Below are 56,539 nucleotides of genomic sequence, written 5' to 3'. Positions count from 1 at the left end.
GATGTGCACCAGGCTGATGACCTGATCGTTGACCATTGGTCGGGTAAGTCGTTGCCCAATGGCCTGGTCCACGGCAGTCAGGTAGCCCTGGTTGAGCAGGCTGATATCGCGCTCACGTAGCGCGACGTCCTGCGGCTCGACAATGCCGGCCCGGCGCAGGGGCCGGGTGGTCGTGACGACCTCGCGAAACAGGCGTACTTGAGCGGGTACGAAGACTGTCCAGGGGGATGTTCCCTCACAGCGAACCTTGACCGTTACACGGCCCAAAGGCTTGGCCGGACTCTCCAGCGTGGCTGTCAATTCCTTGTCGCACATCGGCATGCGCAGGCGTGGATCGAGCGGGTTGACCTGGATTTCATAGCGACCCTGGGTTTGACTGGTCGCCAGATAGTCCTCTACGGTGAATTCAAGAAAGCCCTGGGTGACGCCGATAAGCATGTCAGGCAAGGTAACCGCGTCAGCAAGGGCAGGGCTGCCAGCGTTGAACAGGCAGACAGCCGACAACACCCCCAGCCATTGGCGGCAGCGGGTGGTCAGGTGTCGGAATAATGTCGGTTCTGTGTTCATGACAGATAAAAAGCAAGCGCCGTGCCGTTTAGTGATGAAGGCGCGTCGCAACAACACTTAGCGTTGGCGTAGGAGTCAGGCATGGCTGGTGTAATGGATTCGGTAAACCAGCGCACGCAACTGGTGGGGCAGAATCGCCTTGAGTTGCTGTTGTTCCGTCTCGACGGCCAGCAGCTGTATGGGATCAACGTGTTCAAGGTGCGGGAGGTGCTGCAATGCCCCAAACTGACGCTGATGCCCAAGTCCAGTCCTGTCGTGTGTGGCGTGGCGAATATTCGGGGGGCGACCATTCCGATCCTTGATCTGGCGATGGCGACCGGTTCCGGTGGCTTGAAGGACAAGAACAACCCCTTCGTGATCATCACGGAGTACAACACCAAGACCCAGGGATTCCTGGTGCGTTCGGTGGAACGCATCGTCAACATGAACTGGGAGGAGATTCATCCGCCACCCAAGGGCACGGGGCGTGATCACTACCTGACGGCTGTGACGCGGGTCGACAACCAGTTGGTGGAAATCATCGACGTCGAGAAGGTGTTGGCTGAAGTGGCTCCGACCCCGGAAGCGATTTCTGCCGGCGTGGTGGATGTTGAAACCCAGCACAAGGCGCTCTCCTTGCGGGTGCTGACGGTCGATGACTCGTCGGTGGCGCGCAAGCAGGTCACCCGTTGCCTGCAAACAGTCGGTGTTGAAGTGGTGGCGTTGAACGACGGTCGGCAAGCGCTGGATTACCTGCGCAAGCTGGTCGACGAGGGCAAGAAGCCGGAGGAGGAGTTCCTGATGATGATTTCCGACATCGAGATGCCAGAAATGGACGGATACACCCTCACGGCCGAGATCCGCAACGACCCTCGCATGCAAAAGCTTCATATCATCCTGCATACTTCGTTGTCGGGTGTGTTCAATCAGGCGATGGTCAGGAAAGTCGGTGCCGATGACTTCCTGGCCAAATTCCGTCCTGATGACCTGGCATCCCGGGTAGTCGACCGGATCAGAGCAGCAGACATCAGCTAGGGGCGTTCGGCCCCCGGCAGTCAACACGATTTTAGAGGCGGCAGCATTGTCTACGGGTAATTTGGATTTCGAACAGTTCCGGGTGTTCCTGGAAAAAGCCTGTGGCATTTTGCTCGGTGAAAACAAGCAGTATCTGGTCTCCAGCCGTCTCAACAAACTGATGGAGCAGCAAGGCATCAAGTCCCTGGGTGAGCTGGTCCAGCGCATTCAGACCCAGCCGCGCAGCGGGTTGCGCGAGATGGTGGTGGATGCGATGACGACCAACGAAACCCTGTGGTTCCGTGATACCTATCCGTTTGAAGTCTTGAAGAACAAGGTGCTGCCCGAAGCGATCAAGGCCAGTCCCGGCCAGCGTCTGCGGATCTGGTCGGCGGCGTGCTCGTCGGGTCAGGAGCCATACTCGCTGTCGATGTCCATCGATGAGTTCGAACGGTTCAATCCCGGGCAGTTGAGGATGGGCGTGCAGATTGTGGCCACCGACCTGTCCGGCACCATGCTGAACAACTGCAAGACCGGCGAGTACGACAGCCTGGCCATTGGTCGCGGCCTGTCACCCGAGCGGCTGCAGCGTTATTTCGACCCCAAGGGGCCGGGACGCTGGGCCATCAAGGCGCCGATCAAGAGCCGGGTCGAGTTTCGCTCGTTCAACTTGCTGGACAGCTACGCGAGCCTTGGCAAGTTCGACATCGTGTTTTGCCGCAACGTGCTGATCTACTTCTCCGCCGAAGTGAAGAAGGACATCCTGTTGCGCATTCACAGCACGTTGAAGCCGGGAGGTTATCTGTTCCTCGGTGCTTCCGAAGCGCTGAACGGATTGCCGGACCATTACCAGATGGTTCAGTGCAGCCCGGGGATTATTTACCAGGCGAAGTGACCGGTTGTCTGTATCAACAAAACGGGAGCCCACCGGGGCTCCCGTTTTTTTTGCCTGATGATTTCTCGCCGATACGGCCTAAACCTGTAGGAGCCGGCTTGCCGGCGAATGCGTCGGGTCAGTCAATTTATTTGTCGACTGGACGAACGCCTTCGCCGGCAAGCCGGCTCCTACAGAGGGGCTCTGGAAACGGGTGTTAAGCGGCAGAAAAGCGGCATCCAGCGGAAACCGGTTGCCGCTTTTCTGTCGTTGCCCCCTGGGCCGGTGCCCGCAAAGCCCCGGTTTATGGGGTTTTCTGAATTGGCATGACGCTTGCTACACCCCTCATACGAAAAATCAGGTCAGCCGAAGGTTTCCCGCCATGAGCATCAGCTTCGATAAAGCGCTCGGTATTCACGAAAAGGCATTGGGCTTCCGCGCTCAGCGTGCCGAAGTCCTGGCCAACAACATTGCCAACGCCGACACCCCGAACTACAAGGCTCGGGACCTGGAGTTCTCGAAAGTGCTCGAGGCGCAGAACGACAAGGCCAAAAATGGCTCCTTCGCCCTGAACATGACCAACAGCCGTCATATCGAAGCCCAGGGCCTGGGCAATGGCGACGAGTCGCTGATGTATCGCACGCCGATGCAACCGTCGATCGACCAGAACACCGTGGACGCCCAGCTGGAACAGTCGAACTACGCGGAAAACTCCGTCAACTTCCAGGCCAGCTTCACCCTGCTCAACAGCAAATTCAAAGGGCTGGTTTCAGCCCTGCGCGGAGAGTAAGTCATGTCTCTATCCAGTGTTTTCAACATTGCCGGTAGCGGCATGAGTGCCCAGACCACGCGCCTGAACACCGTGGCCTCGAACATCGCCAACGCCGAGACCGTCTCGTCGAGCATCGACCAGACCTACCGTGCCCGTCACCCGGTGTTCGCCACCATGTTCCAGGGCGCTCAAGGCGCTGGCGGTGACTCGCTGTTCCAGAACCAGGACGCGGCCGGTCAGGGCGTACAGGTACTGGGCGTGGTCGAAGACCAAAGCAACCTTGAAGCACGCTACGAGCCGAACCATCCGGCCGCCGATGCCAAGGGCTATGTCTATTACCCGAACGTCAACGTGGTGGAGGAAATGGCTGACATGATTTCCGCGAGCCGTTCGTTCCAGACCAACGCCGAAATGATGAATACCGCCAAAACCATGATGCAGAAAGTCCTGACCCTCGGTCAGTGATAAGGGGCGACTCAGATGAGTGTTACCGATACCACCAGTGCTCCGAGCCTCAACGACATCCTGGCCAACTCGTCGATCAAGACCAATACCAATTCCGATAGCCTGGCATCGGCGGCCGGTACTGCCACGGGCCAAAAGGCCTTGGGCAAGGATGCGTTCCTGCAATTGCTGGTCACCCAGCTGAAAAACCAGAACCCGCTGGAGCCTCAGGGCAACGGCGAGTTCGTGGCACAGCTGGCGCAGTTCAGCAGCCTGGAAGGCATCACCACGCTTAACGATACCGTGTCCGGCATCGCCGGCAACTACAACTCGTCCCAGGCGTTGCAGGCTTCGTCGCTGGTCGGGCGTTCGGTCATCGCGCCGGGCGACAAGGCCGTGGTCGACACCACGAAGGGCATGACCGGTGCGGTCGTCATACCGCAGTCGGTGGCTGAAGTGGCGGTGAAAATCACCGACAAGGATGGCAAGACCGTCCGCACCATCACCCTGGACGATCAGCAAGCCGGTACCAGCAGCTTCACCTGGGATGGCAAGGACGATGCCGGCAACGTCGTTGATTCGGGTACTTATACCTTTGCGGCGAACACCACCATCGATGAAAAGGGCGTGGCGCTGGTCACCAACCTGCCGGCAACGGTCAACAGCGTGACCATCAGCCAGACCGGCGGTGAGTTGATGCTCAACCTGGCCGGGCTCGGCAGTGTCGCCCTGTCCAAAGTGCAAACCATTGGTATATAGAGCCGGCTAACGCGGCACAAAAGGAGTGGAATATGTCTTTCAACGTCGGCCTTAGCGGTCTCTATGCCGCCAGTAAACAATTGGACGTCACCGGTAACAACATCGCCAACGTGGCAACCACCGGCTTCAAATCGTCCCGCGCAGAATTCGAAGACGTGTACTCGGCGACCAAACTGGGTACGGGTAGCAAGGTCGTCGGCAGCGGCGTGCGTCTGGCCAACGTTTCCCAGCAATTTACCCAGGGCGATATCAGCGCCACCGGTAATGTGCTGGACATGGGCATCAATGGCTCAGGTTTCTTCGTACTGAACAACAGCGGCTCGCTGTCCTACACCCGTGCCGGTACGTTCAAGGTCGACAAGGAAGGCTACGTCACCAACAGCGATGGTACCTCGCGCCTGCAAGGCTACGGTGTTGATGGCAATGGCAAGATTGTCAACGGCGTATTGACTGACCTGCGCATCGACACCTCCAACCTGGCGCCGAAATCCACCACCACGGTGTCGTCGACGATCAACCTGAACTCTACGTCTGCCGTGATCGATCAGACGGTGGCGACCAACAAGTTCGACCCGAGCAAGTCGGAGACCTTCAGCAAGCAGTTCAGTACTCCGGTGTTCGACACCCAGGGCAACCAGCACACCATGGATCAATACATGGTCAAGACCGGGCCCAACACCTGGGATACCTATACCCTGATCGACGATCGCAATCCGGACGGCAGCGACCCGACGGACGCGGCGACTCCGCCAATCGCTTCGACCATGACCTTCGACACATCGGGCAAGTTGGTGTCGGTCAGCACGCCGGTTCCACCCACCGTGCCTCCGACCGTTCCAACGCCTGCCCCGGTGATCAGTAATGAGCTGAAAATCACCAACTGGACCCCGGGCACAGTCAAGGATGGCGTCTGGACGTCCAATGGTGCAGCCGCCGATCCGGACGGCCTGACGATTGCCATGGGTAACACGACTCAGTTCAACGCCGACACCGCGCGCTCCATTCCCGTGCAGAACGGTTATGCCACGGGTCAGATCACCAACCTGACCATCGACGGCAGCGGTGTGCTGTTGGCCAACTTCAGCAACTACCAGACCAAGCCGATTGGCCAACTGGCGTTGGCCAGCTTCACCAACGAACAAGGTCTGCAGGCCGTCGGCGGCACCAGCTGGAAAGAAACCTACGCCTCGGGCATCCCGGGCTACGATGCGCCGGAGACCGGCTCGCTGGGTACGATCCGCTCCAACTCCCTGGAAGAGTCCAACGTCAACGTGACCAATGAACTGGTCGACCTGATCAAGGCGCAGAGCAATTACCAGGCGAACGCCAAGACCATCTCTACCCAGAGCACCATCATGCAGACCATCATTCAAATGGCCTGATGCGGGTTAGCTCAAAGCGTTGCACAAGGAGCCCCTCGCAAGAGGGGCTTTTTTTTAGATCAAAAGATCGCAGCCTCGCTTCGCTCGGCAGCTCCTACATTGAAATGTGACCCCTGTAGGAGCTGCCGGAGCGAAGCGAGGCTGCGATCTTTTTCATGGGCAAAAGAAAACCCCCGACAAGCCAAGGGCCTGTCGGGGGTTTTTTATGTTACCGGCTCAGCTTATTGGCAAGCTTCGCAATCCGGCTCGTCAATGGCGCAAGCCTTCGGCACTGGAGCAGGGCCGGCGGGTGCTGCCAGGACCGAGTCGTCACCGTGGTTGCCACCGCTGGAAACAGCGTTGAGCTTACCAGTGTTGATGGTCGACTTCTCGGTGCTGGTCGCGGCCAGGGCACGGAGGTAGTAAGTGGTTTTCAGGCCACGGTACCAGGCCATGCGGTAGGTCACGTCCAGCTTCTTGCCCGAAGCGCCGGCGATGTACAGGTTCAGCGATTGAGCCTGGTCGATCCACTTCTGACGACGGCTGGCCGCGTCGACGATCCACTTGGTGTCCACTTCGAACGCGGTTGCATAGAGCTCCTTGAGTTCTTGCGGGATGCGCTCGATCTGCTGCACCGAACCGTCGTAGTACTTCAGGTCGTTGATCATGACCGAGTCCCACAGGCCGCGAGCCTTCAGGTCGCGAACCAGGTACGGGTTGATCACGGTGAATTCGCCCGACAGGTTCGATTTCACATACAGGTTCTGGTAGGTCGGTTCGATCGACTGCGATACGCCCGTGATGTTGGCGATGGTTGCGGTCGGTGCGATGGCCATGATGTTCGAGTTACGGATACCTTTCTGAACACGGGCGCGAACCGGTGCCCAATCCAGGGATTCCTTCAGGTCGACGTCGATGTACTTCTGGCCACGGGCTTCGATCAGGATCTGTTGCGAATCCAGTGGCAGGATGCCCTTGGACCACAGCGAACCCTGGAACGTCTCGTAGGCGCCACGCTCGTCAGCCAGGTCGCAGGAAGCCTGGATTGCGTAGTAGCTGACCGCTTCCATGGACTTGTCGGCGAACTCGACGGCGGCGTCGGAACCGTAAGGGATGTGCTGCAGGTACAGCGCGTCCTGGAAGCCCATGATGCCCAGGCCGACTGGACGGTGCTTGAAGTTGGAGTTCTTCGCTTGCGGCACCGAGTAGTAGTTGATGTCGATCACGTTGTCGAGCATGCGCACAGCGGTGTTCACGGTGCGTTGCAGCTTGGCGGTGTCGAGCTTGCCGCCCACGATGTGGTTCGGCAGGTTGATCGAGCCCAGGTTGCAAACGGCGATCTCGTCCTTGTTGGTGTTCAAGGTGATCTCGGTGCACAGGTTCGAGCTGTGGACCACGCCCACGTGCTGCTGCGGGCTGCGCAGGTTGCACGGGTCTTTGAAAGTCAGCCATGGGTGGCCGGTTTCGAACAGCATGGACAGCATCTTGCGCCACAGGTCTTTGGCCTGGATGGTCTTGAACAGCTTGACCTTGCCCGGGTACTCGGTCAGGGCTTCGTAGTACTCGTAGCGCTCTTCGAAGGCCTTGCCGGTCAGGTCGTGCAGGTCCGGAACTTCCGATGGCGAGAACAGGGTCCACTTGCCGTCATCGAAGACACGCTTCATGAACAGGTCAGGGATCCAGTTGGCAGTGTTCATGTCGTGGGTACGACGACGATCATCACCGGTGTTCTTGCGCAGCTCGATGAACTCTTCGATGTCCATGTGCCAGGTTTCCAGGTAGGCACACACAGCGCCTTTGCGCTTGCCACCCTGGTTAACGGCGACGGCGGTGTCGTTCACTACTTTCAGGAACGGTACGACGCCCTGGGACTTGCCGTTGGTGCCCTTGATGTACGAACCCAGCGCACGAACCGGGGTCCAGTCGTTGCCCAGGCCGCCAGCGAATTTCGACAGCATGGCGTTGTCGTGGATCGCGTGGTAGATGCCCGAGAGGTCATCCGGCACGGTGGTCAGGTAGCAGCTCGACAGCTGCGGACGCAGGGTACCGGCGTTGAACAGGGTCGGGGTCGACGACATGTAGTCGAAGGACGACAACAGGTTGTAGAACTCGATCGCACGGTCTTCTTTCTGCTTCTCTTCGATCGCCAGGCCCATGGCCACGCGCATGAAGAAGATCTGCGGCAGTTCGAAGCGCACGCCATCCTTGTGGATGAAGTAACGGTCGTACAGGGTTTGCAGGCCCAGGTAGGTGAACTGCTGGTCGCGCTCGTGGTTGATTGCCTTGCCGAGCTTTTCCAGGTCGAAGTCGGCCAGGACCGGGTTCAGCAATTCGAATTCGATACCCTTGGCGATGTAGGCCGGCAGGGCCTTGGCGTACAGGTCGACCATCTCGTGGTGAGTCGCGCTCTCGGCGACGCCGAGGAAGCCCAGGCCTTCGGCACGCAGGGTGTCCATCAGCAGGCGCGCGGTCACGAACGAGTAGTTCGGCTCACGCTCGACCAGGGTACGGGCGGTCATCACCAGGGCGGTGTTGACGTCGGTCAGGGCCACGCCGTCGTACAGGTTCTTCAGGGTTTCGCGCTGGATCAGGTCGCCGTCGACTTCTTCCAGGCCTTCGCACGCTTCGGTGACGATGGTGTTCAGGCGGCCCATGTCCAGCGGCGCCAGGCTACCGTCGGCGCGGGTGATGCGAATCGACGGGTGAGCGTCGACCGCTGCTTCGGCCGGGGCGTGAGCGGCGCGTTCTTTCGAGCGACCGTCACGGTAGATCACGTAGTCACGAGCGACTTTTTGCTCGCCGGCACGCATCAGGGCCAGTTCGACCTGGTCCTGGATTTCTTCGATGTGGATGGTGCCGCCCGATGGCATGCGACGCTTGAAGGTGGCAGTGACCTGTTCGGTCAGGCGGGCCACGGTGTCGTGGATGCGCGACGAAGCGGCAGCGGTGCCACCCTCAACTGCAAGAAACGCTTTGGTGATGGCGACGGTGATCTTGTCATCGGTGTAAGGAACGACAGTGCCGTTACGCTTGATCACACGCAGCTGGCCCGGCGCGGTGGCGGACAGATCCGAATTCGAATCAGCGGCCTGCGGCAAGGTGCCCTGCGGGTTCTCGCGAGTTGTGTCGGTTTGCATCGGGGGGTGTCTCCACATTCTCTATGTTTGATTGGGCACCATCACGGTGCCCACCGTTCCGTCCTGAAGCACTACAACCGGCCAAGGCCGGGCATAACAACTTCGGGACAGTAGGAAGGGGGCTATTGGGCGCCGCTTCCATGCCGAAGTCTTGGTCTCACGCCTTGGGCCTGAGACCTTGGTCCTTTGAGATGACAGTTGGGAGGTGGCAGTCGTGACTGCAACACCCGTACCGTTTTTCACCCCATGGGCCGAAATACAGTAGCCATCCGCGCGCGCGGTTTTGGGCTTTGGAAATTACGTTTGGTTCAACCGGAAAGAGGCAATAAAAGCGCTTGAATTTGGTATCCGGTTTGTGTTTGGTTTTTCATGAAAAACCCTACATCTAGGGTTTTTTTTACGCTGGGCTACAAGATAATGCGTTTTGGGGGGTGATTGCAACGTACTACCTGTGGATAAACCTGTGCGTAAATTGTGTGTTGTGAACGGAATCGGCGTGCAGGCCGCGATGCTGCTGGACCCGGCTTTTTTTCATCGATTTTCAAGCCGCGAAAACACTCGAGCGGATTTTTAAGGGCGCGAACCCTATCACAAAAAACTCTGTTGTCCGAACGCATTTACCGGCTTGTGTTCTGCGTGGGCGACGTTTATACAATCGGTCAGCGTGTATGCAATTTATCCACCCCTATCATTACAAAAAGACGGGCGGATCCTTCCTTATAAGTGTTCTGGCAAGTAGAGGTCACCGGTGGAGCAAGAAGCCTGGCAGGTATTGATTGTGGAGGACGATCAACGTCTGGCCGAACTGACGCGTGATTACCTGCAAGCCAATGGCCTGCGTGTATCGATCGAAGGCAATGGTGCGCTGGCGGCGGCCCGCATCATCAAGGAACAACCGGACCTGGTGATTCTCGACCTGATGCTGCCAGGCGAAGATGGCCTGAGCATTTGCCGCAAGGTGCGTGACCGTTACGACGGCCCGATCCTGATGCTCACCGCACGCACCGACGACACCGACCAGATCCTAGGCCTGGACCTGGGTGCCGACGACTACGTGTGCAAGCCGGTGCGCCCGCGCTTGCTGCTGGCGCGCATCCAGGCATTGCTGCGACGCAGCGAGACGCCGGAGGTGGCCCCGGAAAAACAACGGCGCCTGCAATTCGGCCCGCTGGTGGTGGACAATGCATTGCGCGAAGCCTGGCTGCACGATAACGGCATCGAACTGACCAGCGCCGAGTTCGACTTGCTCTGGCTGCTGGTGGCCAACGCCGGGCGCATCCTGTCCCGGGAAGAAATCTTCACCGCGTTGCGCGGCATCGGCTATGACGGCCAGGACCGCTCCATCGACGTGCGCATCTCGCGCATCCGCCCCAAGATCGGCGATGACCCGGACCATCCACGACTGATCAAGACCGTGCGCAGCAAAGGCTACCTGTTTGTTCCCGAGGCCTGCGTAGACCCGACCCTGTGAACTCGATCTTCCTGCGGATCTACGGCGGCATGTGCGCCGCGTTGATACTGGTGGCGGTACTCGGCGTGCTGGCCTTGCACCTGCTCAACCAGGTGCGCGGCGAGCAGTACCGCGAGAGACTGGCCCACGGCACCTTTTCGCTGATGGCCGACAACCTGCAACCGATGAACCAGACCGAGCGTCACCGGGCGTTGTTGGTGTGGGAGCGGCTGCTGGGGATTCCGCTGGCGCTGAAAACCTTTGCCCAGACCGACCTCGACCTTACCCAGCGCACCCGCGTCCTGCGCGGCCAGGCCCTGGTGGAGAAGACCGGCCCGCATGCGGCCAGGGTCTACCGTCTGGTCAGTGACCAGGAGCAGCTTGTGCTCACCGGTGACGTCCAGCAGATCAGCGAACAACTCGCCCGGGCGACGATTTACCTGTTGGCAGACGAGCTGGTGCGCTACCCCGTGGGCGAACAACCGGGGCGCCTGGCGCAATTGAAACAGGACAAGGGTTTTGGCTTCGATTTGCGCCTGGTCACGGTCCAGGAAGCCGACATGGATGAAGACCAGAGCCGCCGGGTGTCCGAGGGCGACACCGTGATGGCGCTGGGCAAGGAGGGCGATTCGATCCGGGTGTTCGCAGGCATGGTCGGCACGCCGTGGGTGCTGGAAATCGGCCCGTTGTACCAGATGAATCCTTATCCGCCAGAGTGGCTGGTGTTGATTGCCGCACTGGGGCTGAGCCTGATCGGCCTGATCGTCTATCTGCTGGTGCGGCAACTGGAGCGTCGCTTGCGAGGGTTGGAAGCGGCGGCGACGCGGATCGCCAAGGGCAGCCTGGAAACCCGGGTGCCAACGCGCGGTGCGGACTCGGTGGGGCGACTGGCGTCGGCGTTCAACGGCATGGCCGAGCACCTGCAACAGCTGCTGGCCATTCAGCGCGAGCTGGTGCGTGCCGTGTCCCACGAATTGCGCACGCCGGTGGCGCGCCTGCGTTTTGGCCTGGAAATGATCGGCTCGGCCAAGACCCCGCAAGCCCTGGAAAAATACTGCGAAGGCATGGACCACGATATTGAGGACCTCGACCGCCTGGTCGACGAGATGCTGACTTACGCGCGGTTGGAGCAAGGCTCCCCAGCACTGAATTTTCAGCGTATCGATCTGGATGCCTTGGTCAATCAGGTCATCGAAGAGCTGGCACCCTTGCGCGCCGACGTCACGGTGCAGCGAGGATTGTGCCTGTCGGCCGCCGACTGCGACGACGCTTGGGTCGAGGCCGAGCCACGCTACCTGCATCGGGCAATGCAGAACCTGGTGAGCAATGCCATGCGCCATGCTCAATCGCGGGTCACTATCAGTTATCAGGTGGGGCAGCAGCGCTGTCGGGTGGATGTTGAAGATGATGGGCCGGGCGTACCGGAAATGGCCTGGGAGAAAATTTTCACGCCGTTCCTGCGACTCGACGACAGCCGCACCCGGGCCTCGGGCGGCCATGGGTTGGGTTTGTCGATCGTGCGGCGGATCATCCATTGGCACGACGGCCGGGCGTTGATCGGCAGGAGCAAAAGCCTGGGCGGCGCATGTTTCAGCTTGAGCTGGCCGAGGAATCAGGAGAAGCGGTGAGGACCCTTCGCTACGTTTTTGTGTCGGTCTCCATGTTGTGATCGACGTAGAACTGTAGGAGCGAGGCTTGCCCGCGAAGAGTCCCATACAAACAGCAGAAATCTTCAGGCCTTGATACTGACCAGACTCAACAACTGCCCATCCTTGACCCCGAACTGCGCCTGCAGCTCGGTGCCGTTGCGCCATTCGCCGGACAGGTCGGTCAGCAACCGCAATCGCACCTCACCTGACTCGGTCCACTCCAGCAACTCGGCGTGTTCGAAGTAGAAACGTTTCCGGACGATCGGGTAGAGCGCCTTGAACAGGCTCTCTTTCACTGAAAAAGTCAGGGTGACCAGTAACGCAAGCTGATCGCGACGCCCGGCGGCCATGCGCTGCAGTTCCGGCGGGGTGAGGATTTCCCCGGCCAGACGTTCGGCGCGTTCGGCATTGAGCAGGTTTTCCATGTCCATTCCCAAGCCGCGCCAATGGGTTTTGTTCGCGACGATGGCCGCGGCCCGACCGGTGCTATGGGTGATCGAACCGGTGATGTGCGCCGGCCAGACGGGCGCCCGGTCATCACCGATGGCCGGGCTGAAATTCAGGCCCTCCAGTTGTTGCAGGGCGGCACGGGCGCAGATCCGCCCGGCGAGAAATTCTGCCTGGCGTTTGGCCACCGAGCGCTGAATGCTCGCTGGCGCCTCAATGGCGCTGCGCTGGAAGTCATCGCTGAGCAGTCGCGAAGTATCGAAGTGGGTACTCAACAGCACAGTATCGGGCAGCACCAACGGCAGCGGCCAATGGGCATCGAGGGGCGTGCAGCAGGCGGGCAGGGCGGGGACTGAATTCATGTCGGGCATTTTGCCGGGTTGCCTTGATGCTGGGTAGTGCTTGAGGGCTTTGTGGCGAGGGGATAAATCCCCTCGCCACCGTGTCTAGCCGTTCAGCTGAAGATCTTCTTGAGAAATGCCTGCATATCCGCCCACGATTTTTCATCCGCCGCTTTGTTGTAACCAATGTCCGGCCCGCCATGATCACCATGGCTCAAGCGATCGGCATCGGGATTGCTGAAACCGTGCTTGGCGCCGTCCAGGCTGACGAACCGGTAGTCGGCGCCGGCCTTGTCCATCTCGGTTTTGAAAGCAGCGACATTTTCCGGCGTGATCAGGCTGTCCTGGGCGCCGTGTTCGACAAGGATTTTCGCCTTGACGCTGCCCGGTGTCGCAGGGGTATTGGTGACCAGCGCGCCATGGAAACTCACAACCCCGGCCAGAGGCGCACCCTGACGAGCGGCATTGAGCACCACGCCGCCGCCGAAGCAGTAGCCGATGGCGGCTAGCTTGTTCGGATCGGTTTGCGCCTGTTGTTTGAGCAAGTCGAGTCCCGCCTGAAACCGCGCGCTGGCAATCGCGTTGTCCTTGAGCACGGCCTGCATGAAAGCCATCGCGTCCTTGGGGTGTTCGGTGTTCTTGCCGTCGCCATACATATCGATGGCCAGGGCGCTGTAACCCAGGCTGGCCAAGTCGCGGGCGCGGCGCTTGGCGTAGTCGTTCAACCCCCAGAACTCATGCACCACCACGACACCGGGGCGCGGACCTTTTATCGCGTCGTCAAAGGCGTAATAGCCAATCATCCGGGTGCCGTCGGGACTTTGGTACGGGATTTCCTGAGTCTTGATGGCGGCCTGGGCCAGCCCGCTGACGGCGAGCAAGAAGAGGGCGAAGAGCATGCGCATGGTCGGATCTCCTGCAAGAAAATCATCGAAACAACTGGGTGGATATGGTTCAGCTCAGGTTAAGCGGCTGTTCAGGGGGAGTTCAGGGCGGCGTGAGTAATCTTGCCCCGTAGCCAAAACAACGCCAACTCTTGAGGAGCTTCACCCATGACTGGATTCAAAAAACTGCTGCTGGCATTCACCGTTTTCGGCGCGAGCACTGCAGCGTTCGCTTCCAACGACAATTTCGGCAGCCTTACTTATGGGCAGACCAGCGACAAGATCAAAAAATCCCACGCCTTGAACGATAACCTCGACCGTCCGAACGCCGACGGCGTGATCGGCAAGGACAACACCTGGGGCTTGCGTGTGGGCCAGCAAAACAGCCAGGGCCGCTACTACGCCACTTACGATAACGTGTCGGGTTCGCACAATGGCATTAAACTGCGTCAGGAAAGCCTGCTGGGCAGCTACGATCTGTTCCATCCGTTGAGTGCTGGCACCAAGCTGTTTGGTGGCGCTTCGGCCGGGTTGACCAAAATGACCCAGGAATCGCCAGGCTTCAGCCGCGACAGCGACATCGGTTACGCCATTGGCGCACAGGCAGGGATTCTGCAACAGGTTTCGCAAAACACGTCGGTTGAACTGGGGTACCGTTACCTGCGCAGCAACGCCAGCACCGAAATGAGCGAGCGAGGTGGTAGCAAACAAGGTTCGCTGAGCTTGACCAGCAGCGCACAGACCTACCTTTCAGCCAACTACGCTTTTTGACAAGCGTGAGTGACCGCCGTGGCGGATCAATCCAGGCGATTGATCCGCCACGGCCTGTCAGCCGGAGGTGCGTCGATCGTGCCTCTGGCGTATTTGATTTGCCTGGGAGAGGGACATGAAACTGCTGGTCGTCGAGGATGAAGCGCTGTTGCGCCATCACCTGCAAACCCGCCTGACGGATAGCGGCCATGTGGTCGAGTCCGTGGCCAACGCCGTCGATGCGCTGTATCAGACTGAGCAGTTCAATCACGATCTGGCGGTGATCGATCTTGGGTTGCCGGGCATGGGTGGGCTGGATCTGATCCGTCAGTTACGCTCGCAGGGCAAGACCTTTCCAATCCTGATCCTCACCGCGCGCGGCAACTGGCAGGATAAGGTGGAAGGCCTTGCTGCCGGCGCCGACGACTATGTGGTCAAGCCCTTTCAGTTTGAAGAGCTCGAGGCTCGGCTGAATGCGTTGCTGCGTCGCTCCAGCGGGTTTACCCAGTCAACGATCGTTGCCGGGCCGCTGCTGCTGGACCTCAATCGCAAGCAGGCGTCCCTGGATGAGCAGCCACTGGCATTGACCGCGTATGAGTACCGGATTCTCGAGTACTTGATGCGCCACCATCAGCAGGTGGTGCCCAAGGACCGTTTGATGGAACAGCTTTATCCAGATGATGACGACCGCGATCCGAACGTGATCGAAGTGCTGGTCGGCCGTCTGCGTCGCAAACTCGAAGGTAAGTCCGGTTTCAAGCCAATTGATACGGTGCGTGGCCTGGGCTATCTATTCACTGAGCGTTGCACTTGATCGGTTCTCTTCGGTTTCGCCTGATGCTCGCCGCCACGATCCTGGCGGTCTTGTTCATGCTGGCATTGTTGCCGGCGATGCAGGGCGCGTTCAGCCTGGCGTTGCAGGACGCCATCGAGCAGCGACTGGCGTCGGACGTCACCACGTTGATCTCTGCCGCACGGGTCGAGAACGACCGCTTGCAGATGCCGGAACAGTTGCCTGATGAGCGCTTCAACCTGGCCGATGGCAATTTGCTCGGTTACATCTACAGCCGTGAAGGCCAATTGGTGTGGCGCTCGAAAGACACCCTTGACGAGAACATCAATTACAAGCCGCGTTACGACGGGCGCGGTAATGAATTCGCCAGGATTCGCCAGGACAATGGCCGGGAATTCTTCGTCTATGACGTCGAGGTCAAGTTGCTCGGCGGCAAAAGTGCGGCGTTCAGCTTCGTCGCGTTGCAACCGGCGCATGAATACGATGCCACGCTCGCCGGCCTGCGGGACAACCTGTACCTGGGATTCGGCGCCGCCTTGCTGGTGCTTCTGGGGTTGCTATGGGTGGGCCTGACCTGGGGGTTGCAGGCATTGCGCCGGCTGAGCCAGGAACTGGACGAAATCGAAAGCGGTACCCGCGAAAGCCTGAGCGAACAACACCCGCGTGAACTGCTGCGCCTGACCGGCTCCCTCAACCGCCTGCTGCACAGCGAGCGCGAACAGCGCAGCCGTTATCGCGATTCCCTCGACGACCTGGCCCATAGCCTGAAAACCCCATTGGCGGTATTGCAGGGGGTCAGCGAAGGCATGGCGCAACGCCCTGAGGATCGGGATCAGGCCTGGGTACTGCAGACCCAGATCGAGCGCATGAGCCAGCAGATCAGTTACCAATTGCAGCGCGCCAGCCTGCGCAAAAGCGGCCTGGTGCGCCATCAGGTACGCCTGCAGCCAGTGTTGCAGAGCCTTTGCGATACGCTGGACAAGGTCTATCGCGACAAACGGGTGCAGGTTACCTTCGATTTGCCGGAGCAGTGCCGGGTCCCTATCGAGCAGGGCGCCTTGCTGGAAATGTTGGGTAATCTGCTGGAGAACGCTTATCGACTGTGCCTGAGCGAAGTGCGCATCAGCGTGCGCACCCTCGACGGTATCGAGATATGCGTGGAAGACGATGGTCCAGGCGTCCCGCTCGATCAGCGCACGCGGATTCTGCAGCGCGGTGAACGCCTGGACCGCCAGCATCCGGGGCAGGGTATTGGCCTGGCGGTGGTCAAGGACATCATCGAAAGCTATAGCGCAAAATTGACCCTGGGCGACTCGCCCCTGGGCGGCGCGGCCTTCCGTATCCAGTTTCCGCTGGTGTGATCTTGAACTCAGTTTTCCCGGGCCCGATAGGCCCCCGGCGTCAGTCCGGTCCACTTCTTGAATGCCCGGTGAAACGCCGATGGTTCGGAAAACCCCAATTGCTCGGCGATCTGCTGCAAGGGCAAGTCGTTGCGGCCTAGGTGATAAATGGCAATGTCGCGGCGTAGTTGGTCCTTCAGCTCCTGAAAACTGGTGTTTTCTTCACGCAGATGCCGGCGTAGCGTTTGCGGGCTGATATGCAGGTGCGCAGCCACGGCCTCCAGGTCTGGCCAGGGGGAGCGGTCGCGGCTGAGCAAGCGTCGCAACTGGCTGCTCAGGCTGTGGCCTTCATCCGGGCGCGATAACAGATCGGCAGGCGAGCGTTCAAGGAACTGCTTCAGCGTGCGTTCATCTTGCAGCAGTGGCATGTTCAGGTAGCGGCCGTGAAACAGCAGGCTGCTCTGTTGCGCCGAAAACTCGAGCGGGCACGAGAACAGCAGCTCGTATTCGGCGCCATGTTCCGGTCGCGGGTAGCTGAACGTGGCGTGTTCCAGTCGAATACGCTGGCCGATCAACCAGCTGGCGAAGCGATGCCAGATCACCAATAGGCTCTCGGTGAGGAAATGTTCCGGGTCCCAGAGGTGTGAGTCATCCAGGCTCAGACGAATCATTTCGTCTTCGCGCGCCAGCGTCAGGCGCGGGGCGTCCGGGAATAGGCTATAAAACATTAATCCGCGATGCAGTGCCTTATCCAGATTGCGGCAATGGATCACGGCATGACACATCATCGCGAAGCTGCCTGGCTTGCTGACACCTTGCCCGAAACCCAGGTACTCATCGTCCAGTGCCAGCCAAAGTCCCTGGATCAGGCGGGTGAATTGTTCTGGAGGGATGCGCGCCCGAGGCTCCTCGAGCAACTCGGGGCTGATCCCCAATTGCTGCAACAGTCTTGAATAATCGTAGCCACGCCGTTGCGCCCCACCGAGGACGGCACGGGCGAAATGACTGGCGATGGTGCGTTCGCGCATAGCAGGCAAGTCCGTCCATTGAGCGACGGATGGTAGCCGCGCTTCATAGCCATGAACAAGGCGGATATCCGCCAGATTACAGGGTGTGATTCGACAGGTGGGCGGAAATCCGCCATTGCGCAAACGTCGCGCGATGACCCGGAAAAACCTGCAGCCCTTGATGTCAGAAGGCTTACAGGCTTTTCGCACAAGGTGGCACGGGCCTTGCGATAGAACCAGCAGATGCCTGCCGTCGCGCAGCTCGAAAAAACAAATCCCTCCAGTGCAGGAGGGTTCGCCATTGAGGTGGGGTGGGCAACAGATGGATGTTGTCGCCGCGCACTCTTGAGGAACTTTGCAATGACGACTCGTCAGCCACTGTACAAATCCCTGTATTTCCAGGTGATCGTTGCAATTGTCATCGGTATCTTGCTCGGTCACTACTATCCACAGCTCGGTGTGGCGGTAAAACCGCTGGGTGACGGGTTCATCAAGCTGATCAAGATGATCATCGCGCCGATCATCTTCTGTACCGTGGTCAGTGGTATCGCTGGCATGCAGGACATGAAGTCGGTCGGCAAGACCGGCGGTTACGCATTGCTGTATTTCGAGATCGTTTCGACCATCGCGCTGCTGGTCGGCCTGGTGGTGGTCAACATCGCTCAGCCGGGCGCCGGCATGCACATCGACGTGACCACCCTGGATGCCTCCAAGGTTGCTCAATATGTCTCGGCCGGTGCTGATCAAAGCGTCGTCGGCTTCCTGCTCAACGTGATCCCGTCCACCATCGTCGGTGCGTTCGCCACGGGCGATATCCTGCAAGTGCTGATGTTCTCGGTGATCTTCGGTTTCGCCCTGCATCGCCTGGGTGCCTACGGCAAGCCGCTGTTGGACTTCATCGATCGCTTCGCCCACGTGATGTTCAACATCATCAACATGATCATGAAGCTCGCGCCAATCGGTGCCTTCGGTGCCATGGCGTTCACCATCGGTGCCTACGGTGTTGGCTCGCTGGTGCAACTGGGCCAGTTGATGGCCTGCTTCTACATCACCTGCCTGCTGTTCATCCTGATCGTGCTGGGTGGTATCGCTCGCGCCCACGGCTTCAGCGTGTTGAAACTGATCCGCTACATCCGTGAAGAACTGCTGATCGTGCTGGGTACTTCCTCTTCGGAGTCGGTGCTGCCACGCATGCTGATCAAGATGGAGCGTCTGGGTGCGCAGAAGTCTGTGGTTGGCCTGGTTATTCCTACCGGCTATTCGTTCAACCTCGACGGTACCGCGATCTACCTGACCATGGCGGCTGTGTTCATCGCCCAGGCCACCGACACCCACATGGACATCACGCACCAGATCACCTTGCTGGTGGTGTTGCTGCTGTCTTCCAAGGGCGCTGCAGGCGTGACCGGTTCGGGCTTCATCGTACTGGCGGCGACCCTGTCCGCCGTAGGCCACCTGCCGGTTGCCGGCCTGGCGCTGATCCTGGGTATCGACCGTTTCATGTCCGAAGCCCGTGCACTGACCAACCTGGTCGGTAACGCCGTTGCCACCATCGTTGTGGCCAAGTGGGTCAAGGAACTGGACACCGATGTGCTGCAATCGGAGCTGGCGTCTGGCGGTCGCGGCATTGCCGACGAGCCTAAGGACGATGTTCTGGGCCACGTCGAAGCGGTAACCCCGACTAACGCCAAGTAAGCCTTGTCGTCATGAAAAACCCGCTACGGCGGGTTTTTTCTTGCCCGGGATTTGAGCGCAACGGTCATTGCATGTGGCGCATAAGGTGATTGCTGCAAAGCGCTTGGCTGCCTAGGCTGGGGCATCATCCAGGGAGAACGCTCATGCTCGGTCCATTGGCATCACTCAAGGTTCTGGACTTCTCGACATTGCTGCCGGGGCCGTTCGCTTCGCTATTGCTGGCGGACATGGGCGCCGAGGTGCTGCGCATCGAATCGCCGGCCCGCATGGACCTGCTGCGCGTGCTGCCGCCGCACGACCAGGGCGTATCGGCCAGCCATGCCTACCTCAATCGCAACAAGCGCAGCCTGGCCCTGGACCTCAAGCAGCCCGAAGCGCTGGAGGTGATCAGGCAATTATTGCAGGACCACGACATCGTGCTGGAGCAGTTCCGTCCTGGCGTCATGGCGCGCTTGGGCCTGGGTTATGAAGCCTTGAAGGCGATCAACCCGAAGCTGATTTATGTCTCGATCACCGGTTACGGCCAGACCGGCCCCTACAAGGACCGCGCCGGCCATGACATCAATTACCTGGCGCTCGCCGGGCTGTCGAGCTACAGCGGTCGCGCCGACAGCGGGCCGCTGCCGTTGGGCATGCAGGTGGCGGACATTGCCGGTGGCTCGCTGCACGGGGTCATCGGCCTGCTGGCCGCCGTGATCGCTCGACAGCAAACCGGGCAGGGGCAGCATCTTGATGTGAGCATGACCGATTGCGCGTTCAGCCTGAACGCCATGGCGGGCGCCGGGTACTTGGCCTGTGGTGTCGAACCAGGCCGGGAAGACCAGATGCTCAATGGTGGCAGCTTCTATGACTATTACCGTTCCCGGGATGGGCGCTGGTTGTCGGTGGGCAGCCTGGAGCCGGGGTTCATGACACAGTTGTGTGCGGCGCTGGGGTTGGAGGAGTGGGCGAGCCTTGGGTTATCTACACAACCTGCAGAGCAACGCAAGCTCAAGGATGCGTTGAAGACCGAGTTCGAAAAGCATGACTTTGCCGAGCTGTGCGCGCTGTTTGCCGAGCTTGATGCTTGCGTCGAGCCGGTATTGAGCCTGGCTGAGGCAGTGCGACATCCGCAGTTGCAGGCGCGGGAGCTGGTGACGCAAGTGCCGCGGGGCGATGGTTCGAGTCAGGCGCAGATGGCTTGCCCGTTGAAGTTTTCAGGCGGGTTGCCGCAGCCCAGGCATATTGGTGTGGCACTGGGGCAGCATACCGATCAAGTGTTGGGGGAGTTGGGGTTCAGCGCTGAGCGGGTCGCCGAGCTGCGGCGTGCCAAGGTGGTGCTCTAGCGCCTGATAGATCGCCTTCGCCAGCAGGCTGGCTCCCACAATGGGTTTGTGGCGCACCGATGATCCCCTGTGGGAACCAGCCTGCTGGCGAAAAGGTCGACCCAGGCACCGCAAATCCGACTTACTCGACCCGCATCTCGCCACTGAACACCAACGTGTTGCGACACCGCCGGCACAAATACCGCCGCCCCTGCCGCACCAAACCATGACGTTGCGCCGAGAACGGGAAATCGCTGTCGGCGCACGGGCACTTGTAGATGTAGCGGGTCACGCTACGGCGCTTGACGTCGTAGGTGTGGCAGCGGTTGGGTGGCAATTCGTACACGCCGCGCATGATCAGTTGCCACTCTTCGCCATGGGGCTGGATGCGGTCACCGAACAGTTGATGGGCGATCAGGTGCGCGACCTCGTGGGCGACGGTCTGCTTGAGAAAATCTTCAGTGTTTTCACGGTACAACTGCGGATTGAAGCGCAGCAGGTTCTCGTGCAGGTGTGCGACACCGGCTTTTTGCCCACGCAGCTTGAAACTCACCACGGGGCGTTTGAAAGGTCGTTTGAAAAAGGATTCGGCTTGTTGGAAACAGTCTTCGACGCGGGTATTGAGTTGCTCGGGCATGCTTGATGGATCTCCAGAGCAGTCGAGTATGCCGCAAGCCAGGGGCCTTGCGAATCGGCGAGGTGCCGAATGGTCTTCGGCGCTCTTTGTGCCTGGGCATTAAAAGGCCGCCTTGCGGCGGCCTGTGTCGGCAGATCTGATTTTTTTGTGGTGAGTTGCTAGTTGGTATAGACCGGCCCCACGCCGAGTCCCCAGACAATCACGGTGAACGCCATGATGGCTACCAGCACCACCAGGCCTACGGCGAGCACCGAACTTGAAAACAGAAAGCCCTCGTCAGATGGAATGTTCATGAAGGTTGGCAGTCCCACATACAGCAGGTACACCGTGTAGCAGATGGCCGCCGTGCCGACGATCATCCCCAGCCACAAGTGGGGGTACAAGGCCGCGAGGCCGCCGATGAACAGCGGCGTAGCGGTATAGGTTGCGAACGCAATGCAGCGTGCGAGGCTCGGATTGGCGTCATAGGTGCGGGCCATCCAGTGGATGAATGCACCCATCACCGCCACACCGCCGAGCATCGCCAGGTACGACATGACGGTCATCCATAGTGCGCTTTCCACGGTCAGCATCACCGGCGGGCGATTGCCGATGACCCAGCCCACCTGCGTGGTCCCGATGAACGCCGATATCGCCGGTATCGCCGCCAGGATCAGCGTGTGGGTCAGGTACATGTGGCTGATACTTTCTTCCTGATCGCCACGAATCTCTTTCCATTCTTGGTCAGGGTGGGTGAAGAGCCCCACTACGTGATGGATCATGCCAGTCACTCCTCTTGTTTTTACCGTCGCCCCCCAGCGGAGCGCCCTACGGGCCAACGAGGCCAAGTAAGTAGTAGGTCTGTATGTGATTCGACCTTATGACGCAGTATAGGAAGGACTTAACCCTACAGGGGGTAGGGCTTAGAGCAAATTGCGCTGTAAAGCGCCGGGGTAATCGCTGTTGTGTCTGTAGGGCGCGCGATCCGTCGGGGCACTTCGTTCCTGAAGGGTTTTTGCGTAAAATGCCGGCCTTTCGTCACACCTCACGGATTTCGCGTCATGGGCACTCTTACGGTCAACCAGAACAAACTGCAAAAGCGCCTTCGCCGACAGGCCGGTGAGGCGGTCGCCGATTTCAACATGATTGAAGACGGTGACAAGGTCATGGTCTGCCTGTCCGGCGGCAAGGACAGCTACACCATGCTTGATGTGCTGATGCACTTGCAGAAGGTCGCGCCGATCAAGTTCGAGATCGTGGCCGTGAACATGGACCAGAAGCAGCCGGGTTTCCCCGAGCATGTGTTGCCGGCCTACCTCAAGGAGCTGGGCATCGAGTACCACATCGTCGAGAAAGACACTTACTCGGTGGTCAAGGAACTGATTCCGGAAGGCAAGACCACCTGCTCCCTGTGCTCGCGCCTGCGTCGTGGCACGCTCTACACCTTCGCCGACGAAATCGGCGCGACCAAGATGGCCCTCGGTCACCATCGCGACGACATCGTCGAGACATTCTTCCTGAACATGTTCTTCAACGGTTCGCTCAAGGCCATGCCGCCGAAGTTGCGTGCCGATGACGGCCGCAACGTGGTGATCCGTCCCCTGGCCTACTGCAACGAAAAAGACATCCAGGCCTACTCGGACCTCAAGCAATTCCCGATCATCCCGTGCAACCTCTGTGGCTCCCAGGAAAACCTGCAGCGCCAGGTGGTCAAGGAAATGCTGCAAGATTGGGAGCGCAAGACCCCGGGCCGTACCGAAAGCATTTTCCGCAGCCTGCAGAATGTGATCCCGTCGCAATTGGCCGACCGCAACCTGTTCGACTTCACCAGCCTGAAGATCGACGAATCCGCCGCTTCGCGCTTCGTCAACGTGGTCAACCTTTAAACACCCTCACTGTGGGAGCCAGCCTGCTGGCTCCCACAGGTGTTGGCCGTTCATTTTTCAATCCTCAGGAGAGGGCATGCGCGACTACAAGTGGCTGAACGAATACTGCTTGAACCGCTTCGGTTCGGCGGCTGAACTGCAAGCCCATCTGCCCGTTCCCAAGACTGCGGCGCAACTGCGCGACATCACCGACGACCGTTACTTATCGACCATGGCATTGCGCGTATTCCGCGCCGGGCTCAAGCACAGCCTGGTGGACGCCAAGTGGCCGGCCTTCGAAGAAGTGTTCTTCAAGTTCGACCCGGAAAAAGTCGTGCTGATGAGTGCTGAACACCTGGAGCGGTTGATGCAGGACACGCGGATCATCCGCCATCTGGGCAAGCTCAAGAGCGTACCGCGCAATGCACAGTTCGTACTGGACGTGACTCACGAGCAGGGTAGCTTCGGGGCGATGATCGCCGATTGGCCGGTGACCGACATCGTCGGGCTGTGGACCTTGCTGAAAAAGCGCGGTCATCAGTTGGGCGGGCTGTCGGCGCCGCGATTCTTGCGCATGGTCGGCAAGGACACCTTTGTGCCGAGCTATGATGTGGTGGCGGCGTTGAATGCCCAAGGCATCATCGACAAAGTGCCGAGTAGTCTGCGCGACCTCGCTTTGGTGCAGGACGTGTTCAATCAGTGGCATGAGGAAAGTGGTGGGCGGCCGATGAGCCAGATTTCGATGATGCTGGCCTACACGGTCAACCATTAAGGCCGAGTTGCCCTGTTCGCTGGCAAGCCAGCTCCTACAAAAGCACTGTGGCCCTGTAGGAGCAGGCTTGCCAGCGAAGGCGTCGGATCAGGCGACGGAGATTTCGCCCTCGCCAGCCAACTTGCGATTCAACTGATACCGCCACCGCACATACAGCAGCGCCGAGCAGAACACCGCCAGGCTCGCGGCCATCTCCAGCACGCCGAATATCTGCCGGTTCGGGTCATAAGCGGCCAATGCGCCCTTGATGAAGTACAGGTTCACCACAAAGCACATCCACGAATGGCCCCGGGCGTTGCCGACAATCATCCCCGGCGCGAGCAGCAGCAATGGCACCAGCTCAATCAGCAGGATCACCCACGGCCGCGCGCCGTGCAGGTCGGCGATCAACAGGTAGTAAACGCAGAGCAATCCCACCAGGCCAAAGAAGCACAGCAGGCTGATGGCGCGCATCGCCTTGACCCGTGGTTCAAGCCATTCGATAGCGGGCAGGACCTTCGGCTTCTTGGCCACCCTCAACCCTCCAGTTTCTGTGCAGTCTTGGCCAGGCGCATGCCCAGGGCCCGGCACAGTGCCACTTCGTGGGCGTCCAGACCGCTTTTGCCATCGGCTCCGGCGTGATGGCTGGCGCCGTACGGCGTGCCGCCGCCCTGGGTTTCGAGCAACGCCGACTCGCTGTAGGGCAGGCCGGTGATCAGCATGCCGTGGTGCAACAGCGGCAGCATCATCGACAGCAGGGTGGTCTCCTGCCCGCCATGCAGGCTCGCAGTGGAGGTGAACACACCGGCGGGTTTGCCCACCAGGGCGCCGGTCAGCCACAGGTTGCTGGTGCCGTCGAGAAAGTACTTGAGTGGCGCGGCCATGTTGCCGAAGCGGGTCGGACTGCCCAGCGCCAGGCCGGCGCAGTTCTTCAGGTCATCGAGGCTGGCGTAGAGCGCGCCTTCATCCGGGATATCCGGCGCCACGGCTTCGCATTCGGTGGAAATGGCCGGCACCGTGCGCAATCGGGCTTCAAGGCCGGCCTGTTCGACGCCACGGGCAATTTGCCGGGCCATTTCATTGGTCGAGCCGCTGCGGCTGTAATACAGCACCAGAATGTACGGCGCACTCACGGCAACAGCTCCAGGATCTGCTCTGGCGGACGGCCGATGATGGCCTTGTCGCCCACTTCGAGGATCGGTCGCTCCATCAGTTTCGGGTGGGCGGCGATGGCGGCGATCAATTGCGCCTCGCTCAGGCTGCTGTCGGCCAGGGCGAGGGCCTTGTATTCGTCTTCGCCGGTGCGCAGCAGTTGCCGCGCGCTGATCCCGAGTTTGCCCAGCAGGCTCTGGATTTGCGTGGCATCCAGCGGCGTTTCCAGGTAGCGGACCACCGTCGGGGCCAGGCCGCGGGCTTCAAGCAGTTCGAGCGCACCGCGGGATTTCGAGCAGCGCGGGTTGTGATAAAGCGTCAGATCGGTCATGAGCGGGTCGCATCTTGCGTAAGGTGGCGGCTATTCTAACTGGGCAGCGCGTAATCCTGAACCTTGCCGGGCAAAGGGTCACAGGCGCTTTCAATTTTTGACAAGGAACACGACATGACAAGGCGACTGGCAGCGGCATTGACCATTATCGGGGCGTTGATGCTGGGGGGCTGCGGTAACGACTACGGGATCGATCAGAACGGACAGAAGGTCGCCTCCGAGCGTCTGGACGGCAAATGGCTGGTGATCAATTATTGGGCTGAATGGTGCAGCCCGTGCCGTACCGAGATTCCGGAATTGAACGCGTTGGCCGACCAGCTCAAGGACAAGAAGATCGGCGTGTTCGGGGTCAACTTCGACAATGTGCAGGGCGAAGAGCTGAAAAGTGCCAGCGAGAAACTCGGGATCAAGTTCACCGTGCTGGCGCAGGACCCTTCCGAATTGTTCGAGCTGCCGCGCAGTGAAGCGTTGCCGGTGACCTACATCATCGATAACAAGGGCAAGGTGCGGGAACAATTGATGGGCGAGCAAACGGCGGCGGGGGTGGTGGCGAAGCTGGAGGCGTTGCAGGCTAAAAACTGATTACGCTGATCGTTCCAGCTGTGGCGAGGGCTTTTGTGGTGAGGGGATTTATCCCCGTTGGGTTGCGAAGCGACCCCAAAAAAAAGGGACTGCTGCGCAGTCCAGCGGGGATAAATCCCCTCGCCACAACAGAGGAGATCAACCCTCTTCCAGCCACCAGCGCAGTGGCTTGCCTTCGGCTGGCCAGAAACGCATCTGGTCGATAGACGAGACGTCCCAGCTCTGCACGTTTTCCAGCGCCTGGAGGAAGCGTTTTTCCTGCTCCATCAGCGCTGGCGCACAGAGTTTGCGGGTGCTGCCGATCTTGCCGAAGCTCAGCTTGCTGCCTTCCAGGGAGTACGGCGCGAACCAGTGGTTGCAACCGCCGCTACCGTAGGCGCGACCGTCGTCGCCCAAGGTAATGGTCAGGTGGCTGTAATCCATCAACGGACGTTCGCCGATCCACTCCAGGATGTAACTGCGATTGTGCTCAAGCTGCACCGGGTCCGCGGCGCAGCCCAGCAGGCTTGCACCGACCAGCGCGGTCAGGGCGAGGCGTTTCATCACGCAGGCTCCTGGCATTTAGGGCACAGGTGTTTCTCGCCAACGGTGGTCCAGCCCAACTCGGCGATCCGCGCGGAGGCAGCAGGCTTTTCAGCCTTGTTGCCAAGCTTGGCGTCAACGGCGAACTCGAAACTCAGTTCCTTGGCGCAGCTGTCGCAGTTCACCTGCCAGGTATGGATCGCCAGTTCGCCGAACACCGGGCCACTGGCCACAGCGACCCATTGGCCGGGCGGGTTGATCAGGTGGCGAACCGTTTCGACGGTCAGGCGCATGGACAAGTCCTTGGCGCCCTTGAGGGTCACGACCAGCACGTCGTTATTACGAATCGAGCCGCCGTTGCCGGTGACTTGATAACGCCCCGGCACCAGGGCGCGGCATTCGGTGAGGGTGTGTTGCGGGTTCATCAGGGTGTAGCGGAAATCGTGTTCGACCATGGGTCCTCCAAATATGCGCGATATGCTAGCACGGGCATACGCGCAGCATGGCGCGGGCATATGACCTTCGATCAGGTTCAATCACCCTCGACCTGATTCTCCGGCGCTCCGGCCGCCCAGGCCGCGATGTTCTGCAAGGTGGTCGCGGCGATTGCGCCCAGGGCTTCGCGGGTCAGGAAAGCCTGGTGTGCCGTGACGATCACGTTGGGGAAGGTCAGCAACCGCGCCAGTACATCGTCCTGCAACGGCAGGTCGGAACGGTCTTCGAAAAACAGTTGTGCTTCCTCTTCATACACATCCAGTCCCAAATAACCCAGCTGGCCGTTCTTCAAGGCATCGATCAGGGCAGGGGTGTCCACCAGGCCGCCGCGACCGGTGTTGATCAACATGGCGCCTGGCTGCATGTGCGCCAGCGATTGGCGGTTGATCAAGTGCTTGCTCTGCTCGTTGAGCGGGCAGTGCAGGCTGATGATCTGCGCCTCGGCCAGCAATTGCGGCAGGCTCAGGTAGCGGGCGCCAAGCGCTTCGACCTGCGGATTGGGGAAGGGGTCGTAGGCCAGCAGTTGGCAGCCGAACCCGTTCATGATTTTCGCGAAGGTCGCACCGATCTGCCCGGTGCCGACCACGCCGACGGTCTTGCCCACCAGGTCGAACCCCGTCAACCCGTGCAGGCTGAAGTCGCCTTCGCGCGTGCGGTTGTAGGCGCGATGCAGGCGGCGGTTGAGTGCCAGGATCAGGGCTACGGCATGCTCGGCCACGGCGTGGGGCGAATAGGCCGGGACGCGCACGACCGCCAGCCCCAGGCGCTTGGCCGCCGCCAGGTCGACATGGTTGTAACCGGCCGAACGCAGGGCGATCAAGCGGGTACCACCGGCGGCCAGGCGTTCGAGCACCGGGGCGCCGAGGTCATCGTTGATGAAAGCGCAGACCACCTCGTGGTGCTCCGCCAGCGCGACGGTATCGAGGCTCAGTCGTGCCGACTGGAAGTGCAACTCGATACCTGGCGGCAGGTTGGCGGCGAGAAAGCTGTCGCGGTCGTAGGTCTGGCTGCTGAAAAGAATCGTGCGCATGCGGTCCTCCTGGAAAGTGCATCAGGCATTGATGCGCGCCTGGGCGGCCAGGCGGTTGATCGCCCGGTCGAGATCTTCAAGTGCGCGATAGGCCTTGGGATCTTGCTGCTTGAGCAAGGTTTCACTGCGTTGGCAGGCGGCGCGCAGTTGCGGTACGCCGCAATAGCGGGTTGCGCCGTGCAGGCGATGAACCCGCTCGATCAGGGCGTTGTGGTCATTGCTTTGCTGGGCTTGGCGGATGGCTTCGCGGTCGGCTTCCAGCGACGCCAGCAGCATTGCCAGCATGTCCGCCGCCAGATCGGCCTTGCCTGCGGCCAGGCGCAAGCCTTCTTCGTGGTCGAGCACCTGCAACTCGTAGGTGCTGCCGTGGCTGTCGCCTGCGCGCTCTGGTGTGTGATTGCGCAGGGCCAGCCCGCTCCATTTGAGTACCACTTGCGCCAGTTGCCGCTCGCTGATCGGCTTGGTCAGGTAATCGTCCATGCCGCTTTGCAGCAATGCGCGTTTTTCGTTGGCCATGGCATGTGCCGTGAGGGCTACGATCGGCAGCGGCGTGCAATGCCGTTCGCTTTCCCATTGGCGGATCGCTTCGGTACTTTGACGACCATCCATGCCGGGCATTTGCACGTCCATCAGCACCAGGTCGAACGTCTCGTTCTGCACCGCCTTGATCGCTGCGTAACCGCTTTCCACGGCGAGCACCTTGGCGCCCATGTCTTCGAGCAGGGTCTGCACCAGCAGCAGATTGGCCGGGTTGTCGTCGACACACAGCACCTTCGGTGCGCGGCTCGACAGCGGCTCGCTGGACTCGCTACGCGATTGCCGCGGGTTGACCAGGTCGGACAGCGCGCGCCGCAGCTTGCGGGTACAGGCCGGTTTCGCCTGGAGCTGGCTGTGGGGGTTGGGCACCGACAGGTGGAACAGCGTCTGTTCCGTGGTGGGGCACAGCACCAGCACTTTGCAGCCCAGGTGCTCGAGGTCCCAGATGTGCTGGTTGAGGCGTTCAGGCGGCATGTCGTTGCTGGTGATGCCCAGCACCGCGAGTTCGATCGCCTGATCGGTCTGGTGCGCGCCGGTGACGCCGTTGGTCAGGCTTTCCAGGGTATTGAACGTGATGACGTCCAGGCCACAGTCTTCCAGTTGATGCTGCAACGCCTGGCGCGCCAGCTCATGGTTTTCCAGCACCGCAACCCGGCGTCCGAGTAACGGCGCGCTCGGCAGGTCTTCGGCATCGTCGCGGGTCTTGGGCAGGTTCAGGCTGATCCAGAACTCCGAACCCTCGCCCGGGGTGCTGTCGACGCCAATCTCGCCACCCATCTGTTCGATCAGGCGCTTGGAGATCACCAACCCCAGGCCCGTGCCGCCGGGTTGCCGCGACAGCGAGTTATCGGCCTGGCTGAAGGCCTGGAACAACGCGCGCACATCCTGGCTCGACAGGCCGATGCCGGTGTCCTGGATGCTGATGCGCAATTGCACGCTGTCTTCGTGCTCTTCTTCGAGCATGGCCCGGGCGACGATGGTGCCCTCGCGGGTGAACTTGATCGCATTGCTGACCAGGTTGGTCAGGATCTGCTTGAGCCGCAACGGATCGCCCACCAGCGACAGGGGGGTATCTCGATACACCAGGCTGATCAACTCCAGCTGTTTGGCGTGGGCGGCCGGGGCGAGGATGGTCAATGTGTCTTGCAGCAGGTCACGCAAATTGAACGGAATATGGTCGAGCACCAGCTTGCCCGCCTCGATCTTCGAAAAGTCGAGGATCTCGTTGATGATCCCCAGCAGGCTGTCGGCAGATTTTTCGATGGTGCCCAGATAATCGAGCTGGCGCGGGGTCAGTTCACTTTTTTGCAGCAGATGGGTAAAGCCGAGGATGCCGTTGAGCGGCGTACGTATTTCATGGCTCATGTTGGCCAGGAACTCGGACTTGATCCGGCTCGCCTCCAGCGCTTCCATGCGCGCCAGGTCCAGTTCGATGTTCTGGATCTCGATGGTCTCGAGGTTCTGGCGCACGTCCTCGGTGGCCTGGTCGATGCTGTGTTGCAGTTCTTCCTGGGCATTCTGCAGGGTGCCGGCCATGCGATTGATGCCGGAGGCCAATTCATCCAGCTCCTGGCTGCCCAGTGGCGGCAGGCGGGTTTCCAGGTGACCGTCCTTGAGTTGGGCGACGGCCTGTTTGATCTGGGTCAGCGGACGATTGATCGTGCGGCCCATGCGCAATGCCAGCAGCGCCGCCCCGCCGAGACCGCCAGCGATCATCAGCAGGCTGGCGAACAGGCTGCGGTAGCCACGCAGCAGCATGCCGTTGTGGGACAGTTCGAGTTCGACCCAGCCCAGCAGGCGGTCCGCCTCATCGGGGATCACGTCGCCTGCCAGGTTGCGGTGTTTGCCGAACACCGGCAGCAGGTAGCGCGTTGCTTCGCTGCCACTGCGGCGCAGCATCTGCGAGCCTTCGCCCATTGGCGCCTGGGTCAGCATTATCGGCCCGGCGTGGGCCCGCGGCGTACGGTCTGGCGCAAGGAAGGTCACGGCGCGCACGTCCGGTTGTTCCAGGGACTGGGTGGCGATGCGCTCCAGCATTTCGTTGTTGTTGTGCCCCATGGCTGGCGCCACCAGCGGCGCCAGTTGCTCGGCGATCATTTCGCCGCGCTGCAGGAGTTGGGTTTGCAGGTCCGATTGCTGCATCCAGGTGAAATAGCCGCCCAGGACCACCGCCATGAGGCTGGTCGGCAGCAACGTCAGCAACAGCACGCGGCCCTTGATTCCCAGTTTCGTCAGCACGCCTCTCTCCTGCAACCGGCTATTTATCGGGCTGCGCGTGCGTCCGGCACGCGCCACTTGCGCAGTGTAGCGATTTGCAGGCGGGCAATCCTCGATAATTGATGTCGTCATTCGTCGGTTGGTTGTGGGCTTTTGCACTCGGTGCAAACCCTTGGGTTGCCCCGGGCGAGGCAATCTTGAATAATTACCAACTGAGAATTATTTGCAGATACTAATGACGACCATCAGCGCTGGCCATCCCCGTATCCTCTCCATCGAAGACGACCTCGTACTCGGTGCCTATGTGCATGAACATCTGGGCCGCAGCGGCTTCCAGGTCACCTGGTGCCAGAACGGCCAGGAGGGCCTGGACATTGCCCGCGAGCAAGCCTTCGATGTGGTGCTGATGGACATCCTGTTGCCGGGTATGGACGGGTTGGCAGTGCTGACGCAACTGCGCCGCAGCCATTCCACCCCGGTGTTGCTGATGTCGGCACTCGGTGCCGAGGCCGATCGCATCAGCGGCTTTCGACTGGGGGCCGATGATTACCTGCCCAAGCCCTTCAGCATGGTCGAGCTGCGCGTGCGCATCGAAGCCATCCTGCGCCGCGTAGCGCTCGATCGCCGGCCGACCCCGGTGGCGATGGTGGCCGACGTGGACAGCCTGCGTTTTGACGACGAATACTTCGACGTTTTTTATGGCCAGCAGCCCGCGGGCCTCACTCGAAGTGAGTACCGCCTGCTGGAAACCCTGAGCCGCAGCGTCGATGAAGTGTTGAGCAAAGCCTTCCTTTATCAGCAGGTACTGCAGCGCGGTTATGCCGCCCACGATCGTAGCCTGGACATGCACATCAGCCAGATCCGCCGCAAACTCAAGGCTATCGGCTACACCGAGCGGGAGGTGCGCACGGTCTGGGGCAAGGGCTACATCCTGAGTGCCGTCGATGAAGTGTAAGTTGCCGGGGCGGCATTCGCTGTTCTGGAAACTGGCGTGCCTGTTGGTGGCGTTCTGCCTGCTGATGATCTGGTTGAGCTGGTCCTGGGGCCGCTATATGGAGCAGCGCAACCAGTTCCTGTCGGATGAAGCGCGCGGCACGCTGACGCGCTATGCCGCCGAAGCTGAGCAAGCGTGGCAGCAGCGCCAGCAAGAGGGTGTCGATAGCTGGCTGCAGAGCATGCACAACCGCGAAACGGGGTGGGTCGGTGTCATCGGCGGTGATCTGCAGTCGTTGAGCAGCTATACGCTGACGGACAAGGAAGTCGAGCGCCTGACCTTTCTGCGCGGCCTGGATTGGCCCGTCCACAAGAAAGGCCGGCCATGGATGCGGGTGCCGTTTCCCGGCGATCCGGCCGCCGGCAGCCTGGTGATCGAACTGCCGAAACGGTTCGTGCCCGGGCGCTACCGGGTGTTCTGGCGGGTGATCACCAACGGCGTCATTCCGGGGTTGTTCACCTTGCTGTTGTGCGTCGGCTTGTACCGCTTGCTGGTGGTGCCGCTCAATCACTTGCGCGAACAGGCCAATGCCTGGCGTGCCGATCAGCTCAACGTGCGACTGTCGCGCCGCACCACCAACCGCGCCGATGAATTGGGGGAGTTGGGCAGGGCGTTCGATCACATGTCCGAACGCCTGCAAAGCACCGTGGCCCTGCAGCAACAACTATTGCGCGATCTGTCCCACGAATTGCGCACGCCGTTGAGCCGCCTGCGGGTGGCCAGCGAAAGCGAGCAGGGGCTTGAACAACTGCGTGAGCGTATCGGCCGCGAGGTCGATGGCATGCAACGGCTGGTGGAGGACACGCTGCAACTGGCCTGGCTCGATACGGAGCGCACGCGATTACCCGACGAAGCGATCCAGGTCCAGGCCTTGTGGGAGATGCTCACGGAAAACGCCTGCTATGAAAGTTGCTGGCCGGATGGGCAGTTGCAGTGCTCGGTGGACGCCTCCTGCTGGGTGCGCGGCCATCTCAACACTTTGGCCCAGGCTTTGGAGAACATGCTGCGTAACGCCATTCGACATTCACCCAAGGGTGGCATTGTTCACCTGGGCGGGCGGCGCGACGGCGACTTCTGGCACCTGTGGCTGGAGGATCAGGGGGGCGGTGTGGCGGAAGCGGATCTTGAGCGGATCTTCCTGCCCTTTACCCGCCTCGACGGCTCGCGGCCGGGGGATGGCGGATTCGGCCTGGGCTTGAGCATTGCCAGGAATGCGGTGCGGCGTCAGGGCGGAAGGCTTTGGGCGCAGAACACCGGGAGCGGGTTGCGGATGAATATGCGCTTGGTGGCGGACGATGGAACTGTCAGTGAAGACGCCTTTCCGAGCAAGCTCTCCCATCCTGCAACGCTCTGATTTTGCCGGAGCGTTCCTGAGTTCCTGTACGACATTTCCCAAAGGGTATCACCGGTCATTTCGAACATCCCTGGCGGTTTAAGCTCGCGCTTTTACTCATGTTCAAGGATTCACTCATGACCGTACCCCAAATACCCGGCAGTACCACCGACGACCGCTTCAATGAAGTGCTTGCACTGATTCAAAGTGCCCGGCGCCATGCCATGCAGGCGGTGAATACCCAGTTGATCGAGCTGTACTGGCAGGTTGGTGCTTATATCAGCTGCAAGCTGGAGAAAGCCGAGTGGGGTGATTCCGTTGTCGGTCAACTGGCGGAACATCTCAGTCAGACCCAGCCGGGGCTGCGAGGCTTTACCCGGTCGAATTTGTTCCGCATGCGCCAGTTTTATGAGACCTACCGCACCGAATCAAAAGTCGCACCACTGGCGCGACAATTATCCTGGTCACATAATTTGATCATCTTTGGCCAATGCAAGCGGCCAGAAGAGCGCGAGTTCTATCTGCGAATGGCCGTTCAGGAAAAATGGTCGAAACGCGAACTGGAGCGCCAGTTCAAGGCGGCGCTGTTTGAGCGCAGCGTGACCCAGCCGGCCAAAGTCTCCTCAGCACTGAAACAAACTCACCCCTCTGCGTTAGAGATATTCCGTGACGCCTACATGGTCGAGTTTCTTGGCCTGCCCGGCGCCCACGGCGAAACCGATTTGCATCGGGGCCTACTGGCGCGTCTCAAGGAGTTTTTGATCGAGCTTGGCCGCGATTTCTGCTTTGTCGGCTCCGAATACCCGCTTCAAGTTGGCGGGCGTGATTTTGCGCTGGACTTGCTGTTCTTTCACCGCGGTCTCAACTGCCTGGTGGCCATCGAGCTCAAGGTGGGGCGTTTTGAGCCGGAGTATCTGGGCAAGCTGGGCTTCTATCTGGAAGCCCTGGATCGCGAGGAGCGCAAGCCTCATGAAAACCCGGCAATCGGGGTCCTGCTCTGTGCCAGCAAGGATGACGAAGTCGTCGAGTACGCCCTTAACCGCAGCCTGTCGCCCGCGCTGATCGCGGAGTATCAGGTCCAGCTGCCGGACAAACAGTTGCTGCAGGCCAAGCTGCATGAATTCTATGCCTTGAATGTCACTCAGTCGGAAGAGGGCTGAATTAGCCGCTTATTCCCATAAACCATAAGCACCACACTTTGCGTGATATGGCCTTGCGAGGTTTGCCGGTATGATAGGCGCCCCCGCAGTCTGGATTGCGAATACGCCATGACCTTGCAGTACCCAACCATCGCCGATTGCGTCGGCAACACTCCGCTGGTCCGTTTGCAGCGCCTGCCCGGCGAAACCAGCAACACCCTTTTGCTCAAGCTCGAAGGGAACAACCCGGCGGGTTCGGTCAAGGACCGTCCGGCGCTGTCGATGATCACCCGCGCCGAGTTGCGCGGGCAGATTCATGCAGGCGATACGTTGATCGAAGCGACCTCGGGTAACACCGGGATCGCGCTGGCCATGGCCGCTGCGATCAAGGGTTACAAGATGATCCTGATCATGCCGGACAACTCCAGCGCCGAACGCAAGGCCGCCATGACCGCTTATGGTGCCGAGCTGATCCTGGTCACCCAGGAGCAAGGCATGGAAGGCGCCCGCGACCTCGCCCAGCGTATGGAAGCAGAGGGTCGCGGCAAGGTGCTGGACCAATTCGCCAACGGTGACAACCCGGAGGCGCACTACACCACCACCGGTCCGGAAATCTGGCGCCAGACCCAGGGCACCATCACCCATTTCGTCAGTTCCATGGGCACCACCGGCACCATCATGGGCGTCTCGCGCTACTTGAAAGAGCAGAACGAGCGCGTGCAGATCATCGGTCTGCAACCGATGGAAGGCTCGGCGATTCCGGGTATCCGTCGCTGGCCCCAGGAGTATCTGCCGAAGATCTACCAGGCCGATCGCGTGGACCGCATTGTCGATATGGCCCAGAGCGAAGCCGAAGACGTGACCCGTCGACTGGCCCGCGAAGAAGGCATCTTCTGTGGCGTGTCCTCCGGCGGTGCTGTGGCAGCGATGCTGCGCCTGTCCAAAGAAGTTGAAAACGCGGTGATCGTCGCGATCATCTGCGACCGTGGCGACCGATACCTGTCGACCGGCATTTTCGACGCGCCCAACTGATGGCCAAGCATGAGAGAGGCCTGCGCTTCCAGCCCACCGGCGGCAGCAAGGCCCCGCAAGTCCCGACCGGCAAAAAGCAGCGCCTGAACATCGAGCGCCTGGCCAACGACGGTCGCGGTATCGCGTTTTTCGAAGGTCGTACCTGGTTCGTCATCGGCGCACTGGCCGGTGAAGAAGTCGAGGCGCGCGTACTCGGCGCCCACGGCAAAGTGGTCGAGGCGCGTACCGAGCGGGTGTTCAAGGCCAGCGAGTTGCGTCGCCCGGCACCGTGCGCCCATGCCAGCCGTTGCGGCGGCTGCAGCGTGCAACATCTGCCCCACAACGAACAACTCGCCCTGAAACAGCGCATGCTCGCCGAGCAATTGTCGAAGGTCGCCGGTGTCGAGCCCGAAGAATGGGCCGCGCCTTTGAGCGGCCCGGAATTCGCCTATCGCCGTCGCGCCCGGGTAGCGGTGCGCTGGGACATGAAAGCGAAGAAGCTCGAAGTCGGTTTCCGCGCTGCCGGCAGCCATGACATTGTCGGCATCGATGATTGCCCGGTACTGGTACAGCCCTTGCAGCCGATCATGACGCGCTTGCCGGAAATGCTGCGGCGTTTGAGCAAGCCCCAGGCACTCGGGCATGTGGAATTGTTCAGCGGTTCATCATTGGCGGTGTTGCTGCGGCACATGGCGCCGTTGTCCGACAGTGACATGACCATCCTCAAGGATTTCTGTGCGTTCCATGAAGCCCAGTTGTGGCTGCACGGGGACGGCGAGCCGCATCCGGTCGAGGCCGATCAGTCCCTGGGCTATCGTCTTGAACAGTGGGATTTGAACCTGGCGTATCGGCCTGGGGATTTCATCCAGGTCAATGCCGGGGTCAACGAAGCGATGGTTGCCCAGGCGCTGGACTGGCTGAAACCGCAAGCAGATGAGCGAGTTCTCGATCTATTCTGTGGGTTGGGTAACTTTGCCTTGCCGCTGGCCAAAGCCGTTCGCGAAGTCGTGGCGGTGGAGGGTGTGCAGGTGATGGTCGATCGCGCCGCCGCAAATGCGGTCAGCAACAATCTGAATAATGCGCAGTTTTTTCAGGCCGATTTATCCCAGCCTTTGACCGATGCCGAATGGGCGCGTGAAGGCTTTTGTGCGGTACTCTTGGACCCACCGCGTGACGGCGCTTTCGAGGTCGTGCGCAAACTCAAGTCCCTGGGGGCCGAGCGGTTGGTGTATGTGTCGTGCAACCCGGCAACCCTGGCGCGCGACACCGTTGAATTGATCAAGCAGGGCTACCGGTTAAAACGTGCCGGGATTCTCGATATGTTTCCTCAGACGGCACATGTCGAAGCCATGGCGTTATTTGAAGCGAGCTAGGATGCTCGTCTGGTCCGACTGGCCCGCCCGTGCAGCCGCGTACCAGCCCGACGTGGGCTCATGGGCAACGAAGGTCAGCGATTTGACGCATTGAATCTGCGTCGTAGGGAAGGTAAGCAAGATGGTACAGGTGAGAGCACACCAGCCGATCAACACCGACGGCAGTATCAATCTCGAGGCTTGGCTCGATCACGCGGTCACTGTCGATCTGGCACTGGATCGCGAAGCCTTGAAAGAAGCCTGCGAGTACGCTCGCGAGGCCGAACAACAAGCCAATGCGGCGAAGAACCTGTGGTCCGAAGGGACCTCGAGTTTCCGCACTGGCCTTGAGATCGCCGAGATTCTCGCCGACCTCAAGCTCGATCAGGATTCGCTGGTTGCCGCGATTCTCTACCGGGGCGTGCGTGAAGGCCAGATCCCGTTGCCGGCAGTCAGCCAGCGCTTTGGTCCCGTAGTCGCCAAACTCATCGACGGCGTGCAACGCATGGCGGCAATCAGCGACAGTCTGAGCCCGCGCAAATCCATGGTGATGGGCACCCAGGGCCAGGTGGAAAACCTGCGCAAGATGCTGGTGGCCATGGTCGACGACGTTCGCGTCGCCCTGATCAAACTGGCCGAGCGCACCTGCGCGATCCGCGCGGTAAAAACCGCCGATGACGAAAAGCGCAACCGCGTCGCCCGCGAGGTGTTCGACATCTACGCGCCGCTCGCCCATCGCCTGGGTATCGGTCACATCAAGTGGGAACTGGAGGACTTGTCCTTCCGTTACCTGGAGCCGGACCAGTACAAGCAGATCGCCAAGTTGCTCCACGAGCGGCGACTGGATCGCGAGCGCTTCATCAGCGACGTGATGAGCCAGCTGAAGAACGAGTTGCAGGCCACCGGCGTCGATGCCGACATCAGCGGCCGGGCCAAACATATCTATTCGATCTGGCGCAAGATGCAGCGCAAGGGCCTGGAGTTCAGCCAGATCTACGACGTGCGCGCCGTGCGTGTGCTGGTGCCGGAAATGCGCGACTGCTACACCGCGCTCGGCATCGTCCACACCTTGTGGCGGCACATCCCCAAAGAGTTCGACGACTACATCGCCAACCCCAAGGAAAACGGCTATCGCTCGCTGCACACAGCGGTGATCGGTCCCGAGGGCAAGGTGCTGGAAGTGCAGATCCGCACGCACTCGATGCATGAGGAAGCCGAACTCGGCGTCTGCGCGCACTGGCGCTACAAAGGTACTGACGTCAAGTCCGGCTCCAATCACTACGAAGAGAAAATCTCCTGGCTGCGTCAGGTGCTCGAGTGGCACGAAGAGCTGGGCGACATTGGCGGGTTGGCCGAACAGCTGCGGGTCGATATCGAACCGGACCGGGTCTACATCTTCACCCCGGACGGTCACGCCATCGACTTGCCGAAGGGGGCGACACCGCTGGACTTCGCCTACCGCGTGCACACCGAGATCGGTCACAACTGCCGTGGCGCCAAGATCAACGGGCGCATCGTGCCGCTCAACTACAGCCTGCAAACCGGTGAACAGGTCGAGATCATCACCAGCAAGCATGGCACCCCGAGCCGTGACTGGCTGAACCCGAACCTGGGTTACGTCACCACCTCACGGGCGCGGGCGAAGATCGTTCACTGGTTCAAGTTGCAGGCCCGCGATCAGAACGTCGCGGCCGGTAAAACCCTGCTGGAACGTGAACTCAATCGCCTCGGCCTGCCGGCGGTGGATTTCGACAAGCTGGCCGACAAGGCCAACATGAAAACCGCCGAGGACATGTTTGCCGCGCTCGGTGCCGGCGACCTGCGCCTGGCGCAACTGGTCAACCTGGCGCAGCAACTGGTCGAGCCGGAACGTGGCAATGAGCAGTTGGAGCTGATTCCACGCAAGGCCACCGGCTACAAACCGGGCAAGCGTGGCGATATCCAGATCCAGGGCGTGGGCAACCTGATGACCCAGATGGCGGGTTGCTGCCAGCCGCTGCCGGGGGATGCGATCGTCGGCTACATCACCCAGGGCCGGGGCGTGAGCATTCACCGCCAGGATTGTGCCTCGGTGCTGCAATTGTCCGGGCGCGAGCCTGAGCGGATCATCCAGGTCAGCTGGGGGCCGGTACCGGTGCTCACCTATCCGGTGGACATTGTCATCCGTGCCTACGACCGTTCCGGATTGCTGCGTGACGTTTCGCAGGTGCTGCTCAACGAGCGGATCAACGTGCTGGCGGTCAATACCCGCTCGAACAAGGAGGACAACACTGCGTTGATGTCCCTGACCATCGAGATTCCGGGGCTGGATGCGCTGGGGCGCTTGCTGGGGCGGATTTCCCAGTTGCCGAACATCATCGAAACGCGGCGTAACCGTACACCGTGAGCCATCCCATACTGTAGGAGCCGGCTTGCCGGCGAAGGCGCCCGCCAAAGCCTTGTGCTGATCCAGAGGACGCCTTCGCTGGCAAGCCAGCTCCTACAGGGTGTTTGACGAGACTGATTGATGTATTCACTTGAAGACCTGCTACACCTGATGAACCGCCTGCGCGACCCGCAGTACGGTTGCCCGTGGGACATCAAGCAAACCTACGCGACCATCGTCCCGCACACCCTCGAGGAGGCCTATGAAGTCGCCGATGCCATCGAGCGCGGCGACTTCGATCATTTGCAGGGTGAGTTGGGGGATCTTTTGTTCCAGGTGGTTTATTACAGCCAGCTGGCTCGGGAGGAGGGGCGTTTCGAATTCGCCGGCGTGGTCGACAGCATTACCCGCAAGCTGATCCGCCGTCATCCGCATGTATTTCCCACCGGTGACCTGTACGCGCCGCTGGATGTACCGCGCTTGAATGAAGAGCAGGTCAAGCAGCGCTGGGAAGAGATCAAGGCCGAAGAGCGCGCGGAGAAATCCTCTGCACCGCAACAGTTGTCCTTGCTCGATGACGTCCCCGCCGCGCTGCCGGCGTTGTCCCGGTCGGCCAAGTTGCAAAAGCGTGCAGGGCAGGTCGGTTTCGACTGGCCCGATGCGCTGCCGGTGCTGGACAAGGTTCGTGAAGAACTCGATGAAATACTCGAAGCGATGGCCGACAACGACTCGGAGGCGATTGCCGATGAAGTCGGCGACCTGCTGTTTTCCGTGGTCAACCTGGCGCGGCATCTCAAGGTCGATCCGGAAACCGCGCTGCGTGGCGCCAACAGCAAATTCGAACGACGCTTCCGTTTTATCGAACAGGCATTGCGCGACACCCACCGTCCCATGGAAGATTGCACCCTCGAAGAGTTGGACGCCCTGTGGGGCGAAGCCAAACGCCAGGAAAAGAATGTGCCCAGCTGCGGTTGAGCAGTTGCCTAAGTGAGTAATAAGCACCATGAGCATTTCCCTTCGCGACCAGTTGCTCAAAGCAGGGCTGGTCAACCAGAAGCAGGCCAAGCAGGTCAGCAAAGACAAACAGAAGCAGCAACGCCTGGCCCACAAGGGGCAGATCGAGCTTGATGATTCCCAGCAGCGTGCGGCCCAGGAAGCCATGGCCGAGAAGGTCAAGCGCGACCAGGAGCTCAACCGCCAGCAGCAGGAAAAGGCCGAGGCCAAGGCTCGTGTCGCGCAGATCAAGCAATTGATCGAAGCCACGCGCCTGCCGAAGTTGACGACCGAGGACTACTACAACTTCGTCGACGACAAGAAGGTCAAGCGTCTCTCGGTCAACACCCTGATGCGTAACAAGCTGAGCAACGGTTCGCTGGCCATCGTGCATCACGCCGGCGGCTATGAAGTGATTCCCCGTGAAGCCGCCCTGAAGATCCAGGAGCGCGATCCGCAACGTATCGTGCAGCTGAATGTGAAGACCGAAGAAGTGGCCGCCGAGGACGATCCGTACGCGGCCTATCAGATCCCGGATGATCTGATGTGGTAAGCGGTTAACGCCTGCAATAACGACAAACCCCGCTTCTTGGCGGGGTTTGTCGTTTTCAATGCTGTCATTGCTCAGGCGGAGCGAAGTTCTCTTTGCTGCTCCAGGGTTTCCAGTTCGGCCTTGTAGTTGTGGGCGTCAGTCTCGGAGTGAAACATCCCGACCAGCAGGTCCTGTTGGTACACATCCCAGATCCGGATGCCGGCGGCTACGCCTTCATGGGACATATGTGAATCGTCGCGTTCAGTTACTTTGACAGTCATCTGCTAGCTCCAATCTCTGTTATCTGCAGCAAGGCATGTGCAGGACTCTGTTATAGAGTTTGGTAGCTTGCTAAGTAAACGACTGAGTTTGGAAAGGTTTTGTTGCAGAATTGGAAACAGTCCTGCAGCCCGCGTAATCCGCGACATTCAGTCGCAGGTCATTGAGTTCCATGACAAAAGCTTCATGTTCACAGCGATAAAAGCGGCGGATGAAACGGATACATGTAGGAGCCCGGCTTGCCGGCGAAGGCGTCAGCAAGTGCGCCTTCGCCGGCAAGCCGGTCTCCTACAAAAGCAAAAGCAAAAGCAAAAATGAAAGACAAAAAAACGCCCCGAACCAGTCGGGGCGTTTTTGTGTGGCTCAGCAGCGGGGAATTACTTGCCTTCCCAGCGCTTCAGTACCAGCGTGGCATTGGTGCCACCGAAACCGAAGCTGTTGCTCATCACGGTGTTGATGGTGGCGTTCTCGCGGGTCTTGGTCAGCACCGGCAGGTCGGCCACTTCCGGGTCCAGCTCGTCGATGTTGGCGGAGCCGGCAATGAAGTTGCCTTCCATCATCAGCATGCAGTAGATCGCTTCGTGAACGCCGGCGGCGCCCAGGGAGTGACCCGACAGGCTCTTGGTGGAGCTGATGGCCGGAGCCTTGTCGCCGAACACTTCACGCACACCTTTCATTTCCGCGACGTCGCCGACCGGAGTCGAAGTGCCGTGGGTGTTCAGGTAGTCGATCGGGGTGTCGACGGTGGACAGCGCCTGCTGCATGCAGCGGATCGCGCCTTCGCCGCTTGGGGCGACCATGTCGTAGCCGTCGGAGGTCGCGCCGTAGCCAACGATTTCCGCGTAGATCTTCGCGCCGCGGGCCAGGGCGTGTTCCAGCTCTTCAACCACGACCATGCCGCCACCGCCGGCGATGACGAAACCGTCACGGTCGGCGTCATAGGCACGGGAGGCTTGTTCCGGGGTGTCGTTGCGCTTGCTGGACAGTGCGCCCATGGCGTCGAACAGGAACGACTGGCTCCAATGCTCTTCTTCACCGCCACCGGCGAACACGATGTCCTGCTTGCCCATCTGGATCTGTTCCATGGCGGTACCGATGCAGTGAGCACTGGTGGCGCAGGCAGAAGCGATGGAGTAGTTCAGGCCCTTGATCTTGAACGGCGTGGCCAGGCAAGCGGAAACGGTGCTGCTCATGGTCCGCGTTACGCGGTATGGGCCAACGCGCTTGACGCCTTTCTCGCGCAGGATGTCCAGCGCTTCCATCTGGTTCAGCGTGGACGCGCCACCGGAACCGGCGATCAGGCCGGTGCGCGGGTTGGACACTTGCTCTTCGGTCAGGCCGGAGTCAGCGATGGCGTCTTTCATGGCCAGGTAGGCGTATGCCGCCGCGTGGCCGACGAAGCGATAGATCTTGCGATCGATCAGTTCTTCAAGGTTGAGGTCAATGGAGCCGGAAACCTGGCTACGCAGACCCATTTCGGCATATTCCGGGTTGAACCGGATGCCAGGGCGGCTTGCACGCAGGTTAGCGGAGACGGTCTCTTTGTCATTGCCCAGGCACGAAACAATGCCCAGACCAGTGATAACGACGCGGCGCATGCGGATAACCCTTAGAAGTTGTCAGTGGAGGTGAACACGCCGACCCGGAGGCCTTCGGCGGTGTAGATTTCGCGACCGTCGACAGTCACCGAACCGTCGGCAATGGCCAGGTTCAGCTTGCCTTTGAGGACGCGCTTGATATGAATGTTATAGGTGACTTTCTTCGCGGTCGGCAGGACCTGGCCGAAGAATTTCACTTCGCCCGAACCCAGCGCACGGCCACGGCCCGGCAGGCCTTGCCAGCCCAGGAAGAAGCCGACCAGTTGCCACATGGCGTCGAGGCCCAGGCAGCCCGGCATCACCGGATCGCCTTCGAAGTGGCAGGCGAAGAACCACAGGTCCGGAGTGATATCCAGCTCGGCGACCAATTCACCTTTGCCGTACTTGCCACCTTCTTCGCTGATCAGGGTGATGCGATCGACCATCAGCATGTTCGGGGCGGGCAGTTGCGCGTTACCTGGGCCGAACAGCTCACCGCGACTGCAGCGCAGCAGGTCTTCCCGGGTAAAGGCGTTTTGTTTGGTCATGCGAGCTCCTCAATAGTCCCATGCGGCAGGTGGGGCAAATCTTCCCGGCCGATCGAAGCGTTCATGCCTCGAACCGGCAGCCTACTCATAGACTATTGCGTTGTAGTGAAAGTCACAGCACCAAGGACATGAATGTACACTTGTGCACTGAAATTTTTAATCAAGTCCCTTTTCGGGCTTGTACGGGTGCCTAAGACTGCCGCACTTTCGCCTTTCACGCCAGTCGCAGATGCTCGAAAGGCCTGTACTACTGCACCCATCGCTGCAGAATTTGCTGAAGATCAGTGCGTTTGAAGGGCTTGGCCAGGTAATCGTTCATTCCCGCCGACAGGCAGGCTTCACGATCCCCCTGCAAGGCGTTGGCCGTCAGGGCAATGATTGGCAAGTCGGTGCAGCCGGGCAGTTCACGGATCTGCCGGGTGGCCTCATAACCGTCGATGACCGGCAATCGGCAGTCCATCAGGATCGCTTCGAAAATCAGGCTCTCGGCACTGCGCACCGCCTGCGCGCCATCGGCGGCAACGCTGACAGTAAAGCCCAGGCTGCGCAGCATGGCTTCGATCACTGTCTGGTTGACCGGATTGTCTTCGACCAGCAGCACATTGCGCCCTTCGCCGTCACCCTTGTGGGTCGATACGCGCGGTAGCCGCGCCGGCAAGGCCTGTTGATACAACGCCAGCGGAATTTCCAGGGTGAATACCGAGCCACGGCCTTCCTCACTCTGGGCGCGCAAGGTGCCTCCCATGCGTTCGGCGAGTGTGCGCGCAATCGGCAGCCCAAGGCCGGTGCCGCCATAGCGTCTGGAAATGGAACTGTCGGCCTGCTGGAACGCGTCGAACATCGATTCCAGGCTTTCGGGGGGAATACCAATCCCGCTGTCGCGTACCGTGCAGGTGAACCACAGCAGTTCGTGATCCAGGGATTGCCACTGCGATTCGATGCGCACGCGCCCCTGTTCGGTGAACTTCAGGGCATTGCCGACCAGATTGACCAGTATTTGCCGGATGCGCGTCGGATCGCCCTGAACCTGCAGCGCGCGCATGTCGTCCGGGATCTGCAACTGCAGATCGAGCCCGCGTTGCATGGCGCTGTGTTGGAACGACTGGGCGCAACTGCCGATCAGGTCCGCGAGGTTGAACGGAATATGCTCCAGTTCCAGTTCTGAGCGTTCGATACGCGAAAAATCCAGAATGTCATTGATGACTTTGAGCAAGTGCTCGGTGGATTCGGAGGCCAGCGCGGCGTATTCGAGCTGTTCTTCGGTCATCGGGGTGGTTTCCAGCAACTGCAGCATGCCCAGCACGCCATTCATCGGCGTGCGCAGTTCGTGGCTCATCATGGCGAGGAAATCGGACTTGGCGTTGTTGGCTTTTTCCGCTTCCTCGCGGGTCTGGATCAACTGCGCCATGGCCTGATGCTGTTCGTGGCTGGCCTGCTCGAGCCCCCTGGCGAGGTTGTTGATGTGTTGCGACAGGGCGCCCAGCTCCGTGTCGTCAACGATGGGCAGGGGCGTTTTGTACTCGCCGGCCTGGATCGCCTTGACCGCGTTGCCGATATCACGGATCGGTTGCGACAGGCTTGCGGCCAGGCGCCGGGCAATCATGAAAGTGAACAGCAGGGCGAACAGCGCCAGGATGCCGGCCTTGAGCAGGATCTCCTGCTGGCGCTGGCTGAACGCATCACTGGACAGGCCAACGATCACCCGGCCCAGGTAATCCTCGGCGGGCGCCTTGGGCGCTGCGGTGCCGTCCTGGAAAAAATCATTGTGCAGCGCGATCCGTTGCAAGCGCACGGGGGCCTGGAAGACTTCGACCTGGTGCGGCTTCTGGTAACTGGCCGACGGTTGCTCGACATACACCAGAATCCGGTCGGCGCTGTCCTGCACCTCCAAAAACCGTACGTTGGGCGTGGCCAGCGTGGCCTTGAGCAGGCTCTCGAGCACCTCGTTATTGCCCGAAATCACCCCGTATTCGGTGGCCGGCGCCAGTTGGTTGGCAATCAGCTGGCCGGTGTGGTTGAGCTCCTGGCGCAAATCCTGGATCCGCACGAAGGTGAAGAAGCTGATCAACAGCAACGTCAGCAGCAGGGCGGGGCCGAGGCTGATGATCTGGGTGCGGGTACTGATGTCCCAGCGGCGACGGAAGGTCATGGGTGGCGTTCTCCTTCTGCCAACAGCGTGGCGACAGCCGCTTCGTTTACCTGTTCAAGACCCAGGGAACGAGACACCTGCGCATTGCTCGAGACTTTGAAACGGTGTGGATACTGGGTGCGTGGCCACGTGGCGGGTGGCCGGTCGAGCAGTTCATCGAGAATCGCCAGCCAGTCGCTCTGATCACTGTAGGTGCTGGCCAGGCTCCCGGCCTTGACGAATCCTGCATTGGGGCCGATCAAGGCCAGCTGTCGCGCATAGCTGCTGAGCAACAGGTTTTTCGCGGTTTTCGGGTTGTACAGATCGGGATCGTCGAGGCCCAGCACGACATCGCTGTTCTCCAGCAAAGCCTGCAAGGGGCGACTGTCCTGGGTGTTTTCCCAGCGCTCGGTGACCACTTCGAGCCCGAGGGGATGGGCGGCCTGGCGCAGTTCCCGCAACAGGAACTCGCTATGGCTGTCGTACAGCACGCCTACCCGTTTGACCTCGGGCAGAAGGACGCGGGTGAGGCGCAATTGCCGGTCCAGTGGCGGATCACTCCAGAGCAGGCTGAGGTGCGCGGGCACGGCGTGCCCCAGATGTTGCCGTGCCTGCAGGCGGCTGATGCGCAGCACCAGTGTCGCCGGGCCGCGGGGGTCCTGCAGGCGCCAGTCGAGGCTGGGCAGGTCGAGCAGGATCAAGCGGGTGTCCGCCGCCAAATCGCCCGGTGGCGGCAGGCTGGCCAGTGGCTGGAAACGAACGGTGTCGGCCGGTCGCAATTGCCCCAGGGCCTGGGCAAAGGATTGCACGCCGGGGCTATCGTCGACACCGGTGAGGAGAATGTCCGCGGCACTGGCCGACAGGCTGTGTAGCCAGCCAGCGAATATCAGGCAAGCCATGGCCAGCAGATGGCCAAGGGCTGGCGACTTGCGTGGCGGACGATGCGGCATCTTAAAACGCCAGCTGCGCGCTGAAATACATCACCCGACGCTCGTCATAATTATTGTCGATAAAGGTGGAGGGCTGGTTGTCGAGGCGCTGCTGCAGCACACCGGCCAGTTCCAGATGCGTCTTGCCCAGGCGGATGCGCCTGGCGATGCGCGTGTCGACGCGTTCGAAGCGATAGCCGTTGAGCGCGTCGTCAGCATAATAGAAGAGCGCGCTATTCCAGCCATGGCCCCAGTCACGCAACCAGGCGGCAGAACCACTGTTGCGTGCAGTCTGTTGCGCATCCTGCAGGTTGCTCGCGTCAGCATCGACGTACGCATAGGTCAGGCGCAACCGGTCGGTGCTGCCGATTTTCCAGTCGAGTTGGGTTTCCGCTCCGGTATAGCGCGCGGTGTTGGCATTGCTGGCGATGTACTGATTGTTGCGCAACGGCTCGCTGATCATCCCGGTGATCTCGTCGTAGAACAGCTTTATATCGACGGCCAGCCCCGACTCGGCAAAGTAACCGTTGTAGCCCAGTTCCCGGGAGCGCATGTGTTCCTGGTCGAGGTCGCCGGGGCCGCGGGTCTTGACGAAATAGCGGGCCCTGGACTGGCCAAAGGCGCCGGGTTGCAGGTGGGTGACCTTGTAACTCCAGTTGACGTTGTTCTCGAACATGTCCGGGGAGCGGATCGCTTCCGAGTACACCGCACGCAAGCCATGGCGCGGATTGATCAGGTAGTTGACCGCCATCCGTGGGGTCAGGGAGCTGCCGATCAATTGCGTGTCCTCGAACATGGCACCGCCCTGCAGTAGCCAGTGTTCGCTGGCACGCCATTCGAGCTGGCCGAAGGCTCGCCAGGTGGTGTCGTCGAGGGTGCCATTGAAGTAGGTCTCGGAATCTGCCCGGTCGTAACGATAGTTCAAGCCGCTGACCAGCCGCAGGTTATCGGACAGGCTCAGGGTGTCCTGCAGTTCAAGGTCGTAGCGGGTCTCCCGGGAGCTTTGGTCGATATCGCCGCAGACCGTTTGCCGCGCGCCGTTGCGCCACTGATTGAGGACTTGATTGGCCAATGCGCGTTTAGCCGGATCGCCCTCGGGTGCACCGGAGCCCAGGAAGCTCTCGATGTTGCGCGCCAGGCGCTCCGTGTAGTTCGGGTCGATGCCCCAGAGCTCGGTGAGTTCGGGGCTGAACGATACTTCGGCATCACAGGCGCGCCAGGTTTGCTGACGGTCCCAATGCTGCGCCGAACCCTGGATGTAAAGACTGTGCTCGGTATTTAAGTCGAAGTTCCAGCGCAGCGAGCCGGCGTAATCCTTGGCGTTGACGTCGGAATTGTCCCCCGCACGGGTAATCCCCGAAAACACCGGGCGGTAGGTGTAGGGTCGCTGATTGGTGCCATCCTTGGCATTCACCTGCCAATCGATGCTTTGCCGTTCGTCGAGCGTCTGGCTGACGGCGAGGTTGAAGCGTTTCAGGCGTCGACTGTCATGGTAGTCGCCGCCGTTGCGGTCGACGTCGAAGCCATCGTCTTGCTGGCCGGACAGGGACAGGCGTAGATCGCCGTCCTCCCACCCCACGCCCTGGCTGGCATAAAAATCGTCGATGCCCCGCTGGCCGCTGGTGACTTTCAGGCGCGTACCATGGCTGTCTGCCGGGTTGCGCGTGATGATGTTGACCACCGCCATCAGCGCATTGGCGCCATAGCTGACAGTGTTCGGGCCGCGGAAAACCTCGATTCGCTCGACGTCCTCCATGGCCACCGGAATATCGCTCCAGTCCACCGTGGCTAGCCCCGCGCGGTACACCGAGCGGCCGTCGATCAATACTTGCATGCGTCGCGCTTCGGTGGCGCTGGTGCCGTGGTAATTCACCGTGGCCTGGTTGCCGCTGATGTTGCCGACCATCATGCCCGGTACCAGGCGCAGTACCTCGCTGATATCCCGGGCGCCACTGGCAGTGATCAGCACGCTGTCGAGCACCGTCATGCTGCCCGGCACGGCAGCCGGCGACTGTTTCAGCCGGGTGGCCGTGAGTACCTGCGGCAACGGTTCGCTATCGAGAAACAAGTCGTCAGCCAGCACTGGCGAGCTGAACACCAGCGCCAGGACCAGCGGCGAACGGGGTGAGGGCGAAGCCAGGGACACAGCACATCCTTGTTAACGATCGATGGCGCGCATGTTAACCGAGCTCGTTGACTTTTCCAGTCACGATGTAAGCATTTTCCTAGGTATTACCGGACTTCTTCCTACGCATGCCGGTAATTGACACGGGGACTGGCCGACACCGGGGCGCTCCGTATAATGCGGGCATTGCCACTGGTATGGATTAACGGATTACATATGACTCAACAGCGCCCGATCGCGGTCTTGGGAGGCGGCAGTTTTGGTACCGCCGTGGCTAACCTGCTGGCCGAAAATGGTCATCAAGTCCTGCAATGGATGCGTGACCCCGAACAGGCCGAGGCCATCCGGGTCAACCGCGAGAACCCGCGTTACCTCAAAGGCATCAAGATTCTGCCCGGCGTGACGCCGGTCACCGATCTGCTGGCCACCCTGGAGGCGTGCGACCTGAGTTTTGTCGCGCTGCCCTCCAGTGCGTTGCGCTCGGTGCTGGCCCCGCATGCCGAACGGTTAAGCGGCAAAATGCTGGTGAGCCTGACCAAGGGCATCGAAGCCCACACCTTCAAGTTGATGAGCCAGATTCTTGAAGAGATCGCGCCGCTGGCACGCATCGGTGTGTTGTCCGGGCCGAACCTGGCCCGTGAAATCGCCGAACACGCGTTGACCGCCACGGTGGTCGCCAGCGAAGACGAAGCGCTCTGCCAGCATGTCCAGGAGGTGCTGCACGGCCGTACCTTTCGTGTATATGCCAGCGCCGACCGTTTTGGCGTGGAGTTGGGCGGGGCTTTGAAAAACGTCTACGCGATCATCGCCGGCATGGCGGTGGCAATGGGCATGGGCGAAAACACCAAGAGCATGCTGATTACCCGGGCGCTGGCGGAAATGACGCGCTTCGCGGTCAATCAGGGTGCCAACCCGATGACCTTCCTGGGACTGGCGGGCGTGGGTGACCTGATCGTGACCTGCTCGTCGGCAAAAAGCCGTAATTATCAGGTCGGGTTCGCCCTCGGCCAGGGCTTGAGCCTCGACGAGGCGGTCAATCGCCTGGGCGAAGTCGCCGAGGGCGTGAACACGCTCAAGGTGCTCAAGGCCAAGTCCCAGGAGGTGGGTGTGTACATGCCGTTGGTCGCCGGGCTGCACGCGATCCTGTTCGAAGGGCGCACGCTTGAGCAGGTGATCGGGTTGTTGATGCGCGGTGAACCCAAGACCGATGTCGACTTTATTTCCACCAGCGGCTTCAACTGAAACCTTACTTCACAGGAACGGAGCGAGACATGAGTGATCAAAAAGTAGAAGCCAGATACGAGTCCATTCTGCTTCGAGTGCTGTGGATGGTGGTGTTCCTGCTGGTGTGGCAGGTGGCGCAATTCATGCTGGGCGCTGTGGTGCTGGTGCAGTTGATCTATCGTTTGATCTATGGCGCCCCGAGCGCCAGCCTGATGAACTTCGGCGACAGTCTGAGCCAGTTCCTGGCACAGATCGGTCGTTTCGGCAGTTTCCACAGCGACCAGAAACCCTGGCCGTTCGCCGATTGGCCGACGCCGCGTACGCCGGAAGGTGAAGCGCCGCACGTCGTGGCGCCTGCGCCGCATCCGGCCCGAGATGAGGAACCCAAGCTATGAAACTCTGGGTATTGCGTCATGGTGAAGCCGTGCCACACGGTTCCACGCCCCACGATTCGGAGCGGGAGCTGACCGCCAATGGTCGTGAAGAAGTGCTGCGCGCCGCCGCCAACCTGGTTGGCCAGCCGCTTACAGCGATATACGCCAGTCCCTACATGCGAGCGCAACAAACCGCACACCTGGTGAAAGATGCATTGGGTTTCGAACCGGAAATCCGCACGGTTGAGTGGCTGACCCCGGATTTCGATCCCGATCGAGTCACCGATCAACTGAAGTCGGTGACCAACGTGTTGCTGGTTTCTCATAATCCACTGGTGGGGAACCTGCTCAGCTACCTGCAACATGGCGCCGGGCATCCGCCCGAAAGAGTCAGCACCGCTGGCCTGGCGGAGCTTGAAAGCAATGAACTGCTGATCGGCGCGATGAAGCTCAACAGCATCAAGCACCCGTAACCGCTCTGTTTGTTGATTTTGTAGGAGCGAGGCTTGCCCGCGAAGCTTTTGGCGGCCTTTAGGGCCTCTTCGCGGGCAAGCCTCGCTCCTACGGATCCCATCGTGTTTGAAAAATTGTAGGAAATAGCCAACCAAGCATTTGCTTGGTTGGCTACGCTTGCTCCAGACCAAAAACAAAGGAGCGAGTCGCCATGCCTGCTGCTTTTCGTTTGCCCCTGGACATTTTCTACGAGCGCGAGGCCCGTCATCCCCGCCAGCGCTTTCTTGTCCAGCCCGTGGGTGGTGGTCATGTCGAGACCTTGACCTGGGAGGAAGTTGGTCATCAGGCGCGTTGCGCGGCACATTGGCTACGATCCCGGGAACTGCCCCAGGGCAGTCACATCGCCCTGATCTCGAAAAACTGCGCGCACTGGATCATTGCTGACCTGGCGATCTGGATGGCCGGGCATGTCTCGGTGCCTCTGTACCCCAACCTCACCGCCGAGTCGGTGGCCCAGGTGCTCGAGCGCTCAGAGGCGGCGCTGGTATTCATCGGCAAACTCGATGACTGGCCTGGCATGTCCCGTGGGGTGAGCCCCGACCTGCCGACCATCAGCCTGCCACTGCATCCGCCTGGCACCTTCGATTTCAGCTGGGACGACCTGCAACGCAGCTCGCCGATCCAGGACGATCCCAAGCCCGCCGCCGATCAACTGGCGACCATCATCTACACGTCCGGCACCACCGGCGTGCCCAAGGGCGTGATGCACAGCTTCGCCAATCTGGGGTTTGCCACCACTCGGGGCACGCAGTTGTTCGGCCTGAATGAGTCGGATCGCCTGCTGTCGTATTTGCCGTTGTGCCACGTTGCTGAGCGGATGTTCGTCGAACTGGCATCGATTTATACCGGACAAACCGTATTTTTTGCCGAAAGCCTCGACACCTTCCTGACGGATCTGCGCCGTGCCCGGCCAACGGCACTGTTTGGCGTACCGCGCATCTGGACCAAGTTCCAGATGGGGGTGTACAGCAAGATTCCGGAAAAACGCCTGGATTTCCTCCTCGGCTTGCCGATTATCGGCAAGCGGGTCGGGCACAAGGTCCTCGCCGGGTTGGGGCTCGATGCCTTGCGCGTTGCCTTGTCCGGTGCCGCGCCGGTGCCCCTGAGTCTGCTGTTGTGGTACCGCAAGCTCGGACTGGACGTGCTGGAGGTCTACGGCATGACGGAAAGTTGCGGTTACTCGCACATTTGCCTGCCGGGGCAGAACAAACCCGGCTGGATTGGCATGCCTTGCCCGGAGGTCGAGGTGCGCATCGACGAATCGGGCGAGGTCATGGTGCGCAGCGGCGCGACCATGCTCGGGTATTTCAAGGATCCGCAGAAAACCGCCGACACCCTCACCGAGGACGGCTTCCTGCGCACCGGCGACAAGGGCGAGGAAGATGCCGAAGGCAACCTGCGCCTGACCGGGCGCCTGAAGGAAATCTTCAAGACCAGCAAAGGCAAGTACGTCGCGCCGGCGCCGATCGAAAATCGCCTGGCGGTGCATTCGCGCATCGAGCAGGTGTGCGTGGTCGGTGATGGCTTGAGTGCGCCACTGGGCCTGTGCGTGCTGTCGGCCGTCGGCCAGCAGGAGGCGCGGGCCGGTTTGCATTCAAGCCTGGAGAAGCTGCTGGAAGAGGTCAATAACGCCCTCGACAAGCACGAACGCTTGCGGCGACTGGTGGTGGTCAAGGACAGCTGGGCGGTGGAAAACGGCTTTCTCACGCCCACCCTGAAGATCAAGCGCAACGTGATCGAAGCCACCTATGGCGCTCGCTTCGAAGAATGGAGCGAGCGCAGCGAAGTAGTGCTGTGGCAGGATTGAGCCACGAATAAAATCAACGAGGAAAACCTGCTATGAGTCTGTGGCGAACCCTTCCCAACATCGAACAGCTGAACGCCATTCAAAAAAACACCATTGGCGAACTGCTGGACATCCGTTTCGAAGCCTTCGATGAAGATTCCCTGACCGCGAGCATGGTCATCGACCATCGCACTCACCAGCCCTATGGCTTATTGCATGGCGGCGCTTCGGTGGTGCTGGCTGAATCCGTCGGCTCCATGGCCAGCTACCTGTGCATCGACACCAGCAAGTTTTACTGCGTGGGGCTGGAAATCAACGCCAACCACCTGCGCGGCTTGCGCAGCGGGCGGGTGACGGCGGTGGCCAAGCCGATTCACATCGGGCGTACCACCCATGTCTGGGATATCCGTTTGACCAGCGACGAAGGCAAGGCCAGTTGTGTGTCGCGGTTGACCATGGCCGTGGTGCCGCTGGGTGAAAATCCGCCGGCCCGTTGAAGCCCGCGTTTATTCGCATGACCGGACTGTCATCATTCCTGTCAGTTACGGTCATTGCTGTGGGACGCGGTCTTGCGGACAATCGGGTTCTGTTTTCGTTGATGGATCGACCGGTATGTCGCAACAGATATTTTTCGCCCACGCCAATGGTTTTCCTTCAGGAACCTACGGCAAGTTGTTTGCGGCGCTGGCACCCGAATTTCAGGTGACACATCTGGAGCAACACGCCCATGACCCGCGTTTCCCGGCGGATGACAACTGGTACAACCTGGTGGATGAACTGATCCACCACCTGCAACAACAGGCGCAGCCGGTGTGGGGCGTCGGTCATTCCTTCGGTGGCGTCCTGCATCTGCACGCGGCGCTGCGTTGCCCAGAGTTGTATCGCGGCGTGGTGATGCTCGATTCGCCGGTGCTGACGCGCACCGATCAATGGGTCATCCGCGCGGCCAAGCGCCTGGGCTTCATCGACCGCCTGACCCCGGCCGGTCGCACCCTGGGTCGTCGTGAAGAATTCGCCGACCTCGAGAGCGCCCGACGTTATTTCGCCGGCAAGAGCCTGTTTCGCAGCTTCGATCCGGAGTGTTTCGATGCCTACCTGCACCATGGTTTGCAGGAAGTCGGCGACAGGTTGCGCCTGCGTTTCGACCCGGCCACGGAAATCAGCATCTACCGGGGCGTACCGCATACCAGCCCGGGGCGTTTACGGCAGTTGAAAGTGCCGCTGGCGGTGGTGCGTGGGCACGAGAGCCGGGTGGTGATGCGCCATCACACCAGTTCGGTCGGGCGCATGCCCAATGGCGAGGCGCTGAGCATGCCTGGCGGTCACATGTTTCCTCTGGAGCGTCCGCAGGAAACGGCGGTGCTGCTGAAAAACCTGTTCAACCGCTGGGACGGTCGCCAGCAACAGGATTGCGCATGAGCCAGGTCGTCGAAGAAGTGCGCCTGAGCCTGCCGCACATCGAGTTGGCGGCGCACTTGTTTGGCCCCGAAGACGGGTTGCCGGTGATTGCCCTGCATGGCTGGCTGGACAACGCCAACAGCTTCGCCCGCCTGGCACCCAAGCTCAAGGGCCTGCGCGTGATCGCCCTGGACATGGCCGGCCACGGGCATTCGGGGCACCGCCCGCCCGGCGCCGGTTACGCCATGTGGGACTACGCCCACGATGTGCTGCAAGTGGCCGAGCAGCTTGGCCTGAAGCGGTTTGCGTTGCTGGGGCATTCGATGGGTGCCATCGCATCGTTGATCATTGCCGGCTCGTTACCCCAGCGTGTCACTCACCTGGCATTGATTGACGGTGTCATTCCGCCCACGGACAAAAGCGAAAACGCTGCCGAACGCATGGGCATGGCCCTGCAGGCGCAACTGGACCTGCGGGAAAAGCGCAAACCGGTCTACAGCACCCAGGACCGCGCCATCGAAGCGCGCATGAAAGGCCTGGTGGCGGTCAGTCGCGAAGCCGCCGAGCTGCTGGCCCAACGTGGCTTGATGCCGGTGCCGGGCGGCTACACCTGGCGCACCGACAATCGCCTCACGCTGCCATCGCCGTTGCGCCTGACCACCGAGCAGGCCATGGCCTTCGTCCAGCGAGTCGCTTGCCCGGCGAAACTGGTGGTCGCCGCCGACGGCATGCTCGCCAAACATCCGGAGTTGCTGGAGCGTCTACCCTTTAGCCTTGAACAGCTGCCAGGCGGCCATCATTTGCACCTGAATGACGAACCCGGCGCCGACCTTGTCGCAGACTGTTTCAATCGGTTCTTCGCCATTCCTTGACTTGCGCCGGGCAACTGTCGAGGCTGGGTGGGTTGAAAAGGGAGACAACCATGACAGACCTCTACACCGCTGCGACCCCGAATGGCCACAAGGTCATGCCGATCTGATGAGTCTATCCATGCGCTCACTCAGTTTGATGCTCTGTTGTTTCAGTCCTCTATCACTAGCCGCCGATCTGCCTGGCAGTCAGGACCTGCCGATCGTGCCGCGCATGACCGATGCGCAGATCGTCGACTACCGCCCCTCGGCAGAGCTTGAGCGGATCTACCCGCTCGGATCAATCCGCAAGATCAGCGGTCAGCTGCGCTTTGACGGACAGGTCAGTGCCCGTGGGAACGTCACCTCGGTGACCTACGAATTGCCGCCCGAACATTCCTCAACCGAGGCCTTCACCGCTGCGCGCGAAGCGCTGCAGAAGCAGGACGCCCAGTTGCTGTTCTGGTGCCAGGCTCGAGATTGCGGCGAAAGCAGCCTGTGGGCCAACGAAGTGTTCAGTAATGCCAAGCTCTATGGCGCCGATAATGAACAGGCGTACCTGCTGTTGCGCCTGGCCGCACCTCAGGACAATACGCTGGTGGCGCTCTACAGCATCACCCGTGGCAATCGCAAAGCCTACCTGCACGTCGAACAATTCGACGCCGTCGCTCCGTTGGGGGATTTGCTGCCGACGTCCGCGACTTTGCTGCGCGAGCTCAAGAGTACCGGTGAACTCGACTTCCCCAAGCTGACGCAAGCCCCCGATGACACCTGGCTGCGCCTGATCTCCCGGGGTTTGAACCTGGACACGACCTTGCGGGTCAGTGTGTCGGGGCCCAACGCCGAAGCCTGGCGTCAGTCGTTGATTGAACAGGGCGTACGTGCTGCACGGATGGAAACCGGTGGTGTGGACGGCACTGGCCTGCATATCAAACTGTTGCGATAAGCGATATCCGGCGAACATGCGTGGCGTGTTCGCCTACTCTTTTTGCTGAATGATTTTTTCGAGATTGTGATGATCAATAATGATCGGCTGTTGGTGCAGATCCTGCTCCTGGTGCTGTTTGGCGCGAGCTTCTGGGTGATGGCGCCGTTCTGGTCGGCCCTCTTCTGGGGAGCGGTGCTGGCCTTCGCCAGTTGGCCACTGATGCGCCTGCTGACCCGCTGGCTCAATGGTCGCGAGTCCCTGGCGGCGGCCCTGTTGACCGTGGGCTGGATGGTGCTGGTGGCGGCGCCCCTGGTGTGGCTGGGGTTCAACCTGGCAGACCACGTGCGCGACGCCACGGCGTTCATCAAGGATGTGCAGGTCGACGGTTTGCCTGAAGCACCGCACTGGCTGGGCGGCATTCCCCTGGTGGGCGAGCGGCTGGTGGTCATCTGGAACAGTGTCGATCAGCAGGGCGCGGCGATGATGGTGTCGCTCAAGCCTTATCTGGGGCAGGTCGGCAACTGGTTGCTGGCGCGTAGCGCGCAGATTGGCGGCGGCATCCTCGAGCTGACCCTGAGCATTGTCTTCGTGTTCTTTTTCTATCGCGATGGCCCACGGTTGGCGGCCTTTGTTCATGGTTTGCTGGAGCGGCTGATCGGTCAACGTGCCGGGTATTACATCGAGCTGGTGGCGGGCACGGTGCAACGGGTGGTGAACGGCGTGATCGGCACCGCTGCGGCCCAGGCAGTCCTGGCGCTGATCGGATTCCTGATCGCCGGCGTCCCCGGGGCATTGGTGCTCGGTATCGTGACCTTCCTGCTCAGCCTGATTCCCATGGGGCCGCCGCTGGTATGGATTCCGGCCACTGCCTGGCTGGCCTGGAAGGGTGAATACGGCATGGCGGTGTTCCTCGGCATCTGGGGCATGTTCATCATCAGTGGCGTGGACAACGTGCTCAAACCCTACCTGATCAGCCGGGGCGGGAATTTGCCGCTGGTGATTGTGTTGCTTGGGGTGTTTGGCGGGTTGATCGCGTTCGGATTCATTGGCCTGTTTATCGGGCCGACGTTGCTGGCCGTGGCTTACAGCCTGTTGACCGACTGGAGCAAGAGCCAGTCCCGGGTTGATGACCGTCGCTGAACTCAACCTGTAGGAGCGGGCTTGCCCGCGAAGGCGGTGTCCGAGGTCTGTCTTCGTTGCGATGCGGCAACCCGACAAGCCAGCTCCTGCAAGGATAGGGAAACGCCTGATCAGGTCGCCACGTTCAGGTACTTGCCGACACTGGCCGCTTTGTCGAGCGAGTACTGCTTGCTCAGGTTGGCGATCATTTTCTCCAGGGCTTCGCGTGTGGTCGATTGAGTCGTGGTGCCCGCGTTGCCGACACTGTCGGTGCCGGAGCTGCTGGATACCGCTTCGCCGGACTGTTGCGGTGGTGGTGGCGGTGCGAAGCTGGCGGCCAGTTCATCCTTGCTGACGGTACCGTCCTGGTTCTTGTCCA

The 56,539-nt window shown here is 60.6% G+C and carries 55 protein-coding genes (2 of these 55 only partly in view); 33 read left to right on the top strand and 22 right to left on the bottom strand.

Annotated features, from left to right (window positions below):
- Positions 1-567 carry the 5' portion of a flagellar basal body P-ring formation chaperone FlgA gene (gene flgA, locus HFK74_RS06130; RefSeq protein WP_180202756.1) on the bottom strand. The gene continues 195 nt to the left of window position 1, outside the view, so only the first 567 of its 762 coding nucleotides appear in the window; the start codon lies at positions 565-567; the stop codon falls past the left edge of the window.
- Positions 568-648: 81 nt separating this feature from the next.
- Between flgA and HFK74_RS06125 the strand changes: the two genes are divergently transcribed.
- From HFK74_RS06125 to flgE, 6 genes are all read left to right on the top strand, one after another.
- Positions 649-1,581 carry a chemotaxis protein CheV gene (locus HFK74_RS06125; protein WP_008054776.1) on the top strand — a complete coding sequence of 311 codons (933 nt, stop codon included), beginning with the start codon at positions 649-651 and terminating at the stop codon, positions 1,579-1,581.
- A gap of 46 nt (positions 1,582-1,627) precedes the next feature.
- On the top strand, positions 1,628-2,455 hold the full coding sequence (gene cheR, locus HFK74_RS06120; protein ID WP_046817752.1) for a protein-glutamate O-methyltransferase CheR: 828 nt from the start codon (positions 1,628-1,630) through the stop codon (positions 2,453-2,455).
- A gap of 361 nt (positions 2,456-2,816) precedes the next feature.
- On the top strand, positions 2,817-3,224 hold the full coding sequence (gene flgB / locus HFK74_RS06115) for a flagellar basal body rod protein FlgB (protein WP_008054778.1): 408 nt from the start codon (positions 2,817-2,819) through the stop codon (positions 3,222-3,224).
- A gap of 3 nt (positions 3,225-3,227) precedes the next feature.
- On the top strand, positions 3,228-3,671 hold the full coding sequence (gene flgC, locus HFK74_RS06110; RefSeq protein ID WP_008054779.1) for a flagellar basal body rod protein FlgC: 444 nt from the start codon (positions 3,228-3,230) through the stop codon (positions 3,669-3,671).
- Between the two features lie 15 nt (positions 3,672-3,686).
- On the top strand, positions 3,687-4,409 hold the full coding sequence (gene flgD / locus HFK74_RS06105; RefSeq protein ID WP_180202755.1) for a flagellar hook assembly protein FlgD: 723 nt from the start codon (positions 3,687-3,689) through the stop codon (positions 4,407-4,409).
- Positions 4,410-4,441: 32 nt separating this feature from the next.
- Positions 4,442-5,791 carry a flagellar hook protein FlgE gene (gene flgE / locus HFK74_RS06100; RefSeq protein ID WP_180202754.1) on the top strand — a complete coding sequence of 450 codons (1,350 nt, stop codon included), beginning with the start codon at positions 4,442-4,444 and terminating at the stop codon, positions 5,789-5,791.
- 221 nt (positions 5,792-6,012) lie between these two features.
- Here the strand turns inward: flgE and HFK74_RS06095 are convergent, their stop codons facing one another.
- Positions 6,013-8,907, bottom strand: a complete 2,895-nt coding sequence (locus HFK74_RS06095) for a ribonucleoside-diphosphate reductase subunit alpha (protein ID WP_180202753.1) — start codon at positions 8,905-8,907, stop codon at positions 6,013-6,015.
- 748 nt (positions 8,908-9,655) lie between these two features.
- Between HFK74_RS06095 and HFK74_RS06090 the strand changes: the two genes are divergently transcribed.
- Together HFK74_RS06090 and HFK74_RS06085 are read left to right on the top strand one after the other, a co-directional pair.
- Positions 9,656-10,378, top strand: a complete 723-nt coding sequence (locus HFK74_RS06090; protein WP_180202752.1) for a winged helix-turn-helix domain-containing protein — start codon at positions 9,656-9,658, stop codon at positions 10,376-10,378.
- Positions 10,375-11,985, top strand: coding sequence for an ATP-binding protein (locus HFK74_RS06085; RefSeq protein ID WP_180202751.1), 1,611 nt, complete (start codon positions 10,375-10,377; stop codon positions 11,983-11,985). The genes HFK74_RS06090 and HFK74_RS06085 overlap by 4 nt, the downstream gene beginning before the upstream one ends.
- 104 nt (positions 11,986-12,089) lie before the next feature.
- Here HFK74_RS06085 and HFK74_RS06080 read toward each other — a convergent pair whose 3' ends face one another.
- Positions 12,090-12,815 carry a 4'-phosphopantetheinyl transferase gene (locus HFK74_RS06080; RefSeq protein ID WP_218953560.1) on the bottom strand — a complete coding sequence of 242 codons (726 nt, stop codon included), beginning with the start codon at positions 12,813-12,815 and terminating at the stop codon, positions 12,090-12,092.
- Positions 12,816-12,907: 92 nt separating this feature from the next.
- A complete protein-coding gene (locus HFK74_RS06075) occupies positions 12,908-13,699 on the bottom strand; it encodes a dienelactone hydrolase family protein (protein WP_180202749.1) in 792 nt (263 codons plus the stop codon).
- A gap of 147 nt (positions 13,700-13,846) precedes the next feature.
- Between HFK74_RS06075 and HFK74_RS06070 the strand changes: the two genes are divergently transcribed.
- The 3 genes from HFK74_RS06070 (at position 13,847) to HFK74_RS06060 (ending at position 16,582) form a co-directional block, all read left to right on the top strand.
- Complete coding sequence (locus tag HFK74_RS06070; protein ID WP_180202748.1) at positions 13,847-14,449, top strand: hypothetical protein; 603 nt, start codon at positions 13,847-13,849, stop codon at positions 14,447-14,449.
- 115 nt (positions 14,450-14,564) lie between these two features.
- The gene (locus HFK74_RS06065; protein ID WP_180202747.1) at positions 14,565-15,242 is read left to right on the top strand and encodes a response regulator; all 678 of its coding nucleotides are present in this window, start codon (positions 14,565-14,567) and stop codon (positions 15,240-15,242) included.
- A complete protein-coding gene (locus tag HFK74_RS06060; RefSeq protein WP_180202746.1) occupies positions 15,239-16,582 on the top strand; it encodes an ATP-binding protein in 1,344 nt (447 codons plus the stop codon). The genes HFK74_RS06065 and HFK74_RS06060 overlap by 4 nt, the downstream gene beginning before the upstream one ends.
- Before the next feature lie 8 nt (positions 16,583-16,590).
- Here the strand turns inward: HFK74_RS06060 and HFK74_RS06055 are convergent, their stop codons facing one another.
- Positions 16,591-17,589 carry an AraC family transcriptional regulator gene (locus HFK74_RS06055; protein WP_180202745.1) on the bottom strand — a complete coding sequence of 333 codons (999 nt, stop codon included), beginning with the start codon at positions 17,587-17,589 and terminating at the stop codon, positions 16,591-16,593.
- Positions 17,590-17,928: 339 nt separating this feature from the next.
- Between HFK74_RS06055 and HFK74_RS06050 the strand changes: the two genes are divergently transcribed.
- Both HFK74_RS06050 and HFK74_RS06045 read left to right on the top strand, forming a co-directional pair.
- Positions 17,929-19,263, top strand: a complete 1,335-nt coding sequence (locus tag HFK74_RS06050) for a dicarboxylate/amino acid:cation symporter (protein WP_180202744.1) — start codon at positions 17,929-17,931, stop codon at positions 19,261-19,263.
- 143 nt (positions 19,264-19,406) lie between these two features.
- On the top strand, positions 19,407-20,588 hold the full coding sequence (locus tag HFK74_RS06045; protein ID WP_180202743.1) for a CaiB/BaiF CoA-transferase family protein: 1,182 nt from the start codon (positions 19,407-19,409) through the stop codon (positions 20,586-20,588).
- A 121-nt stretch (positions 20,589-20,709) separates the two neighbouring features.
- Here HFK74_RS06045 and HFK74_RS06040 read toward each other — a convergent pair whose 3' ends face one another.
- Together HFK74_RS06040 and HFK74_RS06035 are read right to left on the bottom strand one after the other, a co-directional pair.
- Positions 20,710-21,204, bottom strand: coding sequence for a SprT family zinc-dependent metalloprotease (locus HFK74_RS06040; RefSeq protein ID WP_180202742.1), 495 nt, complete (start codon positions 21,202-21,204; stop codon positions 20,710-20,712).
- Between the two features lie 158 nt (positions 21,205-21,362).
- Entirely contained in the window at positions 21,363-21,965 is a 603-nt protein-coding gene (locus tag HFK74_RS06035; RefSeq protein ID WP_180202741.1) for a Yip1 family protein, read from the bottom strand.
- Positions 21,966-22,244: 279 nt separating this feature from the next.
- Here HFK74_RS06035 and ttcA point away from each other — a divergent pair, with 279 nt between their 5' ends.
- Positions 22,245-23,069 carry a tRNA 2-thiocytidine(32) synthetase TtcA gene (gene ttcA, locus HFK74_RS06030; RefSeq protein ID WP_090324525.1) on the top strand — a complete coding sequence of 275 codons (825 nt, stop codon included), beginning with the start codon at positions 22,245-22,247 and terminating at the stop codon, positions 23,067-23,069.
- 76 nt (positions 23,070-23,145) lie between these two features.
- The gene (locus HFK74_RS06025) at positions 23,146-23,820 is read left to right on the top strand and encodes a DNA-3-methyladenine glycosylase I (RefSeq protein ID WP_180202740.1); all 675 of its coding nucleotides are present in this window, start codon (positions 23,146-23,148) and stop codon (positions 23,818-23,820) included.
- 87 nt (positions 23,821-23,907) lie between these two features.
- Here HFK74_RS06025 and HFK74_RS06020 read toward each other — a convergent pair whose 3' ends face one another.
- The 3 genes from HFK74_RS06020 to arsC are packed head-to-tail and all read right to left on the bottom strand — an operon-like array spanning position 23,908 to position 25,282.
- Positions 23,908-24,333 carry a DUF2069 domain-containing protein gene (locus tag HFK74_RS06020; RefSeq protein WP_180202739.1) on the bottom strand — a complete coding sequence of 142 codons (426 nt, stop codon included), beginning with the start codon at positions 24,331-24,333 and terminating at the stop codon, positions 23,908-23,910.
- Positions 24,334-24,335: 2 nt separating this feature from the next.
- Positions 24,336-24,932: an NAD(P)H:quinone oxidoreductase gene (gene wrbA, locus HFK74_RS06015; protein ID WP_008054817.1), complete on the bottom strand. Its 597-nt coding sequence runs from the start codon at positions 24,930-24,932 to the stop codon at positions 24,336-24,338.
- Positions 24,929-25,282, bottom strand: coding sequence for an arsenate reductase (glutaredoxin) (gene arsC, locus HFK74_RS06010; RefSeq protein WP_180202738.1), 354 nt, complete (start codon positions 25,280-25,282; stop codon positions 24,929-24,931). The genes wrbA and arsC overlap by 4 nt, the downstream gene beginning before the upstream one ends.
- Positions 25,283-25,396: 114 nt before the next feature.
- Here arsC and HFK74_RS06005 point away from each other — a divergent pair, with 114 nt between their 5' ends.
- Complete coding sequence (locus tag HFK74_RS06005) at positions 25,397-25,864, top strand: TlpA disulfide reductase family protein (protein WP_008054820.1); 468 nt, start codon at positions 25,397-25,399, stop codon at positions 25,862-25,864.
- Positions 25,865-26,002: 138 nt separating this feature from the next.
- Here HFK74_RS06005 and HFK74_RS06000 read toward each other — a convergent pair whose 3' ends face one another.
- From HFK74_RS06000 to HFK74_RS05985, 4 genes are all read right to left on the bottom strand, one after another.
- Positions 26,003-26,407, bottom strand: a complete 405-nt coding sequence (locus tag HFK74_RS06000) for an META domain-containing protein (protein WP_180202737.1) — start codon at positions 26,405-26,407, stop codon at positions 26,003-26,005.
- A complete protein-coding gene (locus tag HFK74_RS05995; protein WP_008054824.1) occupies positions 26,407-26,841 on the bottom strand; it encodes a hypothetical protein in 435 nt (144 codons plus the stop codon). Before HFK74_RS05995 ends, HFK74_RS06000 begins: the two co-directional genes overlap by 1 nt.
- A 77-nt stretch (positions 26,842-26,918) precedes the next feature.
- On the bottom strand, positions 26,919-27,911 hold the full coding sequence (locus HFK74_RS05990; protein ID WP_180202736.1) for a 2-hydroxyacid dehydrogenase: 993 nt from the start codon (positions 27,909-27,911) through the stop codon (positions 26,919-26,921).
- A gap of 21 nt (positions 27,912-27,932) precedes the next feature.
- Entirely contained in the window at positions 27,933-30,686 is a 2,754-nt protein-coding gene (locus tag HFK74_RS05985) for a response regulator (protein WP_180202735.1), read from the bottom strand.
- Between the two features lie 214 nt (positions 30,687-30,900).
- Between HFK74_RS05985 and HFK74_RS05980 the strand changes: the two genes are divergently transcribed.
- The 8 genes from HFK74_RS05980 to HFK74_RS05945 all read left to right on the top strand — a co-directional run bounded on the left by HFK74_RS05980 (position 30,901) and on the right by HFK74_RS05945 (position 40,405).
- Positions 30,901-31,620 (top strand): response regulator transcription factor, encoded by a 720-nt coding sequence (locus HFK74_RS05980; RefSeq protein ID WP_180202734.1) that lies wholly within the window; start codon positions 30,901-30,903, stop codon positions 31,618-31,620.
- Positions 31,610-33,013, top strand: coding sequence for a sensor histidine kinase (locus HFK74_RS05975; RefSeq protein ID WP_180202733.1), 1,404 nt, complete (start codon positions 31,610-31,612; stop codon positions 33,011-33,013). Before HFK74_RS05980 ends, HFK74_RS05975 begins: the two co-directional genes overlap by 11 nt.
- 116 nt (positions 33,014-33,129) lie before the next feature.
- A complete protein-coding gene (locus HFK74_RS05970) occupies positions 33,130-34,152 on the top strand; it encodes a YhcG family protein (RefSeq protein WP_180202732.1) in 1,023 nt (340 codons plus the stop codon).
- 108 nt (positions 34,153-34,260) lie between these two features.
- Positions 34,261-35,163, top strand: coding sequence for a cysteine synthase CysM (gene cysM / locus HFK74_RS05965; protein ID WP_008054834.1), 903 nt, complete (start codon positions 34,261-34,263; stop codon positions 35,161-35,163).
- Positions 35,163-36,515, top strand: coding sequence for a 23S rRNA (uracil(1939)-C(5))-methyltransferase RlmD (rlmD, locus tag HFK74_RS05960; protein ID WP_180202731.1), 1,353 nt, complete (start codon positions 35,163-35,165; stop codon positions 36,513-36,515). The genes cysM and rlmD overlap by 1 nt, the downstream gene beginning before the upstream one ends.
- A 121-nt stretch (positions 36,516-36,636) precedes the next feature.
- Positions 36,637-38,880 (top strand): GTP diphosphokinase, encoded by a 2,244-nt coding sequence (gene relA, locus HFK74_RS05955; RefSeq protein WP_180202730.1) that lies wholly within the window; start codon positions 36,637-36,639, stop codon positions 38,878-38,880.
- A gap of 120 nt (positions 38,881-39,000) precedes the next feature.
- Complete coding sequence (gene mazG / locus HFK74_RS05950) at positions 39,001-39,834, top strand: nucleoside triphosphate pyrophosphohydrolase (protein WP_180202729.1); 834 nt, start codon at positions 39,001-39,003, stop codon at positions 39,832-39,834.
- A gap of 28 nt (positions 39,835-39,862) precedes the next feature.
- Positions 39,863-40,405 (top strand): DUF2058 domain-containing protein, encoded by a 543-nt coding sequence (locus HFK74_RS05945; RefSeq protein WP_180202728.1) that lies wholly within the window; start codon positions 39,863-39,865, stop codon positions 40,403-40,405.
- Positions 40,406-40,476: 71 nt separating this feature from the next.
- Here the strand turns inward: HFK74_RS05945 and HFK74_RS05940 are convergent, their stop codons facing one another.
- The 7 genes from HFK74_RS05940 to HFK74_RS05915 all read right to left on the bottom strand — a co-directional run bounded on the left by HFK74_RS05940 (position 40,477) and on the right by HFK74_RS05915 (position 47,991).
- Entirely contained in the window at positions 40,477-40,665 is a 189-nt protein-coding gene (locus HFK74_RS05940) for a hypothetical protein (RefSeq protein WP_008062860.1), read from the bottom strand.
- A 188-nt stretch (positions 40,666-40,853) separates the two neighbouring features.
- Positions 40,854-40,988 (bottom strand): hypothetical protein, encoded by a 135-nt coding sequence (locus HFK74_RS33060; RefSeq protein WP_257230257.1) that lies wholly within the window; start codon positions 40,986-40,988, stop codon positions 40,854-40,856.
- Between the two features lie 52 nt (positions 40,989-41,040).
- On the bottom strand, positions 41,041-42,261 hold the full coding sequence (fabB, locus tag HFK74_RS05935) for a beta-ketoacyl-ACP synthase I (RefSeq protein WP_007957797.1): 1,221 nt from the start codon (positions 42,259-42,261) through the stop codon (positions 41,041-41,043).
- A gap of 11 nt (positions 42,262-42,272) precedes the next feature.
- A complete protein-coding gene (fabA, locus tag HFK74_RS05930; protein ID WP_003179264.1) occupies positions 42,273-42,788 on the bottom strand; it encodes a 3-hydroxyacyl-[acyl-carrier-protein] dehydratase FabA in 516 nt (171 codons plus the stop codon).
- Between the two features lie 247 nt (positions 42,789-43,035).
- The gene (locus tag HFK74_RS05925; protein WP_180202727.1) at positions 43,036-44,937 is read right to left on the bottom strand and encodes an ATP-binding protein; all 1,902 of its coding nucleotides are present in this window, start codon (positions 44,935-44,937) and stop codon (positions 43,036-43,038) included.
- Positions 44,934-45,866 carry an ABC transporter substrate-binding protein gene (locus tag HFK74_RS05920; RefSeq protein WP_180202726.1) on the bottom strand — a complete coding sequence of 311 codons (933 nt, stop codon included), beginning with the start codon at positions 45,864-45,866 and terminating at the stop codon, positions 44,934-44,936. The genes HFK74_RS05925 and HFK74_RS05920 overlap by 4 nt, the downstream gene beginning before the upstream one ends.
- 1 nt (position 45,867) lies before the next feature.
- Positions 45,868-47,991 (bottom strand): TonB-dependent receptor, encoded by a 2,124-nt coding sequence (locus tag HFK74_RS05915; protein WP_180202725.1) that lies wholly within the window; start codon positions 47,989-47,991, stop codon positions 45,868-45,870.
- Positions 47,992-48,186: 195 nt separating this feature from the next.
- Here HFK74_RS05915 and HFK74_RS05910 point away from each other — a divergent pair, with 195 nt between their 5' ends.
- The 9 genes from HFK74_RS05910 (at position 48,187) to HFK74_RS05870 (ending at position 56,181) form a co-directional block, all read left to right on the top strand.
- A complete protein-coding gene (locus tag HFK74_RS05910) occupies positions 48,187-49,212 on the top strand; it encodes an NAD(P)H-dependent glycerol-3-phosphate dehydrogenase (protein WP_180202724.1) in 1,026 nt (341 codons plus the stop codon).
- Positions 49,213-49,241: 29 nt separating this feature from the next.
- Complete coding sequence (locus HFK74_RS05905) at positions 49,242-49,589, top strand: DUF4389 domain-containing protein (RefSeq protein WP_008062869.1); 348 nt, start codon at positions 49,242-49,244, stop codon at positions 49,587-49,589.
- Positions 49,586-50,041 carry a phosphohistidine phosphatase SixA gene (gene sixA / locus HFK74_RS05900; protein ID WP_180202723.1) on the top strand — a complete coding sequence of 152 codons (456 nt, stop codon included), beginning with the start codon at positions 49,586-49,588 and terminating at the stop codon, positions 50,039-50,041. The genes HFK74_RS05905 and sixA overlap by 4 nt, the downstream gene beginning before the upstream one ends.
- A gap of 191 nt (positions 50,042-50,232) precedes the next feature.
- On the top strand, positions 50,233-51,888 hold the full coding sequence (locus tag HFK74_RS05895; protein ID WP_180202722.1) for an AMP-binding protein: 1,656 nt from the start codon (positions 50,233-50,235) through the stop codon (positions 51,886-51,888).
- Between the two features lie 32 nt (positions 51,889-51,920).
- The gene (locus HFK74_RS05890; RefSeq protein WP_180202721.1) at positions 51,921-52,364 is read left to right on the top strand and encodes a hotdog fold thioesterase; all 444 of its coding nucleotides are present in this window, start codon (positions 51,921-51,923) and stop codon (positions 52,362-52,364) included.
- Between the two features lie 115 nt (positions 52,365-52,479).
- Positions 52,480-53,286 carry an alpha/beta fold hydrolase gene (locus HFK74_RS05885; RefSeq protein ID WP_180202720.1) on the top strand — a complete coding sequence of 269 codons (807 nt, stop codon included), beginning with the start codon at positions 52,480-52,482 and terminating at the stop codon, positions 53,284-53,286.
- Entirely contained in the window at positions 53,283-54,137 is an 855-nt protein-coding gene (locus HFK74_RS05880; RefSeq protein ID WP_180202719.1) for an alpha/beta hydrolase, read from the top strand. Before HFK74_RS05885 ends, HFK74_RS05880 begins: the two co-directional genes overlap by 4 nt.
- A gap of 118 nt (positions 54,138-54,255) precedes the next feature.
- Positions 54,256-55,059 carry a DUF4892 domain-containing protein gene (locus HFK74_RS05875; RefSeq protein ID WP_180202718.1) on the top strand — a complete coding sequence of 268 codons (804 nt, stop codon included), beginning with the start codon at positions 54,256-54,258 and terminating at the stop codon, positions 55,057-55,059.
- A 69-nt stretch (positions 55,060-55,128) separates the two neighbouring features.
- Complete coding sequence (locus HFK74_RS05870; protein WP_180202717.1) at positions 55,129-56,181, top strand: AI-2E family transporter; 1,053 nt, start codon at positions 55,129-55,131, stop codon at positions 56,179-56,181.
- A gap of 110 nt (positions 56,182-56,291) precedes the next feature.
- Here HFK74_RS05870 and xopAW read toward each other — a convergent pair whose 3' ends face one another.
- Positions 56,292-56,539 carry the final stretch of an EF-hand domain-containing protein gene (gene xopAW / locus HFK74_RS05865; protein WP_180202716.1) on the bottom strand. 430 nt of this gene lie beyond the right edge of the window, so 248 of the gene's 678 nt are visible here — the last part of the coding sequence; its start codon lies off the right edge, out of view; it ends in the stop codon at positions 56,292-56,294.

Source organism: Pseudomonas sp. SbOxS1, from assembly GCF_013416725.1.
In the GTDB taxonomy this organism is placed as follows: Bacteria; Pseudomonadota; Gammaproteobacteria; order Pseudomonadales; family Pseudomonadaceae; genus Aquipseudomonas.
This window is presented reverse-complemented; position numbering and strand designations above follow the sequence as displayed.

Bases quoted from the DNA above. Each gene is read 5' to 3' on its own strand.
- HFK74_RS06095 (WP_180202753.1), bottom strand. From the start codon at position 8,907: ATGCAAACCGACACAACTCGCGAGAACCCGCAGGGCACCTTGCCGCAG.
- HFK74_RS06080 (WP_218953560.1), bottom strand. From the start codon at position 12,815: ATGAATTCAGTCCCCGCCCTGCCCGCCTGCTGCACGCCCCTCGATGCC.
- HFK74_RS06040 (WP_180202742.1), bottom strand. From the start codon at position 21,204: ATGCCCGAGCAACTCAATACCCGCGTCGAAGACTGTTTCCAACAAGCC.
- arsC (WP_180202738.1), bottom strand. From the start codon at position 25,282: ATGACCGATCTGACGCTTTATCACAACCCGCGCTGCTCGAAATCCCGC.
- HFK74_RS05870 (WP_180202717.1), top strand. From the start codon at position 55,129: ATGATCAATAATGATCGGCTGTTGGTGCAGATCCTGCTCCTGGTGCTG.
- cysM (WP_008054834.1), top strand. From the start codon at position 34,261: ATGACCTTGCAGTACCCAACCATCGCCGATTGCGTCGGCAACACTCCG.
- HFK74_RS05910 (WP_180202724.1), top strand. From the start codon at position 48,187: ATGACTCAACAGCGCCCGATCGCGGTCTTGGGAGGCGGCAGTTTTGGT.
- HFK74_RS06055 (WP_180202745.1), bottom strand. From the start codon at position 17,589: ATGCGCGAACGCACCATCGCCAGTCATTTCGCCCGTGCCGTCCTCGGT.
- HFK74_RS05925 (WP_180202727.1), bottom strand. From the start codon at position 44,937: ATGACCTTCCGTCGCCGCTGGGACATCAGTACCCGCACCCAGATCATC.
- HFK74_RS06000 (WP_180202737.1), bottom strand. From the start codon at position 26,407: ATGAAACGCCTCGCCCTGACCGCGCTGGTCGGTGCAAGCCTGCTGGGC.
- HFK74_RS06045 (WP_180202743.1), top strand. From the start codon at position 19,407: ATGCTCGGTCCATTGGCATCACTCAAGGTTCTGGACTTCTCGACATTG.
- HFK74_RS06005 (WP_008054820.1), top strand. From the start codon at position 25,397: ATGACAAGGCGACTGGCAGCGGCATTGACCATTATCGGGGCGTTGATG.
- flgB (WP_008054778.1), top strand. From the start codon at position 2,817: ATGAGCATCAGCTTCGATAAAGCGCTCGGTATTCACGAAAAGGCATTG.
- mazG (WP_180202729.1), top strand. From the start codon at position 39,001: ATGTATTCACTTGAAGACCTGCTACACCTGATGAACCGCCTGCGCGAC.
- flgD (WP_180202755.1), top strand. From the start codon at position 3,687: ATGAGTGTTACCGATACCACCAGTGCTCCGAGCCTCAACGACATCCTG.
- HFK74_RS06075 (WP_180202749.1), bottom strand. From the start codon at position 13,699: ATGCGCATGCTCTTCGCCCTCTTCTTGCTCGCCGTCAGCGGGCTGGCC.
- relA (WP_180202730.1), top strand. From the start codon at position 36,637: ATGGTACAGGTGAGAGCACACCAGCCGATCAACACCGACGGCAGTATC.
- fabA (WP_003179264.1), bottom strand. From the start codon at position 42,788: ATGACCAAACAAAACGCCTTTACCCGGGAAGACCTGCTGCGCTGCAGT.
- HFK74_RS05875 (WP_180202718.1), top strand. From the start codon at position 54,256: ATGCGCTCACTCAGTTTGATGCTCTGTTGTTTCAGTCCTCTATCACTA.
- HFK74_RS06035 (WP_180202741.1), bottom strand. From the start codon at position 21,965: ATGATCCATCACGTAGTGGGGCTCTTCACCCACCCTGACCAAGAATGG.
- HFK74_RS05945 (WP_180202728.1), top strand. From the start codon at position 39,863: ATGAGCATTTCCCTTCGCGACCAGTTGCTCAAAGCAGGGCTGGTCAAC.
- flgE (WP_180202754.1), top strand. From the start codon at position 4,442: ATGTCTTTCAACGTCGGCCTTAGCGGTCTCTATGCCGCCAGTAAACAA.
- HFK74_RS05905 (WP_008062869.1), top strand. From the start codon at position 49,242: ATGAGTGATCAAAAAGTAGAAGCCAGATACGAGTCCATTCTGCTTCGA.
- HFK74_RS05940 (WP_008062860.1), bottom strand. From the start codon at position 40,665: ATGACTGTCAAAGTAACTGAACGCGACGATTCACATATGTCCCATGAA.
- HFK74_RS06050 (WP_180202744.1), top strand. From the start codon at position 17,929: ATGACGACTCGTCAGCCACTGTACAAATCCCTGTATTTCCAGGTGATC.
- HFK74_RS05995 (WP_008054824.1), bottom strand. From the start codon at position 26,841: ATGGTCGAACACGATTTCCGCTACACCCTGATGAACCCGCAACACACC.
- HFK74_RS05980 (WP_180202734.1), top strand. From the start codon at position 30,901: ATGACGACCATCAGCGCTGGCCATCCCCGTATCCTCTCCATCGAAGAC.
- HFK74_RS05990 (WP_180202736.1), bottom strand. From the start codon at position 27,911: ATGCGCACGATTCTTTTCAGCAGCCAGACCTACGACCGCGACAGCTTT.
- HFK74_RS05975 (WP_180202733.1), top strand. From the start codon at position 31,610: ATGAAGTGTAAGTTGCCGGGGCGGCATTCGCTGTTCTGGAAACTGGCG.
- ttcA (WP_090324525.1), top strand. From the start codon at position 22,245: ATGGGCACTCTTACGGTCAACCAGAACAAACTGCAAAAGCGCCTTCGC.
- HFK74_RS06125 (WP_008054776.1), top strand. From the start codon at position 649: ATGGCTGGTGTAATGGATTCGGTAAACCAGCGCACGCAACTGGTGGGG.
- rlmD (WP_180202731.1), top strand. From the start codon at position 35,163: ATGGCCAAGCATGAGAGAGGCCTGCGCTTCCAGCCCACCGGCGGCAGC.
- flgC (WP_008054779.1), top strand. From the start codon at position 3,228: ATGTCTCTATCCAGTGTTTTCAACATTGCCGGTAGCGGCATGAGTGCC.
- HFK74_RS05890 (WP_180202721.1), top strand. From the start codon at position 51,921: ATGAGTCTGTGGCGAACCCTTCCCAACATCGAACAGCTGAACGCCATT.
- HFK74_RS06070 (WP_180202748.1), top strand. From the start codon at position 13,847: ATGACTGGATTCAAAAAACTGCTGCTGGCATTCACCGTTTTCGGCGCG.
- HFK74_RS05895 (WP_180202722.1), top strand. From the start codon at position 50,233: ATGCCTGCTGCTTTTCGTTTGCCCCTGGACATTTTCTACGAGCGCGAG.
- fabB (WP_007957797.1), bottom strand. From the start codon at position 42,261: ATGCGCCGCGTCGTTATCACTGGTCTGGGCATTGTTTCGTGCCTGGGC.
- HFK74_RS05885 (WP_180202720.1), top strand. From the start codon at position 52,480: ATGTCGCAACAGATATTTTTCGCCCACGCCAATGGTTTTCCTTCAGGA.
- HFK74_RS06065 (WP_180202747.1), top strand. From the start codon at position 14,565: ATGAAACTGCTGGTCGTCGAGGATGAAGCGCTGTTGCGCCATCACCTG.
- HFK74_RS05880 (WP_180202719.1), top strand. From the start codon at position 53,283: ATGAGCCAGGTCGTCGAAGAAGTGCGCCTGAGCCTGCCGCACATCGAG.
- sixA (WP_180202723.1), top strand. From the start codon at position 49,586: ATGAAACTCTGGGTATTGCGTCATGGTGAAGCCGTGCCACACGGTTCC.
- HFK74_RS05970 (WP_180202732.1), top strand. From the start codon at position 33,130: ATGACCGTACCCCAAATACCCGGCAGTACCACCGACGACCGCTTCAAT.
- HFK74_RS05920 (WP_180202726.1), bottom strand. From the start codon at position 45,866: ATGCCGCATCGTCCGCCACGCAAGTCGCCAGCCCTTGGCCATCTGCTG.
- HFK74_RS06025 (WP_180202740.1), top strand. From the start codon at position 23,146: ATGCGCGACTACAAGTGGCTGAACGAATACTGCTTGAACCGCTTCGGT.